Raw genomic sequence first — 57671 nt, 5'->3', positions numbered from 1 at the left:
TATGGACCGTTTCGACTGCCGTAAGCAAATTGTGAAAGATCTCCAGGAAGACGGCGTCCTCTTCAAAATCGAAGAGCATCTTCACTCTGTCGGTCATTCTGAGCGAAGCGGAGCCGTTGTTGAACCGTACCTGTCCACACAATGGTTCGTGAAAATGGATCCCCTTGCCCAGAAAGCCGTGACGCTTCAGGACGGGGAAGAGAAGGTGAATTTCGTTCCGGACCGCTTCGAAACGAGCTACCTTCGCTGGATGGAGAATACGCGTGATTGGTGTATTTCCCGTCAACTATGGTGGGGTCACCGCATCCCGGCTTGGTACCATAAGGAAACAGGAGAGATCCACGTTGCCCATGAAGCACCTGAAGATCTTGAAAACTGGGTGCAGGAGGAAGATGTCCTGGATACATGGTTCAGCTCGGCGCTATGGCCGTTCTCTACAATGGGATGGCCGGATCTTGAAGCAGAGGACTTCAAACGCTACTATCCGACCAATACCCTCGTGACGGGCTATGACATCATCGGATTCTGGGTATCCCGCATGATCTTCCAGGGACTTGAATTCACGAATGAACGCCCATTCAAAGACGTATTGATCCACGGTCTCGTGCGCGATGCCGATGGCCGCAAGATGAGTAAATCCCTCGGAAACGGCGTCGATCCCATGGATGTCATCGAGAAATACGGAGCCGATGCCCTGCGCTACTTCCTTTCGACAGGAAGCTCGCCTGGTCAGGATCTGAGATTCTCCTTCGAAAAGGTGGAATCCGTTTGGAACTTTGCCAACAAGATCTGGAATGCTTCCCGATTCGCCTTGATGAATATGGACGGCATGACCTATGACGAAATCGACCTTTCCGGTGAAAAGTCGGTGGCAGACAAATGGATCCTCACCCGTCTCAATGAGACGATCGAAACCGTTACACGCCTTGCCGACAAGTATGAGTTCGGTGAAGTGGGGCGCATCCTTTATAACTTCATCTGGGATGATTTCTGTGACTGGTATATCGAAATGGCGAAGCTGCCTCTTTACGGGGAAGACGAAGCCGCGAAGAAGACGACTCGTTCGATCCTTGCCTATGTTCTCGACAACACGATGAGACTTCTTCACCCGTTCATGCCGTTTATTACCGAGGAAATATGGCAGAACCTGCCGCATGAAGGCGAATCCATCACCGTGGCTGCCTGGCCGGAAGTCGATTCAGCCCTTACGGATGATGCAGCTGCTGAAGAAATGAAGCTTCTCGTGGACATCATCCGTGCGGTACGGAATATCCGTGCAGAAGTGAATACGCCGATGAGCAAGCAGATCAAACTCATGCTGAAGGCGAAAGATGAAGAAACGCTTGCGGTTCTTAAGAAGAATGCGGCCTACATCGAGCGTTTCTGTAATCCGGAATCCCTTGAGCTATCCACTGATGCATCTGCACCTGAAAAAGCGATGACAGCTGTCGTGACGGGAGTTGAGCTGTTCCTTCCACTTGCAGGCCTCATCAACATCGATGAAGAGATCGCACGCCTGGAGAAAGAGCTCGACAAATGGACGAAGGAAGTATCACGCGTACAAGGGAAGCTGAGCAACGAACGATTCATAAGCAAGGCGCCTCAAAAAGTAGTGGATGAAGAAAAAGCAAAAGAACAGGACTACTTGGAGAAACAGGCCACGGTTAAGGCCCGGATCGAAGAGTTGAAGACGGTATAATCACACCGCAAAGACAAGAGGGCTGATGACCGATCAGCCCTCTTTTTCTTTACGAAGACAAGGAGGACCACCAGTATGATGCAGTATGAAGATGCGGTAAGTTGGATTCATTCACGCTTGCGCCTCGGTATCAAACCCGGTTTGCAGCGAATGGAGGAGCTTCTTGAGAAGCTTGGAAACCCCCATCAAACAATCCGGACCGTCCATATCGGAGGGACGAATGGAAAGGGGTCCACGGTCACTTTCTTACGGAATATGCTCCAGGAAGCGGGCTACACAGTGGGGACGTTCACTTCTCCGTATTTCGAGAGATTCAATGAGCGGATCAGCATGAACGGGGTTCCGATATCCGATGAAGCCCTGACTTCTCTCGTCGAACGCGTAAAACCGATTGCAGAGGAAATGGAGGATTCCGAATGGGGGGGACCATCGGAATTCGAAGTGATCACGGCCATGAATTTCTTGTATTTTGCCGAATATGAAACACCCGACATCGTACTCGAGGAAGTCGGACTCGGAGGGAGACTCGATTCCACCAACGTCATCACCCCACTCGTTTCCGTCATTACGAGCATCGGGATGGACCACATGCAGTTCTTGGGGAACTCACTGGGGGACATCGCTTTTGAAAAAGCAGGGATCATCAAAGCAGGTGTCCCGGTCGTATCGGGGGTATCACAACCCGAAGCCGCTGCCGTCATTTCTGAGCAAGCAGAACAGAAAGATAGCCAACTCCACGTATTGGGAGAAGGATTTTCGGCCGTCTCCATGGAACATTTACCTGACGGGGAACGGTTCCGCTATGAAGAGGGTGGCGCTACAGAATCGTTCGATATGACCATGATCGGGATGCATCAGGTGCGAAATGCCGCCGTATCCATAAAAGTAGCTGGGCTTCTCGGTGAACATGGGTTCCGGATTGATCCGGGTCATGTGAAACGGGGACTCCTGAAGGCGTACTGGCCTGGAAGGATGGAAAAGGTTTCGGATACCCCATTGATCTTCCTGGATGGCGCCCACAATCCAGAAGGCGTGGCGGCACTCGTCTCCACAATTCAGGAGCGATTCCGAGGAAGGCGTGTATCCAGTTTGTTCGCCGCCCTCAAGGATAAAGACTTGAAGCCGATGATCGAACCGCTGAAAACCGCCGTCGATCACCTGGTTCTCACGCAATTTGACTTCCCGAGGGCTGCTTCCGGCAGTGAACTGCGCGAACTGGCAGGCGGGGGAACGGTTGAAGGCGATTGGAAGCATTTTGTGGATGAATATGTTGCCACTCCAAAGGAAGTGGAAGTCCTCCTCATCACCGGATCACTCTACTTCTTATCGGAAGTAAAACCATATTTATTGAAAAAATTAGAAAATAATAGAATTAATAAGTGACTTTAATAGGGTACTCTGATAAAATATTCGTAAACTTGTGACTATTTAACTAGATGAGCAAGAGATCAGAATATTGTGAGGGATGGCCATGCCGCTTTCGTTGAGTAAAAAAGTATTATTTGTGATCATTTGGCTTGCTGTTGTACCAGCAGGCTTATATTTCACCTATATTCATTATCCACCTGAGAATGTAGAAGGAAATGAAGCAACACTCGTTAGTCTTGTTGTATTTTCTACTGTCATCCTTTTATTGCCGATTGTTGTAAATGGTACGATGATTTTCCTTTTTCAGTGGGTTGCCTTAGCCGCATTCATTCAATTCGGGCTTTTTATAGAAATTTTACTCATGCAACTGTCGGTCATCCCTTTTGTATTCCGGTTAAGAGTGGCAAAACAGGATTGGCACCGGATACCGTTGAATTCCACGATGTTCTTCCTTGTATCTTTTTTCAGTGGCCTTCTTTTCTATGAAGTAGGCGGGGTCGTCGGTTCAATGGGTTTAGAGACCCTTATTATCCCAATCTTTTTCTATCAAGTAGCTTCTGTACTTATTAACCAGATCCTCCTGTTTAGCTATTTGAAATACATAGCCAAAGCATCGATCCCATTCTATAGCAAAGACTTTATATGGGATGGCATTTCTAACCTCATCATGATGCCTATTGCTCTCTCTTTTTACTATCTTACCTTCCAAATTGGGGGATATGCTTCTCTCTTAATTGGAGTCCCGTTCATAAGTCTTGTCATCATCATGAAGCTGTATAATTCTTCTGAAAAAATCAATCTCTATTTACAAAAAGCCGGTGAAATTGGTCACCAGCTCACGGAGAGGCTTAAGGTGAGTGAAGTATTGGATATCTTCATCGAGAAAATAACCTCTACGCTCCCTGTCGAGTATGCATACATCCTCGATTGCTATGACCCGGATCTCGTTTTGATCCGAAGGGTGGAAAATGGCCGGCGCATGCCGAATGATCTGCCCCCTTTGAAGAAAGGGGAAGGCATCAGCGGCAGGGTGTGGGACAGCGGCGAATCCATGCTCTTCACGTCTAAGAAAGAATGGCAGGATATTGCCCAGGGCTACATGCCAGAAAACGTGGAAAGCGTCCTGTGCGTCCCCATCGTGAGGAATCAGAAAGTTAGGGGGATCCTGCTTCTTGCGACGTCGAAGAAAAAGGCATATGAAAAAATGCAGCTCATGATTGTGGATATTCTCTGCTCTTATTTCGGCGTGGCCATGGAAAATGCGCGTCATCATGAAATGACCAAGCATAATAGCGAACGATGTGCCCTCACAGACCTTTACAATTATCGGTACTTCGAAGATCTTCTCGCACTGGAATTCAATTATCTGGAGAGCGGCCAGCGCCGGTGCCTGTCCCTTATCATGCTTGACCTGGATCATTTCAAGACCATCAATGATACGTATGGACATCAGGGAGGGAATGAAATTCTGAAGGGACTTTCGAACCATCTCGTGGAATTGATCGGCGTCGCCGGGACCGTCGCCCGTTACGGCGGTGAAGAGTTCGTGATCCTTCTGCCTGATGTCGAAAATCAGGAGGCGTTCCAGATAGCGGAAAAAGTCCGTCGGCACATTGCAGATACTCCATTCCTTCTTCATGATTCCCTCAATGGTCAGGACAGGCGGAAGATGGTAAGGATCACGGCTAGCATCGGGGTTGCGACGGCACCGGTAGATGCAGATGATCCACTGGCACTGATCAGGCACGCAGACCGGGCGCTCTATACAGGTGCAAAGCAACTTGGACGGAACCGGGTTGCTCAATATGTGAAGTGAGATGAAACGCGGCTGATTGGCCGCGTTTCTTTTTTTTACAAAAGGTGAGTTTTTTTGATCTTTTTTCATATAAGCCTATTATCATATTCCAAAATACCCATATATGAGATAGACTAGGATTATATTGGAATCGGATGAATCTTTTTACTTACTTATAGAGGAGTTGTGAGGAAAGTGGCTTATCTATTTATCTGCATCACCGCCATCATACTGATCCCCATCCTGTATGTGGTTCCCATGGGATTATCACTGAAAGGGAAGCATCTTGTCGCTTCGAGTACCTTTCTCCTTTCCGTGGTCGGTGCGGCGGCTTCTGCCACCTATCCCCTTTGGATGATCCTGCTTATGCTGGCAGTGACCGTGTGCCTGATGGCCTATCTCATCGATCAGCGGGTATCAGGCTTGTTCAGGAGCTTAGTGCCGGCAGGAGATGGTGCCATGGCAGGGATATTGAACGATGTGAAAGAGCCGGATAAAACAGAACCTATCATACATAGTGTGAAGGAAGAAACGCGTGAGGAAACAGAAGCGGTTTCAGAGGTGGCTGCAACAGTCCAGGTTCAGCAGCCTTTGGAAGTGGAAGATGACGAAAGCGAATGGTTTGTGGAATCCGTGAATGAAGGGATGGATCCTGAAACTTCCGTGTTGGATGATGAACTTGAATTGGAAGAGGATGAGCTCATGCTGGGTTCATGGTTTGATAATGCCGAACCGGCTGAGGGATCGGAAGAAGTCCCTGAACTGATGTTCATCCAGCCCGTGGAGCCTCCCCTTCAAGACGTACAGGAAGACGATTCGATCGCTACGTATATGGACGAGCTCTTTGAAGAAGGAAACAGTGCGGATGGGCAGGAAGACGGTCAGCTGTCTGTATCGGTTCCAGAGCTCGAGGACCTTTCAAACGAGATGCTCGAAGAAGAGCCTCTGGTAATAGAAGAGGAGACGGGCGGTATTCTTGAAGAAGATAGAGTTGATGCCAGTCCGCAAGAGGAGGACCACCTCCTTCTCGAAGAAAGCCTCGAAGACAATCCCTCTCATGAAGAATGGGAGGATCTACAGGAGGAGCCGGTGTCCCGGTCGCGCATTGACGGGCCCATCATGAAGACGATGCTGGAGATTATCGCCTTATCAGAAACGTCCCTCCCGGAAGAAGCATTTCACGAGCTGGTGAGTTCCTATCTGCATCCGGCCCTCCATGACCGTGATTATTACACGTTTGCCAAGATCTTGATTGATCATTATCTTGCGCACGCTCAGTTTGAGAAGTGTTCGACCTTTGTCACCGGGATCGAAGACCGCTTCCATTCCTATGGATACCTGTCGGAAGAACTTAGCCATATAAAGCAATATGCCCAAAATCAAATGAACTAGAATAGGAGAATATCAATGAAAAAGAGTACTGAAATCCAATCCCTACCCATCATCAACATTTCGGACGGCAGTGAAATCGGGAAGGTCCGCTCCCTTGTTGTCAACCCTGAGAAAGGATCAGTCGATTTCCTGACAGTGGAGCATGAAGACTGGCAGATCAGCGTAAGGGCGATCCCGTTCAAAAAGGTCGTGGGGATCGGTGAATACGCCGTCACAGTGGAACATGAGAATGCCGTCATCGACCTGAATGAAATCCCCATTGCCAACTCCCTTGTGAACAAAAAGATCCGGGTGACAGATGCCCGCCTCATGACGAGGAAGGGACAGATGATCGGTGAAATCGTCGAGTTCCATGTGGACGATGAGAGCGGCGCGATCCGGACCCTCGAAGTGAAAAGTAAGAGTGACACGTACTATCTGGACTCCCCTCATGTGCTGACGTGGGGAAAGGATATCGTCATCGTGAAAGAGGATGCTGCCGAGTACTTCCGGGAAACCCTCGTAGAAGTGGAAGTGGAAGTGAAAGACATTTCGACGCCGCAGGAAGTCGTTGTCATGCAGGAACCGGTTGTCATGCAGGAAGCAGCTGCCACGCAGGCTGACGGGCTGAAGGACATCGAAAACAGGCAAATGGAACTTCTCGTCGGAAGACAGACGGCAGATGATATATTCAGTCTCGAAGGGGAACTGCTCATACCGAAGGGTGCGGAGCTGACCCGGACGAACATCCAATCGGTCAAGGAAGCGGGTCCATCCGTCTTTGTTGAATTGACCATGAACATCAGATAAGGGGGCGCATCAGATGAAAAATCGGCGCCTGATCCAATTATTGGCACCTATGTTCATCATGACCGTTTTATACGTCGGTGTATCGCAGCTCGGTGTTTTCCTTTATGAAAAAATAACCTCGGTTTCGTTCATACAAAACGCAGAGGCAGCATCGGTGGACCTGTCGGGGAAAACAAGGAAGCAGGCCGTAAAGCTTCTTGAAACGAAGGTCGAGTCGTGGAAGGGGGAGCAGGAAATCATGCTCTCATTCGATGGCCGGGACGTCCTTCTGGATTCCGATGCCATCGCATTCCATTTCAAAGAATCTGTCGGGGCACTGAAGGAACAGGGGAATTCTCCATTAATCGTTTCCGTCGATGAAGCCGGGTTGAAAGGCTTCATCGAAGAACAATTCCCAGGATATCACCTGGATCAGTTCCCGGGACTTCAGAAAGAAATCATGGCTGCCACGTCCATGCTGAAGGTGGAGGGAACGATCGATCTGGATGAGTACTTCGAAGGGGAAGAAAATGTCTTCTACGCAGGGGAGCTCGATAAGGTCGATGTCACTCCGGGGCTTTCAGCGTTCGTTGACGCCAATCCTGTGATCGATATCCCTGCGAATGCACGATTTTCGTTCCTGGAGTTTCTCGATTCAAATGGTTCTTCAGTGAGTTCTCCCGACGATCTCGGTCCGGTCGCTTCCTTGCTGTACGAGCTGATTTTGCACACAGACCTGGCGATTGCCGAGCGCAATATCTCCACAGTTCTTCCGCCTTATGCAACCCTCGGTCTTGAAGCGAGGGTGAATCCTGTCACAGGACAGGATCTCGTATTCATGAATGCACGTGATTCAGCTTATACGGTGACCTTCTCCCTCCATGACAATACGTTGAAGGCACAGATTTCCGGCATGGCGAGCCCGTATGAATACAAGGTGAGGACGACCGGGAAGAAGGAATATCCTCCGCGCGTCGTGAAGCAGTTCAGCGCCTTCATCCCCCAGGGGGTCCTTGCGACCACACAGGAAGGCAAGAAGGGACGGCTGATCACCGTCTACCGGGATAAGTATTCTTCCGACGGAGATGTGATCGATGAAGAGCGAGTCAGTGAAGATTTTTACGCACCGACAAATCGCGTGGAAATCTGGCCGCTTAACACCGCTGAAACGGATGTAACCCTATCGGACGAGGTATCCGTCCAGGATCAGGAAAATGAAGATGGAAGCAGTGAAACGGACAGTGAAGGAAGCACGGAAGCCATCCGGGAAGATTCCCCCGAGATTGAAGGGGATACAGACGCCGCTTCCGGTGAGGAAGAAAGCACAATGGATGAGCAGCAATCAACAGACGATAACAAAAATGGAACAACGGATAAGAAGCATTCATCCGATGTGAAAACCGCCCCGAAAAAGAAAAAGGAAGAAAAGTGAAGGAGGGTAATCCATGACGACAACCCGGAAAAGGCTTGGGGATCTCCTGGTCGAAGCGGGGATCATCTCTGAAGAGCAGCTTCAGGAAACGCTTGCCGACAAAGTGAAGGGTCAGAAGACGGGAGATGCCCTCCTACAGAAAGGCTTCATCACGGAGCAGCAGCTCATCGAAGTGCTGGAGTTTCAGCTCGGTATTCCCCACGTCAGCCTGTATCGCTATCCGTTCGAGGCGAACCTGTTTCACCTGATCCCGAAGGAGACGGCCAAAAGGACGCTGATGATTCCGCTCAAGACAGAGGGGGACCGCCTGTTTGTGGCCATGAATGACCCCCTTGATTTCTACGCCATTGAAGATTTGCGATTAGCGACAGGTTTTAAAATCGAGCCGGCGATCGCGACGAAGGATGATATCCTCAAGGTCATCAATAAATATTATGACCTTGAAGAAGGGTTCGAAGAGCTTTTCCGTGAGGAGCAGGTGCAGGTCGATGAGCCGTCCGTGACCGATGCGGAGTCGCCCATCGTGCGCCTGGTGAATCAGATCCTCTCCAATGCGGTGACGCAAAAGGCGAGTGATATCCATATTGATCCACAGGAAACCAAGGTGGCGATCCGCTTCAGGGTCGACGGCATCCTCCGGACAGAGCGGAATCTTCCCAAGCATATGCAGAGCATGCTCCTTGCCCGCTTGAAGATCATGGCCAACCTCGATATCACGGAGTTCAGGGTTCCACAAGACGGCAGGATGAAGGCGAATGTCGATGTCCACCCAATCGATCTCAGGGTTTCCACCCTCCCGACCGTTTATGGTGAGAAAATCGTCCTTCGACTCCTTGATCTCGGCTCGCAGCTCAATGACCTACAAAAGCTCGGCTTCAATAAAGTGAATCACCAGCGGTTCATGAATCTGATCAAACAGCCTACGGGCATCGTCCTCATCACGGGGCCGACTGGGTCGGGGAAATCATCGACCCTCTATGCGGCACTCAATCATCTTAACAGTGAAGAAGTGAACATCATCACCGTGGAAGATCCCGTCGAGTACCAGCTTGAAGGTATCAATCAGATATCTGTGAACCATCAGGTCGGCCTGACGTTCGCGAAGGGGCTCAGGGCGATCCTACGCCAGGATCCCAATGTGATCATGGTAGGGGAAATCCGTGACAAAGAAACGGTCGAAGTATCGATCCGCGCATCCCTCACGGGGCATCTCGTCCTGAGCACCCTTCATACGAATGATTCGATCTCCACCATCACCCGTCTTCTCGACATGGGGGTGGAGCCGTTCCTTGTCGCGTCTTCCCTGAGCGGAGTCGTCGCACAGCGGTTGATCCGCAGAGTCTGCCGGGACTGCAAGGAGGTCGTACCGGCCACTGCCCGAGAAATCGGGATCTTCGCCAAAAGGGGTATGAAGATCGAGACCATCACCCGTGGAACCGGATGCTCCTCCTGTAATATGACGGGGTACAAGGGGAGGATCGCGATCCATGAAATTCTCATGATGAATGAAGAAATGAAGAAAGTCATCCTGAACGACGAGCCGATTTCGAAACTGCGGGAGCTCGCCGTACGCAACAAAACCATATTCCTTGTGGATGATGGACTTTTGAAGGTGAAACAGGGATTGACGACAACGGAAGAAGTGTTACGAGTTTCAATAGCAGAGTAGGTGAAAACATGAAAGATAAAATAGATGCGCTCCTCAGAAGCGCGTATGAACTCGGGGCCTCGGACATCCACCTGACCGTCGGGGCGCCGCCGGTATTCCGCATCCACGGGGACCTGAAACGGTACGGGAAGGATGCCCTCTCCCCGGAAACGACCGAGGGGATGGCCAAAGCCTTGATCGCCCCGCCCATGTATACGAGCTTTGAAGAAGCAGGCGAACTTGATTTCTCATATGGCATCCCAGGTGTATCCCGGTTCAGGATCAATGCTTTCCGGCAGCGCTCCTGCGTGTCCCTGGCCATCCGGGTGATTCCGACATCGATTCCGACAATGGAGGACCTGTTCCTTCCCCATGCGCTGAAAGGGATCGCCGGAAGGCCCCAGGGCCTCTTCCTCGTGACGGGACCGACGGGCAGCGGGAAATCGACGACCCTAGCTTCCATCATCGATCATATGAACAGGACGATGAGGAAGCATATCATCACCCTGGAGGACCCCATCGAGTATCTTCACCGCCACGGCAGTTCCATCATCGATCAGCGGGAGGTCGGATTTGATACGGGTTCTTTTTCCAGAGGATTGAGGAGCGCTCTGAGGCAGGACCCCGACATCATCCTTGTGGGGGAAATGAGGGACCTTGAAACGATCCATACGGCCATCACGGCTGCGGAGACGGGTCACCTCGTGCTGGCGACCCTTCATACCTCCAGTGCGCCGGCAACCATCGAGCGCATCGTGGACGTGTTCCCGCCTGAGCAACAGGCACAGATCCGCGTCCAGCTTGCGTCCGTCCTGACGGGCATCCTTTCGCAGCGCCTGTTCCCGACCGTGGACCGGAAAGGCCGCCGAGCTGCGACGGAGCTTCTGTTGAATAATGCGGCAGTGGCCAACCTCATCCGTTCGGAGAAAGTGCATCAAATCCAAAACGTCATGCAGACGTCGCGGGCTTCGGGCATGCATCTTATGAGCGACAGCGTCCAGGGACTGTACGAGGCGGGGATCGTCTCCAAGGAAATGGCGCTGCCCTATATCCGGGAGGGGGCGTAGATGGCGAGGTTCAAATATACGGGCCGCGACCGCTCGGGTCCTAAGAACGGTGTCGTCACGGCGTCAAACAAGCGGGAGGCCCTCCTGCAGCTGAAAAAGCTCGAGGTGAGGGTGATCGGGATCGACGAGCTCCCGGAGACTCTCCTGACCAAGGATCTGGCCATCGGGAATCCGGTCAAGCTTCGCCACCTCCTCATCTTCCTGCGGCAATTCGCCACCTTGCTCCAGGCGGGAGTGACCGTCGTGGATGCGACCCACATCCTTTCGCGCCAGACGGAGAGCAAGCCACTGTCAAGGGCACTGGGTGAGGTGGAAGAGAACCTCAGGGGAGGACATCCCCTCTCAGAAGCCCTCGGGAAGCATGGGAGGATCTTTGAGCCCCTCCTCATCAATATGGTGAGGGCGGGGGAGGCGTCGGGGAGCCTCGATGAAACTCTTGACGGACTGGCCACGCACTACGAGAAACAGCATGCCACGAGACAGAAGATCGTATCGGCCCTTACCTATCCGGCCGTCGTCGCCGTCCTTGCCCTCGGTGTCGTCATCTATCTCCTGACCTCCGTCGTCCCGACCTTTGTCGACATGTTCATCGACTTCGGGGGAGAGCTGCCGGCCATCACCAAATTTGTCATCTCCGCCAGCGAATTCATGCAGCGGTTCTGGTACATCCTGATCGGTCTCATATTCCTTCTTATCCTGGGTATTGCCCTGTTGAGAAAGAATAAGGAAACGAAGTACCATCTCGACTACGTGATCCTCAGGCTGCCCATATTCGGGAAGATGCTCCAAAAAGCCGTCCTTGCCAGGATGACACGGACCCTGAGCTCCCTATTCTCAAGCTCGGTCCCCATACTCCAGGCGCTGTCGATCGTGGAGCGGGTCGTCGAGAATGAAGTGGTGGCAAAGGTCATCTCGCAATCGAGGAGGGCATTGGAAGAAGGGTCATCCCTTACAGAGCCCATGAAGGCCCACTGGGCATTCCCTCCCCTCGTCACGCAGATGATTGCCATCGGTGAAGAGACAGGGGCCCTCGATACGATGCTTGATAAGGTCGCCGACTTCTATGAAAAAGAAGTCGAAAGTGCCACGGACCGCCTTAAATCCTTGATTGAACCCCTCATGATCGTCGTACTGGCCGGAGTGGTCGGGACTATTGTCATAGCGATCATGGTTCCGATGTTTGAAATCTTCAACAGTGTGCAAAACTATTAAAAAATACCTATTAAAATGTAAAAATATATAATTTTATGAAAATTAATGTTGTATAATAGTCCTAGATTGTCCGACTGGCAATCCAGAAAATATCAGGAGGAATTCCCATGTTAAAGAAATTGCGTCAACGTTTGAAAAATGAGCGCGGCCTCACCCTTATCGAGCTTCTAGCCGTAGTCGTCATCCTCGGCATCATCGCGGCCATCGCGATCCCGAGCATCGGCGGATTGATCGACAACTCGAAGAAAGATGCCCATGTGGCGAATGCGAAGCAGATGGTGAGTTCGGCGAAGTTGGCTGTTGCTGCGGATGAATCATTGAGACCGGTAGCAGGGACGCCAAAAACAGTAACACTCAAACAATTAGAAGATGGCGGATATATTGATACATTAAAAGATCCTGATGGGGACAGTACAGATGCTAATGGCTATAAAAGGGCAACTTCACTAGTTGAAATTACTGCTCCCGCAGCAAATTCAGGAAGTACTGAAAAATTCACTTACAAAGTTACTTTAAAAGGATCAAAGAGATCAATTAATGATAAAGCACTAGATGAAGTAAAGCGTAGTGCTGTAGAGTAACAAGCCATGATCATCCTTCTATTCCTATACGGCCTCATCCTAGGTTCCTTCTACAACGTGGTCGGTCTCAGGGTGCCGTTGAAAACGTCCATCGTCACTCCAGGGTCATCATGCCCCTCCTGCGGCCACCGGCTGACGGCCAGGGAATTGATTCCCGTTCTATCGTATCTCATTCAAAGGGGGAAGTGCTCTCAATGCAAAGAGGGCATTTCTCCGCTTTATCCGTTAATGGAATTTGCGACGGGCGCGCTCTTTGCCTTTGCGTATTACCTATACGGTTGGCAGCCGGAGCTGCTTGTCACCCTCACCCTTGTTTCCCTATTCATGATTATTACGGTCAGTGATCTCGCGTATATGCTCATCCCCGATAGAATCCTCGTATTTTTTGCCCTGATGTTCATACTGGAACGTTTGTTCATTCCCCTTGATCTGTGGTGGGACAGCCTTCTTGGAGCTGCGGCCGGTTTTGCCCTCCTGCTGGTCATCGCTGTCATCAGCAGGGGAGGGATGGGCGGTGGAGATATCAAGCTCTTTGCCGTCATCGGATTTGTCCTCGGCGCCAAAGGGATGCTCCTCGCCTTTTTCCTGGCCACCTTGTTCGGGGCGGTATTCGGGATCATCGGCCTTGCCGCAGGCTTTTATAAGAGGGGCAAACCCATCGCATTCGGTCCGTACATCGTCGTCGGCACACTGGTGAGCGTGTTTTATGGCCGCCAGGTACTGCTTTGGTATTCGTCTTTATTCATCTAAAAGGGGTCATCGCCATGCTATCCAATCTGTTCGTGAAGAAGAAAAATAGAATTTCCCTTGTCATCAGCAACGACTGGGTGCGCTATGCAGAGGTTAAAAGCACGTCCCCCCTCTATATCCAACGGCACGGGGAGAAGCGCCTTCCCGAGGGAACCATTTCAAACGGGAAGATCCTTGAGCCGGCAATCCTGCGCTCGTTCATGGAGCAGTGCGTGGAGGAGTGGGGAATTGCAAGGCAGCACGTCCAGTTCCTCGTTCCGAACACCCAGATGATCGTCAGGCGTGTGATGATCCCGGCCGATGTACAGGATGATGAGGTGGAAAGCCATTTGTTCATGGAGCTCGGGACCAGTATTCATCTCCCGTTCGAACATCCCCTTTACGACGCCGTTGTCGCGGGGATGAAGGACGGGAAGAAGGAAGTGATTCTCATTGCAGCAGAGGAGAAGACGGTCCTCGACTATCAGGATCTTCTTGAACTCTCTTCCCTCAAGCCGGTGGCAGCGGATATTTCCCCCCTTGCCCTGTACCGCTATCTTCATTTGCTTCAGCTGACCGATGGGAACGACCATGAGATGGTCCTTTTCTTCCATGAAGGGTCCATCGCGGTTTCCGTCTTCCATCGCCATCAACCCGTGTTTTTCAGGAATATTTCCCTAAGTGGGAATAGTGATGTGATGGATCCCATCCAGTCGGATGAAATCTTGAAGGAAGTGGAAAAGGTGATCAGCTTCTACCGATACACCCTCCACGATGACGGGACGATGATCACGAAGCTGTTCGTAGGAGGAGAGCATATCCTCTCTGAATCCTATCAGACGATGCTTGCCGACCGGTTGGAAGTCCCATCAAGGTACATCGCGAGTGAAGCGAAATCTGCCCATACGGGTGAGCCCGTACCTGCGCGGTTCCTGCTTCCGGTCGGTTTGGGACTGAAAGAGGTGCGATGATGCTTGTAGATATCAATCTATTACCTCATGATGAACGAAAACAGAGTTCCTGGCTGAAGGCGGTCATCGCCATCGCCGCCTTGGGGCTGATCTTCATCCTCACTTTTGTGATCCTCGGAATCTATCAGGGGAGAGCAGTGGATACTTTGGCGTCCCAGCTGTCACAGGAACAGAAGCTCCGCGCCCAGAAGGAAGAAAAGATCGCAGAGCTGGAATCGTTGGACACGTGGACCAATCTCGATGCGGCCGTCAAATGGGCGGAGGGGTACCCCATGCCCATGCTTCCGGTCCTTGGCGAAGTGGTCGATGCCCTTCCTGAAAGGGGCTTTCTCGAGGAATTCACCTATACCGGGGCAGGTGCACTGGAGCTTGGCATCCAGTTCGATTCGAGCCGGGAGGCGGCCTATTATCTTGAACGCATTTCCTCAACCGAGCTCGTGAGCGATGTGAAGCTCCTTGGAGTGGAGACGGAGGCACTCGAAGAGGGGGAGGACGCTGATGCCAGGGTTCTTCCCCGGTATCTGGCACGGTACGCCCTGACCTTGGACCGTGAAGCCGTCAAGGGGACAGCGGATGAAGAGGAGGCGGGAGAATGAAGCTGACACGGAAGGATTGGAGCATCATCTCCCTCGCATTTGTATTCTTTGCCCTCCTCGTCTGGGTGGTTTATTGGTTCTTTTATCTTCCCGTTCGCGAGGAAAAAGACAGGCTCACCACCGAGATCTCCAATGAAGAAAAGCTTACCGGCGTCCTGGATGAGCGGCTGACAGCCATGAAGGGAGGTTCATTGGAGACGACCGCTGCCCTGCAGAGGGTGGTTCCGGTCAAACCTATGACGGATCAGCTCCTCATCGATCTCGAGAAAGCCGAGGTCGTTTCTGGAGGCTTGATCACCAAGATGGACTTCACGGAATCACCCATGGCGGCTGCAGCAGAAGGAGAGGCGGTGGAAACACCGGCGGGACTTCAGAAGCTCACCGCCGTCCTCACCCTCGAGGCCGATGATTACTTCATGATCGAGGGCTTCATCGAAGAATTGGAGCGTACGCAGAGGATTTTAGAAATCGAGGAAATCTCGCTGGAAGGTCCCGAGGAATTGAAAAATATGAATGATGAAACGGAAAAAATCGAGTATGGAGTCACCTTCTCGACATTTTTCCTTCCTGAGGCCGAAACAACAGAAGGGGATGGGAAAGCGACAGATTCCCCTCCTTCCGCCCATAAGAATGATCCGTTCCAGAAGTTCCCGGATTCGACTGAAGGAGAGTAAGTTGGCAGAAACGGGGGAAACCCTCCGTAAATTGGCGAAAACCTCTTAGAACAAGACGACAAAAGTCTTGTTCTTTTTTTATTTGGATATGATAGCATGGAAAAAACTAGATGAGGGAGGGCGGTGATGATGGCGAAAAAGTCCAAGGTTTCGATTAAAATCAATGGTGAAAAAAAGACGTTCGACGAAGATCTTCCTGTGCATGACTGGAAGGGGGCTGAAGAGGAAATCGCCTCCGCAGAGGAAAAAGTGGACGACAAGGACTTTGAATGGGTGCTTCCGGAAGGTGATTTCCAGCCGCCGAAGGAGTATAAAAAGATCAACTATGTGTCTGGTAAGAATAAAAAACGAAAATCCTTCCGCAACCCTTTCCAGGATTCGATCAATCTCCTCATGTCCCTTATAGGGGCGATCGTCGTCGGGGCCGTCCTGGGGTTCGGTACGCTGAAGGTGATCACGGCAACGGAAAGCGACGCGGCTCCGGCCGCCCTTCAGGAAAAACCCGTCGCCCAGGAGGAAACCACCGCTTCCAAAGTGGCAGCAGTCGAAGTGGACGGGCTCAAAACGTCCATTCTCCAAGGAGGAGTATTCTCCAAAGAGGAGGCTTTGGTTTCCATGAAGGAAACCCTGGCGACAAAAGGGATCCCGGGTGCTCAGATCGAGAAGGACGGGCAGTGGATCCTCATCCTCGGGGTATCTGATGATCTTACGAGCGCGCGTGCCCTCGGTGAAGAGGTGAAAAAACTCGGGGTCGATGTATACGCAAAGGATTTTGAACTGTCGGCAAAAGGCATCAATGCAACAAAGGGAGAGCAGTCGTTCCTTGAAAAAGGAGGAAGTCTGTTCCAAGAACTTACCAAGGCAAGCAGCGCTGCTGTCGTTTCAGGTAAGATGGAGGCCGGTTCTGTGAAGGCGATCGAAACGGCTGCCAAGGAAGTGGAAGGGATCAAGGTGGAGCAGGAGGGCTTTGTTAGCATGAAGAAGTCGCTGCAGGAAGCTTCTGCCAAAGCAGCGGCGATTTCTTCGGCGGAGGATGCCCGGGAGGTCCAGGGGGAACTGCTGAAATATGTTGAACAGTATGGTGGCCTCTGACCGTTCGACGCGTTGAGACTATTTTCTAGGAAATAATCGGGCATTTCCCCTTGGAGATGCCCTTTTTCGTGCTTGTGAAGGGGGAGTCGTTTTGGTAGTATAAATCTTGTATCTCCCAAACTGTCACTGAAAGGAATTGGTATGTGTGTCAAGCCTCATTCTTGCTTCTCAATCTCCCCGACGAAAAGAACTCCTCAAGCAGATCCAACTCTCATTCACCACCCTTAGCCCGCAAGTAGAAGAAACGTTTGAAGAAGGCATGTTGCCCGGTGATGTGGTCATGTACCTCGCTGATATCAAGGCTGCAGCCGTATCGGGTGAACACCCGGATTCCTTTGTGATCGGCTCCGATACCGTCGTCACCAAAGACGGGAAGATCCTTGGGAAACCGAAGGACGAAGACGATGCGCGTGCCATGCTGACGGAGCTGTCCGGCTCCACGCATGACGTCTATACAGGTGTGTCCATCCACCACGGCCGTGAAGTAAACCGTTTTTATGAAAGAACCACCGTCACATTCTGGGAGCTGTCCCCAAGTGAGATCGACGGATACATCGCTTCCGGTGAACCCTTCGACAAAGCCGGGGCCTACGGGATCCAGGGGATCGGCGCCAAGTTTGTCAAAGGGATCGAAGGGGATTATTATGCCGTCGTTGGCCTCCCTGTCTCGAGGGTGAACAGGACCCTAGCGGAAATGGGCTATCGAGCTTGAGGGCGTCTCCTTACTAGAAGGAGGAAACCATGGTCAAAGTTGAATCAACCCCATCACTCATGATCCGTGATTACCCGCAGGATGAGCGCCCGAGGGAGCGGCTCATCCAAAGCGGACCCGCAAGCCTCTCCAATCAGGAAATCATTGCGATCCTCCTTAGGACGGGGACGAAATCTGAATCCGTCCTCCAGGTATCGAACCGCCTCCTTACTTCATTCGAAGGCCTCAACCTATTGAAAGATGCCTCCCTTGAAGAAATCACGTCCATTAATGGAATCGGCCTTGCCAAAGCCGTCCAGCTCATGGCCGCCGTCGAACTCGGTCGGCGCATCAGCAACCTTGGATTCGATGATCGCTACAGCATCCGATCCCCGGAGGACGGTGCAAACTATGTGATGAACGACATGCGATTCCTCTCTCAGGAACACTTCGTTTGCCTCTACCTCAATACCAAGAATCAGGTCCTCCACAAGCAGACCATCTTCATCGGCAGCCTGAATGCCTCCATCGTACACCCCCGGGAAGTCTTCAAGGAAGCCTTCCGCCGCTCAGCTGCATCCATCATATGCGTCCACAATCACCCTTCTGGAGACCCCACCCCCAGCAGGGAAGATATCGAGGTCACCAAGCGACTGGTGGAATGTGGCCGCATCATCGGTATAGACGTCCTCGATCACCTCATCATCGGCGAGAAAAAATTCATCAGTTTAAAGGAAAAAGGGTATTTATGACACTAGGATTTTTCCTCCAGTTGCGGTATAATAAAGCTTATGATTTTTGCAAACAATGTAAGCATGTTTCTTAAACGTAACGGATGAGGAATCAAGAGTCATTCACACCAGAATGAGTCTTTTCGTTATGCATGAACGAATGAACCTTGTGAAAATTCAACGTGTAGAGAGTCGGACAGCTCTCTTTATAAAAAACACATACATGCCAATTGGAATCAGCAGTAGAAAGGGAGATACCAGAAATGTTTGGAACAAAGGATTTAGGAATCGATTTAGGAACCGCCAACACACTCGTCTATGTAAAAGGAAAAGGAATTGTTGTGAGGGAGCCGTCCGTAGTGGCCCTTCAAACCGATTCAAAACAGATCGTTGCCGTCGGGAATGACGCGAAGAACATGATAGGACGTACACCTGGTAACGTCGTGGCCCTACGCCCCATGAAGGACGGTGTCATCGCCGATTACGAAACGACTGCCACCATGATGAAATATTATATCAAACAAGCGAACAAGAATAAGAGTGCGTTCTCCCGTAAGCCTTATGTGATGGTGTGTGTCCCTTCAGGCATCACCGGAGTGGAAGAGCGTGCGGTCATCGATGCGACGCGTCAAGCGGGCGCAAGGGATGCCTATACGATTGAAGAACCTTTTGCTGCCGCCATCGGTGCCAACCTGCCTGTATGGGAACCGACCGGAAGCATGGTCGTCGATATCGGTGGAGGTACGACGGAAGTGGCCATCATTTCCCTCGGTGGTATCGTGACGAGCCAGTCGATCCGCGTGGCCGGGGATGAAATGGATGATGCAATCATCAACTACATCCGCAAAACGTACAACCTCATGATCGGGGACCGTACAGCTGAAACGATCAAAGTGGAAGTGGGCTCTGCCGGCGCAACGGACGGTGTCGAAACCATGGAAATCCGCGGTCGTGACCTTTTGACTGGACTGCCGAAAACGCTTGAGATCTCTGCTGAAGAAATTGGTGCGGCGCTGCGTGATACGGTCTATACGATCGTCGATGCCGTGAAGAGCACGCTGGAAAAAACGCCTCCTGAGCTTGCGGCCGACATCATGGACCGTGGGATCGTCCTCACCGGTGGGGGAGCCCTTCTCCGCAATCTAGACAAGGTCATCAGCGAAGAAACGAAAATGCCTGTATTGATCGCCGAAGAACCACTCGACTGCGTGGCCATCGGAACGGGTAAAGCCCTTGATCACATCCATTTGTTCAAAGGGAACAATAAATAAGTTTGTCTTGAAGAGGGGACGTTCTCCAATGGGTTGCTGCCATTGGACCGGCCCCATCTTTTTTATTTCGAACAGCGAATATTTTGGTGAATAATATCAATCCCTAGCGAAATTTGGTATAGTTAAATAGAATTTGATAATGATTGAGGTGTACGTCATGCCACAATTCTTCCTGAATAAACGATTGATCATCTTATTGGTGAGCGTCATCGTTTTAGTCGGGCTGATCGGGTTTTCCCTCCGTGAGCGGGACAACATCAGCTGGCCGGAGCAGTTTGGTAAAGATATGGTAGGATTCGGACAGTCGCTGGTTTCAAAACCTGTGAATTATGTCGGCGGAGTATTCGAAAACCTGAAGGATCTGCAAAATACATACAAAGAAAACGAAAAACTGAAAACGCGTCTGGATGAGCTCGTGAAGCTTGAAACGCAGGTGAGGGACCTGAAGCAGGATAACGATGAGCTGAGGGACGTCCTTGATAAGAAAGAGAGTCTGACAGATTATAATCCAATTCAGGCGACAGTCATCGCCCGAAATCCGGATCGCTGGCAGGAACTCCTGACCATCGACAAAGGGGAAGTGAACGGAATTAAATCCGATATGGCCGTTATCTCCTCGAAGGGACTCATCGGAAAAGTGAAAAGCGTCAATAAGTTTTCATCCACAATCGAGTTGATCTCCACCAACAATACGAAAAACCGCATCTCCACCATCATTCAAGGGGAGAAGCAGGATGTGAACGGATGGATCGAAGGCTATGATGTGGAGAAGAAGCAGATTCTCATTAAAAAGATCGTCAATGATGTGAAGGTTGAGAAAGGATCCAAGGTCATTACATCCGGTCTCGGAGGCGTGTTCCCGAAAGGGCTTGTCGTCGGCGAGGTTACAGACGTGCAGCCGGATCAGTATGGATTGACCCAGACGGCTTACGTGAAGCCGTCGGCGGACTTCTATCATCTCGAGCACGTCATGGTCATCGACCGTGACATGCCGCCTCCTGAAGAAGATGACGATGCCGAGGGTGACGCGCAATGATCGGGCGCTTCATCCTCCCTCTCATCACCCTGTTGGTGTTTTATGGTGAGAGCCTTTTCGTTCATCTCTTCCAGACGGAATCATGGTTCGGGGACAAGGTAATGGTTCCCCATTTCCTTGTCATCACCCTGATCTTGATCTGTGCCTTTTACCGGTACCGAACGGCCTTATTGTTCGGGTTCATCTTCGGATTCTTTTTTGATATCTATTACACGGAGATCAACGGAATCTATTTGATCCTGTTCCCGTTCATGGTTGTCCTGACCCAGCAGATGATGAAGATGCTACACAACAACATCATTGTCCTGGGGATGATTGCCGTGGTGAATCTATCGATCTTGGAAGTCATCGTCTACTATATTTATGTGATACTCAATCGGACGAATCTGACGTTCATGGAGTTTGTCGACTGGAGATTGTGGCCGACCCTGGTTCTGAACATTGTCTTCTATTTGATCGTATCGATCCCATTCAAACATTATTTATTATCCAGAAGAAAAGCTTGGTTGGGCGAATAAAGTCTGCCAGGCTTTCTCTTCCATAGGGGTCTGTTCCTCCTGCCATCCTTCAGCGGCCGGCAGGGGCGAAATTGTTTCAAATCTGTACCTTCCAAAAAGGAATCAGCACTGCTTATGTCGAATTATATGACGACTGAGGTGAAAAATGACGCCATGAACATGAATAAAAGGCCCAATGTTGTGATTAAAGGAACGAAAGAGGGGCTGACCCTCCATTTGAACGATCAATGCTCGTTTCACGATCTGAAGGCAGAACTTGCCGAAAAGTTGTCTGCCCATCATCGTGAAACCGAAGGCCATACGCTGGCCGTGCATATCCAGACGGGGAACCGCTACGTGACCGATGAGCAATCCGAAGAACTTAAGGACATCGTCAGGCAAAAGCGGAACCTTGTGGTCAACGGACTCTCCAGCAATGTCATGACAAAGGATGAAGCGGAGAGACTCGTGGATGAACGGAATATCGAGACCATGACCGGTGTTGTGCGATCGGGTCAGGTGATTGAAGTATCCGGGGATATCCTTGTCGTCGGTGATGTCAATCCTGGCGGTAAGATCCACGCCGGCGGGAATATATACGTATTGGGCACACTTAAAGGCATTGCCCATGCCGGCATCAACGGCAGGAAAGATGCCGTGATCGTCGCATCGAGGATGCTCCCTTCCCAGCTCCGGATCGCAGATGCCCTGAACCGGGCGCCGGACCGGATGGAGGAAGATGAAGAGCATGACATGGAGTGTGCATTCGTGGATGCCGAGGGTCAGATCGTCGTCGATCGACTGCAGGTATTGAGGCATCTTCGACCAAATATTACGAGTTTCAAAGGAGGACGCTAATGTGGGTGAAGCCATAGTTGTTACTTCAGGAAAAGGCGGAGTGGGCAAGACGACTACTTCTGCCAATGTTGGTACAGCATTAGCTCTACAAGGCAAAAAAGTATGTTTGATCGATACCGATATCGGCCTCAGGAACCTTGATGTGGTCATGGGCCTTGAAAATCGGATCATCTATGATCTGGTGGACGTGGTGGAAGGCCGCTGCAAAGTCCATCAGGCACTTGTGAAGGACAAGCGCTTTGAGGATAAACTGTATCTTCTCCCTGCTGCCCAGACAAGCGATAAATCGGCTGTCAATCCGGAACAGATGAAGAAATTGATCCAGGATCTGAAGCAGGACTATGATTACATCATCATCGACTGCCCTGCCGGAATCGAACAGGGATACAAAAACGCCGTGGCCGGTGCCGATCGTGCCATCGTCGTCACAACGCCGGAAATCTCTGCGGTCCGGGATGCCGACCGTATCATCGGGCTTCTTGAACAGGAGGAAATCGAGCCTCCGAAGCTTGTGATCAACCGGATCCGGAACCATATGATGAAAAGCGGGGAAATGCTCGACGTGAATGAAATCACGACCCATCTTTCCATCGATTTGATCGGAATCGTAGCCGATGACGAGAACGTGATCCGGTCTTCGAATAAAGGAGAACCCATCGCCCTCGATTCGACGAGCAAAGCATCCATCTCCTATCGGAATATCGCAAGGAGGATCCTTGGTGAGTCCGTACCCCTTCAATCCCTTGAAGAGGAAAAACCGGGTGTCTTTACGAAAATCAAACGATTATTCGGCGTAAAAGCCTGACCAAACCCGTGCATGAGTGCACGGGTTTTTCTATGCGCTTTTGTGCCTCCCCGGTCATAATCATTTAGGACAAGTCATACATTGAAAGCAAGACAAGGTGCAGGGGAATCCCCGTGCAGCCAAAGAAAAGGATGGATGATGATGGGCAATCGAGCCGATGAAATCAGGAAGCGCATCGCCAGACGAAAAAAAATGAACGACGGGGCGTCCCGGGAGTACCCCATCGTCCCGTTGGTGGGGGATGAAGAAAAATACGGGATCGGTCAATCCTCATTCGAAGGGGGACCGCCATCCGATGGCCATCCCCTTTTCAAAAAGGAAACCTTTTTGTTGAAGGTGCTTGCTTCCGGGATCCTGGTCCTCTTGACAGCGATCATGTTCAAAAGCCCGAGCCCTGCCTTTGAAGAGGCGAGGACCATGGTGCATAAGACGATGGAAAACGACTTTCAATTCGCTGCGGTCTCTACGTGGTACGAGGATCAGTTCGGAAAACCCCTGGCACTGCTTCCGGATACGGGGAAACAGGAGGCGAAGGAGGAAACGGCGATTTCCATGCCTGCCACGGGCAAGGTGGTGGAGAATTTCAAAACGAACGGTCAAGGGATTATGCTTGAGACAGGTCTCGGAGAAGAGGTTGGGGCCATGAAGGGGGGACTCGTTATCTTCGCAGGGAAAAAGGATGACCTCGGCAACACGGTCGTCATCCAGCATGCAGACAAATCGGAGTCATGGTACGGGCATCTTGAGGCCATTGACGTGAAGCAGTATGAAAAGGTGGAAAAAGGTGGAGCGGTCGGAAAGGTATCAGCAGCGGAGGACGATGCATCGGGAGAATTTTATTTCGCCATCAAGATGGGGGAGGAATTCGTCGATCCGGTCCAGGTGATCTCCTTTGACTAATCTTTTAGCCATGCTTCGGAAATTCTATATCCACCCCCTCCTTTGGGTCGTCATCGCCGTGGCCGTCATGACGGCCCATTTTACGGAGATGATCATGCTCCTTGGCATCATCATCATCCACGAGCTCGGTCATGCCTGTACGGCCCACTATTTTTCGTGGAGGGTCAGAAGGATCGCCCTTCTGCCCTTTGGTGGTGTGGCAGAAGTAGATGAACATGGGAACCGGTCACTCGATGAGGAATTCTGGGTCGTGGCAGCTGGTCCCCTCCAGCATGTGTGGATGATCGGTGCTGGGTGGGTGCTCGCCAACCTTGATATCATCGCTCCCGGTACATTCCTGTTATTCCTGCATCTGAATCTTGCCGTCCTCCTCTTCAATCTCTTGCCGATCTGGCCCCTTGACGGAGGGAAGCTCGTTTCCCTTCTCATGGCCATGAAATGGAACTACCTGAAGGCGTACGAATACACGCTCCTCCTGTCGTTCGCGCTTCTCCTGTGCTTTCATGCCTTCGTCCTGCTGACTTCACCGGCGAACCTGAACCTTTGGGTGATCCTCACCTTCCTCTACTTCTCCTTATGGAAAGATTGGAAGCAAAGGCGGTACGTGTTCATGAAATTCCTGATGGAGCGTTACTATGGTGATCATCGTCAGTTCTTGGAGCTGAAGCCCCTTCCCGTCGATAGCGAATCTTCGGTCCTTGAGGTCGTGGAACGCTTCCACAGGGGAGTCAAGCACCCCCTTGTCGTCATGAAGGATGGCCAGGAGGTGGGGAAGCTTGATGAGAACGAACTCCTCCACGCATTCTTTGCCGACAAAATGACATCGGCCAAAACAAAGGATCTTCTCTATCTTTATTGACTGTGTACGGTGGAGAAGGGTAAAGTAAGGACATATGCCGGGAAGGGGCTGCCCCTTCCCGATTCTTTATGATAAGGGGGTATCAGCGTTGGACGAAATCATCATCCAGGCGAAAACGAGGGAAAAGCGCTGGGTATCCAGATCAGGCGGAGCCGTCAGTGGGCTGCGCGTGTATCGACCGGTCGGTGACACTTTGACCGGGAATCTCTATATCGGCAGGGTCGTTCGGATCCACAAAGGGCTGGATGCCGCGTTTGTCGATATCGGTGAAGGCAAAAACGGCTATCTGCATGCAAAGGACTGTCCTGATAATGTCAGAGCCTTCCATGGAGGGGATGAAGCGCTGCCCATCAATCAAGCCGTGCATGAAGGGGAAAAGCTCCTGGTGCAGGTCACGAAAGATCCAACGGGGACAAAAGGAGCCAAGCTCAGCGCTGTCATCGAGCTGAAGGGGGAATACCTCGTCTATATGCCGCAAGGGGTCTACGTGGCGGCCTCAAAGAAGCTGGATGAGAAAGAACGCAGTCATGTCAAAGCCGTGGCACACCGCTGGAAGCTCCCAGAAGAAGGGGTCGTGCTCAGGACAAGCAGTGCGGGTATTCCCGAAGAGGACATCAAGGAAGAGATTGTCCGCCTGAGGGGAAAGGCAGAGGACCTTAGGAAGCGTGCGCTTAAAGGAAAAGCCCCGTTTCTCCTTGAGAATCAGGATGCTTTGAAGGACGATCTCAAGGAACAGATGAAAAAAGGAGAAGGTCGGATCCTCGTGGATGATTATAACTTCTCCAATGAGCTTCAGAGCCTTGCAGCCCATCATGAAGGATGGAGTGTGGAGTTCGATCAGGGACGTGACGATATTTTCAGCAGGCACGGAGTCGACAGTGCGTGGGACAGGGCATTGAAGAAAGTGGTCTGGTTGAAGAACGGTGCCTATCTCGTGATTGAAACCACCGAGGCAATGACGGTGGTGGATGTGAACTCCGGGAAATTCACGGGGCGCGCAACCATGGAACAGACAACCCTCGAAACCAATCTCCTAGCAGCGGAAGAAACCGCCCATCAGCTCGCCTTGAGGAATATCGGCGGGATGATCCTCATCGATTTCATCGGTATGAAGACGGAGGGCGACCGTCAGCAGGTAGAGGATGCGTTCCGGACGGCCCTCGGCGCCGACCGCCAGCGGACGACGGTGGAGGGCTTCACGAAGCTCGGGATCCTGGAGGTGACGAGGAAACGTGCTCGTCAGGCGCTGGAGGAGTATCTGACAGAGCCGTGTCATGCATGCGGGGGAACCGGACGCACTGAAAGTCCCGATAGCCTCGCCTTCAGACTTGAACGTGAGATTTGGGACATGGATCATCCTGCCTGCGTGTCGGTTGAAGGGACCCCTGACGTGCGGGCGGCATTTTCCGGACCTGGTGATCGTCATATCGACCGGCTTGAGGCCCGTCTTGGGGTGAAGGTGGACTGGCTGGAGACCCAGGCAGTGAATCCATTCTATCGAATCACAAAGATCCAGTGATTTTCACTCATTGTGTTGACATCCATCACGGAAATATGATAGGATTCTACTGTTATTGATTGTAGCACCCGTGCTACAACCGCTCATAACAGGTCTTGAAGTACGGGCAACCGTCACCTGTGATTGGCGAGTCTGAGTCTATTAAGGAGGTGCGATTATGTACGCAATTATCGAAACAGGTGGTAAGCAAATCCGTGTAACGGAAGGTCAAGAGATCTTCATCGAAAAGCTAAGCGCTGAGCAAGGTGATACGGTAACGTTTGACAAAGTTCTTTTCGTTGGTGGCGACGATGTGAAAGTAGGAAGCCCATTGGTGGCTGGTGCTACTGTAACAGCAAAGGTTGAAAAACAAGGCCGCGCGAAGAAGCTTGTAGTATTCAAATACAAAGCGAAAAAGAACTACCGTCGTAAGCAAGGTCACCGTCAACCTTACACTAAAGTTGTCATCGACACAATCAAAGCGTAAGGCGTGATCCCATGATCAACGTTAAGGTAGAGAAAGCCAAGGGAAGGATCCGTTCTTTCTCCATGGATGGTCATGCGAATTTCGATGAGCATGGTCAGGATATTGTTTGTGCCGGAGCTTCTGCCGTTTCATTCGGAAGCGTCAATGCCATCATGGCGTTGACGGGGATTGAACCTCACATCGAGCAAAACGATGGGGGACATTTCGTCTGTGTCATCCCTGATGACCTGCCGGAAGAGACTGACAGGAACGTCCAGCTGCTATTAGATGGCATGGTGGTAAGCCTGCAGACGATTGAAACTACTTACAGTGATTTTATTAAAATAACCTTCAAAAAGTAGGAGGTGGAACAGATGTTAAGATTAGATCTTCAATTTTTCGCGTCTAAGAAAGGGGTAGGTTCGACTAAAAACGGTCGTGACTCTATCTCAAAGCGTCTTGGTGCTAAGCGTGCAGACGGTCAAATGGTAAGTGGTGGATCAATCCTATACCGTCAACGCGGTACTAAGATTTATCCAGGACTAAACGTAGGCCGTGGTGGTGACGATACACTTTTCGCTAAAACTGACGGTGTTGTTCGTTTCGAACGCATGGGACGTGACAAGAAAAAAGTGAGCGTATACCCTGTTGCGAATGAAGCTTAATCGCATATCTTTAACGAAAACTCTAACCGACTTTCGGTTAGAGTTTTATTTATGTGCGGGGAAGTGAAATTTCATAAACGATATACGGAGGGGTCTTATCTTTGTTATACTAACAGATAAGCACTTAGTATAGGAGTTAGATTATGAGCCGAAAATGGGATGTCGTCGAGGTACTGCGGCATGCACGCCACGACTGGATGAATGATTTGCAACTGATAAAGGGAAATCTCGATCTCAATCGGATCGACCGGGCAAAACAAGTCATCGAAGAAATGGTCCTCGCAGCACAGAACGAATCTAAGCTATCGAATTTGAAACTTCCATTACTGACAGAATGGATCTTAACATATAATTGGTCCGGGTCGATGATCAAGCTGGATTTCGAAATACTCGATTGCACCGCTGATCATGGACTTGACGATCAAGGATTGGTTTCCTGGTGCACTCGCTTTGTGGACGAGCTGGTACAGTGTGTCAGCGGCAATGGGGAAAACCAATTGTCAATCCTGCTGCACATCACCAAGGACGCCCCCCGTTTTATATTCGATTTCACAGGTATACTAAGTCATGCAGGCGCCATGAAGGAATGGCTGGAGAATGAGCGCCGAAATGGCACCAACATCAGCATTGAACAAATCGAAGAAGAAGTTCTCGTTTTTCATGTTTCATTATAAGGGCATGAGAGCGTAAGGAGTGAAGAAAAAATGTTTGTCGATCAGGTCAAGATTTACACAAAAGGCGGAGATGGAGGTAACGGAATGGTTGCCTTCCGCCGTGAGAAATATGTACCAAAAGGTGGACCGGCTGGTGGAGACGGAGGACACGGTGCGAACGTCGTGTTCGAAGTGGATGAGGGTCTGCGCACGTTGATGGACTTCCGCTACCAACGCCACTTCAAAGCACCGAGGGGCGAGCACGGCATGAGTAAGAACCAGCATGGCCGGAACGCAGAGGAAATGATCGTAAAGGTTCCACCCGGTACCGTCGTCAAGGATGATGACACCGGCGAAACGATCGCCGACCTGCTTGAACACGGTCAGCGCGCCGTGATCACAAAAGGCGGCCGTGGCGGCAGGGGGAATACACGATTCGCGACACCTGCCAACCCGGCTCCGGAGCTGTCTGAGAAAGGGGAACCCGGTCAGGAGCGCTATATCGTCATGGAGCTCAAACTTCTTGCCGATGTAGGGCTTGTCGGATTCCCGAGCGTCGGAAAGTCGACGTTGCTTTCCGTTGTATCGGCAGCGAAACCGAAGATTGCTTCCTATCATTTCACAACGATCGTACCGAATCTAGGAATGGTTGAGACGGGAGATGGAAGAACCTTCGTCATGGCCGACCTTCCTGGACTGATCGAAGGAGCCCATGAAGGAGTGGGACTCGGACATCAGTTCCTCCGCCATATCGAGCGGACGCGTGTCATCGTTCATGTCATCGATATGAGCGGGATGGAAGGAAGAGATCCATACGACGATTACGTGACGATCAATGAGGAGTTGAAGCAGTACAATCTAAGATTGACTGAACGCCCTCAGATCATCGTAGCCAACAAAATGGATATGCCTGAAGCCGAAGAGAATCTGAAGGCGTTCAAGGAACGTTTGGACGATGAGTATCCGGTATTCCCGATTTCCGCCTTCACGCAACAGGGGCTGAAGGAACTTCTATTCGCTGTAGCGGATAAACTTGAGACAACAGCAGAGTTCCCGCTTCAGGTGGAAGAAGAGGAAACAGGCATCCACCGCGTGATGTACAAGCACGAAGAAGAAGAGAAAGAGTTCGAAATCACACGCGACCCGGATGGTGTATTCGTCGTGAGCGGTGCGAAGATCGAACGTCTCTTCAAGATGACCGACTTCACAAGGGAAGACTCGACAAGGCGTTTCGCCCGTCAGCTCCGTTCATACGGTGTGGATGAGGCCCTTCGTGAGCGCGGTGCAGAGAACGGTGATACGATCCGACTGATGAAATATGAATTTGAATTCGTTGACTGATCCAGCAGACGTCCCTGCAGGGGACGGCTGGACCTCGGGCTTCCCTTCAGCCGGATAACAGGAGGAATTGTCATTGGGGAAAAAATTTCAAGAAGGCAAGTTTTATCTGGTCAGGGAGGATGTCCTTCCTGAAGCGATGAAGAAAACGCTCGATGCCAAGGAACTGATCGAACGGGGAAAAGCTGAATCGGTCTGGGAGGCCGTCCAGCGTGTGGATCTCAGCAGAAGTGCCTTTTATAAGTACAGGGATACGGTTTTTCCGTTCCACACAATCGTGAAGGAACGGATTATCACCTTATTCTTTCAGCTGGAGGATCGCTCCGGGACGCTTTCGCATCTTCTCGGTGAAACGGCCAAGCATGGCTGTAACATCCTGACGATCCACCAGACGATCCCGCTTCAGGGCAGGGCCAATGTGACCCTATCCCTGAATGTGACGGATCTCTCCATCGGCCTCGAGGATTTCCTCGGAAAGCTGCGCCGGCTTGAATTTGTCGAAAAAGTAGAAGTGTTGGGCTCGGGAGCCTGACACTTCTTTTTTTTATCCCCAACATGATGGGACGGACAAACAGAGTCGTCTATTTGAGGGAACACCCTATTCTACAGTGAATGTCATGCTTCAAAAAAGAATCGGAAGGTGAGATGAAGGAGCAGAGGGACTGGAAAGAAAGCGATTTCAATCTTTTGGTCTTTTGGAATCCCCCTTCCGCTTTCCACAGCAACGTGATAGAATGTTCAATAAATTTAAGGCTCAGCTATGAGCCATCTACCGGTGAGAGGAAGAGTTCAGTGAAAATCGCATATTTAGGCCCTCAATCATCATTCACAGATCTTGCTGTGAAGAAAGCATTCCCAGAAGAAGAAACACTCCCGTTCACCACGATCCCTGACTGCATTGAAGCGGTCATGGAAGGGGAAGTGGACTATGCAGTCGTTCCCTTGGAGAATGCATTGGAAGGATCCGTACATATCACCGTTGACTATCTGTTCCATGAAGCCGACCTTGCCATTGTCGCAGAGTTGACCTCGGCGATTCAACAGCATCTCATGGTTCATCCCGACTGGAAGGATCAACCGGGACAACCCGAGAAAATCATGTCCCATCCCCATGCCCTTGCACAGTGTCACAAGTTCCTGCGCGGAACCTATAAGGGCGTGCCCCTTGAGCAGTCGACCTCGACTTCAGCCGGGGCAAAGTTTGTCAGTGAACACCCTGAATCCTTCCTGGGAGCGATCGGGAACGAGCTTGCGGCCGAGCACTATGGCCTGGCAATCCTCCATGATCATATCCATGATGTGACCTATAACCACACCCGTTTCATTGTCCTTCATAAGAAGCACAGGGAGGTTTCGATTCCCCATGAAACCAGCCTGCATAAGACGACACTGATGGTGACCCTGCCAAAAGACCGTTCTGGTGCACTCCACCAAGTGCTTTCTGCATTTGCTTGGAGACAGCTTAATTTGAGTAAAATTGAATCGCGCCCTTTGAAAACGGGGCTTGGCGACTACTTCTTCCTCATCGATGTGGATCATGAGCTGGATGACGTCCTCCTCCCTGGTGCGATCAATGAGATGGAGGCCCTTGGCTGTAGCGTAAAGCTGGTCGGGCATTACCCCTCCTTCATGCTCTCCTGATAGAAAAGGATCACAAAGAGCCCCTGATGCACATGCATCAGGGGCTCTTTCTGGTTGGCTATAAAGAACGGATCAGGAAGCCGGCCCTTTCCAGAGCGTTTTCTGCTTCTGAAAGTGCTTCACTGGTGGTGGCAGACAGGGTATGAAGGTGGACGCCATCTGTCAGTTCAGATAGGAATGCGGCGTTGGTCGACCTGATCTTCGTGAGGAATTGCTTCACTTCCTTGCGATTGGATACCATGATGGAGGCGGTAAGGTCACCGTATACCCCGTGCTCGATCTTCACATCCTTTACAGTGACACCATGATCGACCAGGAGATTCAGCTCCTCTTCAGCCCGGTCGGGTGTGTGCTGACAGGCGACGGTCTTTTCATGGTGCGCTCCTTCATTGGGGTTCAGGTAAAGATATCCCTGGCTCGTGGCGATGATCGGTTCACCCTTGGCCTTAAGGAGCGTGATGTCGCTGACGATCACCTGGCGGCTGACCCTGCTCTCCTTTGCAAGTTCCCCACCCGTGATGGGGATCCCTCTGCTTTTGAGCGTATGGAGGATCCAATCCCGCCGCTCGTCCCCTAATAATTTTTTCTCTGACAACGTAATCTCCCCCGAGTAATTGATAAGAAAATCATATCACACCCCCGCTTAAAATGGACAGCCTGACTTCGGCGAGGGTGTCGGTGAGCCGGTCGATTTTCTCCAGTGTCGTGGAGGGACCGAACGATATCCGGATGAACTCCTTTCCATCCCGTTCAGTAGCTCCCATGCTTTTCAGCGTGATGGGAATTCCCTGCATCCCGGATTGACAGGCACTCCCCGTGGAAATGGCGATGCCCCGACGGTTGCATTCAAGCATGAGCCACTGCCCCTCGATGCCTTCGATCGCAAGCCCGATGACCTGTGGAAGCTGATGACCCACGGGTCCTTCGTAAACGCGATAGCTGTTCCCCATCTTCGAATCAAGGGAAGCGAAAAAGGAATTCCTCAGCATCTGATAATGATCCGGCATGGGGGTGGCTCTTTCTGCAGCGGCCGTAAAAGCAGTGATACCCGGCAGGTCCGGTGTGCCTGAGATCCTCTGTATAGGAAGGAGGTCAATCGACGGATCGATGTAAAGGGCACCCATCCCTTTCGGACCGTGGATCTTATGGGAAGAGACCGTAAAGCTGTCTGCATGACGGATGGCCTCTTCGATGGGCCACTTCCCGAACGATTGGACAAGGTCCGAGTGGAGCAGGGCAGCGCTGTCGCGGAGGATCTCCTTGATATCCCCCATCGGCTGGATCACCCCGATTTCTCCATTGCAGTGGGCGATGCTGACGAGGATCGTATTCTTCCTGACAGACGATTTCAGCCGCCGGAGATCGATGAGCCCGTTTTCCCTACTGGGGATGAACGTGATCTCGAACCCTGCTGACTGCAGTTGTCCAGCAGCGTTATGGATGGAGGCATGCTCTGCTCCACCGATGATGATATGGGAGCCCAGGTACTTCCTGCCGTGAGAAAGGCCGATCAGGGCGGCAGCATTTCCTGCACTCCCCCCTGAGGTGAAGGTCAAGCCTGCAGATGGCACCCCAAAAAGGCTGGCAAGGGTGTCGGTACACCGACCGAGAATCTCCTTGGCTGATCCGCCTATATCGTGAAGGCTGTTCGGGTTGCCCCAGTAGTGCTCGGCGAACTCGCGATAGATGTCCAGGACTCTGGCATCCATGGGGGTGGTAGAGGCGTAGTCGAAATAATCCATGATGATATCATCCTTTATCGAATAATCTGACAAATGAGTTCGGAAGAAAAAACTCTTGTTATTAGTTTAATAATGTGTAAATATATGTGTCAAGACACCTGTAAGGTAAAACGGGAGGATTCTCTATGAGAAAAGCGGACGTATTGATCATCGGAAGCGGGGTAGCCGCATTACAGCTTGCAAAAAATATTCAAGATCGCATGAATGTGATGATTATCACAAAGTCGCAGATGAAATCGTCCAACTCCTACCTGGCACAAGGCGGGATCGCGGCTGCCCTTTCCCCGGATGATTCTCCCGGAATTCACATGAGGGATACGATCATAGCCGGGGAAGGTCTTCAGGAAGAGGGAAAGGTCATGGCTTTCGTCGAGGACGGGAAACGCGCCGTGGAAGCATTGCTCTCAGCTGGCATGACTTTTGATCCGAAACTCGGAATGGAAGGAGCACACAGCAAGAAGAGGATTGTGCACAGCGGCGGAGATCAGACGGGGAGGTTCTTGATTGATTTCCTGATTTCATCCCTTTCTGAAAATGTGAAGGTCATCGAAGGAGAAATGGCCTATCATCTTCTGAAAGATCATAATGGACGGATTGCCGGAGTGAGAACAAAGGATGAAGCGGGTGTGATACATACGTACACCGGGGATCACATCGTCCTCGCAAGCGGCGGGGTCGGAGGGATTTATGCGTCCACATCCAATCATCCTTCGGTCACCGGAACAGGGATCGCCATGGCATTTTTGGCTGGAGCTGTAGTGGGCGATATGGAGTTCATCCAGTTCCATCCGACCCTCATGATATCGGGCGGGAGAACAAAGGGACTGATCTCGGAAGCCGTGAGAGGGGAAGGGGGAGTGCTCGTAAGGGAAGACGGAAGAGCCCTTATGGAATCGATCCATCCATTGAAGGACCTGGCGCCGAGACATGTGGTGGCAGAAGCGATCTACAGGGAAAGGCTCGGGGGAGGAAACGTGTATCTCGACATTACAGGTATCCGGAATTTCTCAACCCGGTTCCCTTCAATCACGGCCCGCTGTGAAAAAGAAGGATTTCCGATTGAAAGAGGGAGGATTCCTGTGGCTCCGGGATGCCATTTCATCATGGGTGGGGTCGTGGTTGATGACGTTGGGAGGACGAATCTTGATGGCCTGTATGCAATCGGGGAAGCTGCATGCACCGGGATTCATGGGGCGAATCGATTAGCCAGCAATTCCTTACTGGAAGGGATTGTATATGGGCAGAGGCTTGCGGACCATTTAAAGGAGGCGCTTCCCTCGAAGACCGCACCACTCGCCCATGCACCGATCACAGGCACACCCGGACAACTTCCCGATCGCACCATGTTAAAGAAGAGGATGATGGAAGAAGCCGGCATCATCCGCTCGAAGGAGGGCCTGCAGCGGTTAATGCAATGGCTGGGTGGATTCGGTCTCACCTATGAAAGCAAGATGGACGATCTGGACGTCGAGGACATGGAAGATTACTTAATCTGGGTTGTTTCACGTCTCATCGGGACGGCTTCCCTCCTGCGGGAAGAAAGCAGGGGTGGCCACATCAGGAGGGATCATCCCAAAAAGCGTCCGGCATGGGATAAAAAAAGCATTCACATGAAAATACAAACGGGAAGGTTGAAGGTGTCTGTCTATGAATCTGTTGAAACTAAGATCCATGCTTGAGGAATTTTACAGGGAGGACTTGGGGGAGGGGGACCTTTCATCAGGGACGCTCTTTCATTCACAGGAAGGGATGATCACGCTGATGGCCAAACAGCCTGGTGTCTTTTGCGGAGAAGACATCGTCCGGACCGCTTACGCCATGTTTGATGCATCCATTGAAGTGGATCTTTTCGTAAAGGATGGGGAGATCGTGGTTGAGGGGCAGCACCTTGGAACCGTGAAGGGCAGGATGAAGGATCTTCTGCAGGGAGAAAGGGTTATTCTCAATCTCATTCAACGCATGAGCGGGATTGCGAAAGAAACGGCAGAAGCGGTCAAGGCTGTCGAGGGAAGCGGTGCGAGAATCTGTGACACCAGGAAGACGACACCAGGCCTGCGCATGCTCGAGAAATATGCTGTCAGGGTCGGGGGAGGGTATAATCACCGATTTGGGCTTTACGATGCCGTGATGCTGAAGGATAATCATATCGCTTTTGCCGGTTCCATCACCAAGGCTGTGGAAACGATTCGGTCGGCTACGGGGCATATGGTGAAGATCGAAGTGGAGATCGAGACGGAAGAACAACTCATCGAAGCTGTCGCAAGCCATGTGGATGTAATTATGTTCGATAATTGCACCCCGGAAGAGATCAAGGAATGGATGCGCCACGTTCCCGCCGGGATCATCACGGAAGCGTCGGGGGGCATTTCCCGTGAAATGCTTAAAGACTATGCGTGGACAGGGATCGACTACATTTCACTCGGATACTTGACCCACTCGGTCGCGGCACTCGACATCAGCGCACGAGTGGACATCAGAAAGGATGAACAAACACATGGGAATTCTTGATACACTGCATGTTTCCCTTCCACCGTCCATCACCTCCATGACGACGGCTGAAATGGAGGAAAGGGTAAGGGAGATCAAACAACTGATGGGAAGCAGGCTCTTTATCCCTGGTCATCATTATCAAAAGGATGAAGTGATCCAGTTTGCCGATGCCGTTGGGGATTCACTCCAGCTCGCACAGGTTTCAGCCGAGAATAAGGAAGCGGAGTACATCGTCTTCTGCGGGGTCCATTTCATGGCAGAGACAGCTGATATGCTGACCTCACCCGAACAGACGGTCATCCTCCCTGACATGCGGGCAGGGTGTTCCATGGCCGACATGGCCGATATCTTCCAGACAGAGAAAGCTTGGAGAAAATTGACGGAGACGTTTGGCGATGGGATCCTGCCGTTGACCTATGTGAATTCCACCGCAGCCATTAAAAGCTTTGTAGGAAAGTACGGGGGGGCAACGGTCACCTCGTCAAATGCCCATAAGATGGTGGAATGGGCACTGAGGGAAAAAGAAAGGATCCTGTTCCTCCCTGATCAGCACCTCGGCAGGAACACGGCTGCAGACCTCGGGATATCCCTGGATGACATGGCCGTATTCGATCCAGCCACAAATGACCTTGTCTATGATGGGGATTTTGAAAACATCAAAGTCATCCTTTGGAAGGGCCATTGTTCCGTGCATGAGAATTTCACCGTGAAGAATATAGAGAGCGTGCGCAAGAATCACCCGGACATGCAGGTCATCGTCCACCCTGAGTGCAGGAGGGAAGTGGTTGAGCAATCCGATTATAACGGCAGCACCAAATATATCATCGACATGATCGAGCGTGCACCATCCGGATCATCGTGGGCCATCGGGACGGAAATGAACCTGGTGAAACGTCTCATTGCGAATCATCCAGATAAACACATCATATCGTTGAACCCGTATATGTGCCCTTGCCTCACCATGAACCGGATCGACCTGCCGCATCTCCTATGGGCCCTTGAGCATGTGATGGCAGACGATCCTGTCAATGTGATCAGAGTGGCACCTTCCGTAACAACAGAAGCCGTTCGGGCACTGGAGCGCATGTTGATTCGGGCCTGACCTTACGCCGGGGGATTCTCTCCGGCGTTTTTTTTTCGTGCTGTTCAAATCAGGGGCCCCGGCATAAAAGAATCGGCATAATCATAAGTTTTTATGTAGATGATTAGCAATTTGCCCATCTTATCATAGGATATATAGACTTATGCCTGAGGAGGGGAATGACGCGTGAAGATTCATATCGTACAAAAAGGTGATACGCTCTGGAAAATCGCCAAAAAATATGGCGTCAATTTTGAAGAGTTGAAGCACATGAACGCCCAGCTGTCCAACCCGGATATGATCATGCCCGGAATGAAGATCAAAGTCCCTACATCCGGCGGTACCGTAAAAAAAGAGACACAGATCAAGTACGGTTCCAAGGAGGCTCCCAAAAAGGAAATGCCGAAAGCAGAGCATCCTTTTAAAGAGCAGAAACCGATGACGATGCCGGCAGAACAGCCCAAGGCTGAAAAGCCGAAAGAAGCACAAAAACCGTTCACGCCAAAGATGCCACAGCCGGTCATTCCGGAGATCGACATCAATAACTATTACATGATGAATATGCAGGTCCAGCCAAAGCAGCAACCGATGCAACAACCGATGCAACAACCAGTCCAGCAGCCGAAACAACAGCCGATGCAACAAGTAAAACCGCAAGCAAAGCCCCAGCCACAGACTCCGCCTAAACCTACCAATATCCTTCCAAAAGCAACAGAACCAAAAAAAGAAGCACCAAAAGCAAAGCACAGCGTACAAGGGGTACAACAGGAAGAAAGCCTGGAAATGCCTCAACCACAACAAGGGGGATTCACTCAGCCTATGTATTATAATCCAAATCAATGTGTTCCTGTATCACCGGTCATGCCGGGATTCGGTCAAGGTGGAAACATACAGCCGTGGCAAGGGGGCGGAATGGGCCACTGGAACCAAGTCCAGGGAGCTCAAGCACCGTGGAATCAGGTTCAGGGAGCCCAATATCCTCAGATGAATATGCCGATGATGCAGCATGGATATGATGAAGACTCTTCTTCATTCATGCCGTTCATGCCGAATGCCCAGTCGCCGATGCAGATGCCGATGCAGTCACCGATGCAAATGCCAATGCAAATGCCAATGCAAATGCCAATGCAGATGCCAATGGGCCAGCCTGGAGTAATGGGTGCAGAGGATGAGAATCAAATGATGCACCAGGGTATGCCACAACCATGCCATCCGGTATCACCAATGATGCCTGGACCAGGTTTCTGCGGACCTGGTGGATTCGGAATGCCTGGACCATGGGGGCAAAACCAAGTGCAAGGCGCCATGATGGATGGTCAGATGCCGATGGGTCAGCCAGGTGTGATGGGAACAGAGATGCATCATCAGATGCCGATGGGTCAGCCAGGTGTGATGGGAACAGAGATGCATCATCAGATGCCGATGGGTCAGCCAGGTGTGATGGGAGCAGAGATGCATCATCAGATGCCGATGGGTCAGCCGGGCGTGATGGGAGCACAGATGAACCAACAAATGCCGATGGGTCAACCCGGTGTGATGGGAGCGAGTGATCAAGAAGATTGTGGATGCGGGGGTCCTCAACCACAGGGTCAGCCACAATGGCAGCAGCAGGCTCCCCAATGGAATCAGCCGATGCCATATGGAATGCCTCAGCCACAAGGTTTCGGGCCGGGAATGATGGGGCAGGGTTTGCCTCAAGGTATGCAAATGGGTGCCCAAAGAGCATTCTCCATGCCGAACTTTTATGACGAAGACAATGAAGGATAGATGGGAGCATGGAGGAGACGACTACACAGTTCGTCTCCTTTCTTTTTTGCAATGGAAGTTGGGGGAAGTCGGAGCGTCGATTGAACCCCTGAAAGACGGGAAATGGGTATTGCGGTCCGGAGGCAGGAAGTGGTTTGTCAAACGTTACTCCTCGGAGAAACGGTTTCTTCTCCAAGAAATGCTGATCAAGGAGCTTCTGCAAGGAGACTTTGACCATGTCATCCCGATGCATCCACTGCATCAGACCGGAGTCATCTCGTTCGAGGGTAGTGTGATCGGGATTTCATACTGGCTTGAGACAGCTTCTGACATCGATTACGCAGATGCTTCAGACAGACAGGAAGCATGGCGTGTATTAAAAGGATTCCACCGTGCCTCAAGGAGGATTCAGAGCTCATGGGTCGAAGATGTGCCTGAATTCAGGTGGATTGACAAGTGGAAGAAACGGATGACGTTATTTGATTATCACCTGCCTTATCTTCAACACTTTATCGCCCCGTATTATCTGTCCACCTATCATGAATGGGGAAGGTGGGCATTGAAGGAGCTTGATGCACTTGGTCCTTATAAAGGGAGAAGATGCATGGTCCACGGGGATGTGGCCCATCACAATTTTTTGAGAGGAACAGACGGCCGTGTATACCTCATCGACTTTGATTTGTTATCAAGGTCTCCTGCCATCACAGATGATATCCAGATGGCGAACCGGGTCCTTCCGTATTTGGATTGGTCTTTGGCGGATGTAATGGCCATACCTTCTATAAGGAAGTATCGACATGATGCCGCATTCTTTCTTGGACTGATGTATCCTAGTGATATTTTCAGGGAATGGAACCGGTTCATCCGGGAAGGACAGTCATACAGGGAGCATGTGTGGCCATATCTGGTACAGATCACATTGGGACAGTTTCACCAGCGGATGCGTTTCGTTCAAGAGCTGCACAGTGAATTAAGGAGGATCATCACCCATTTGTAGGAGGTTGTCCCAACTATTGATGGAATGATTGGGTCCGTTCCTCCGCACCCTATAAACGAGCACTATGCTCAAATAGCGGTGAGGGGGAATGACTACGTTGAAGAGGCGCTATGCATTTCTTGGTATGACAGCATTCATGTCGCTTAACCTTGCTGCCTGCAGCAGTGGGGAGAAGGAATCCGGTCAGCAATACACCAATTCTTATGAACCACTGGGCTATTATTCGAATGAAGGTCACGGTGGAGATAAAAATGACCGCCATGATGGTCCTTTGACCGAAATGTTTGATCACTCCGTAGGCATGGAAGGTCAAGACATCCGCAGTCAGAAACAGAAATTTCTGCAGGTGAGGGATGATGACGGCAATCCCCAGAATCCCACCACCCCCCTGGCGCCATATGACGCAGGTTTCTTTGCCCAGGATAACCGTGGAAGTCACGGCGATGCCAATTATCATGGCCATTTGGATGATAATACGCGCAAAGCACGGAATTCGTACTATACTGCCTATGAGGGAGATCTTGCCGAAAAGATCGGCGATGTCACGGGGCATGTGAAGAACGTCAGTGACGTTCGCGCCGTATCGTACGGAACCGACGTGCTGATCGCCATCGAGGTCAGGGACCATTCGAAAGAAGAAGAAACAAAGCAACGCGTAGAAAAAGCAGTACAGCCATACCTCGAAGGCAGGACGGTTTCCGTCGTGACAGATGAAGGCACATTCAGCCGGGTCCGAAATATCGATAATGACCTGAGGGGCGGCGGACCGCTGGATGGAATCAATCTGGACCTTCATGATATGTTCAATACAATCCGCAATCCGTAGAAGCTTGACTGTACGAAGGGGTGCTCCTTTGTACAGTCTTTTTTCAACGATCGGGATAAATCGTCCCACGGATGGTAAGACTAGGGATAGCAATACATAATGAATCCCGAGGTGATCACGATGACGATGAACGTTCGAATCGTGTTTATGGTGATGTTGTTGACTGGAGCCACATATTTTACTTTCTTCTATACAGATGAAAAGCAGGCGGCGGACGGGCCGGTTCAAGAAGTACCCGTAGAGGAGACATCCGCGCATACCGTCACGCTGATCCTGGAAAGGGTTTATCTGGATGGTGAAGTAAGTGAAGAAATCGTACAGGAAACCATCTGGAGCATGGAAGATTTCTGGGCTGCCTACGAAGAGTGGCAACTGATTGATATGAGCGAAGAACAAATCGTCTTCCAGAAGCAGATGGATGATATTTCACCTCTGCTCAAAACGAATGGTTACTTCGGCCTGACCGAAAAAGGCGTATTATCCATTTTTAACGGCAAGCCAGGTCAAGCGGAAATCATCCAATCCTTTTTCCAAATCGATCTTGATAAGCTGGAAAGCAATCGGCATGATGATCTGGTAAATGGGATCCCCATTACATCCAAGGAAGCGTATGTAGACGTTCTTGAACAATTGAAACCTTACTCCCTGCCACAGTGAACAGCCGGTCATTTGACCGGCTGTTTTTTCATGCGCGCATTTCAGAGGAAGCTTGTGTCGGACAAAAACCGAAAAACAAGAACAAACGTTTCTTTTTATCGGTGCTTTTCCATAAAATCAATAAGTGATATGATACAATAGATTTAATATGCGAGGCGGCGATGGCCAGTACGGAAGGCTCCCGTGAGGAGATGCACAAGGGGATTGAGAGTATAAGTGGAACCGGACCAAAAGTCAAAAGACGCCTTTCCGCTCAGCCCATCTTATGCTTGTCACCCCTATCAAAGCCCCTCCGCATTTCTATTGTCCAGCTCCGGAGGGTTGGACCTCGAGGTCTTAAGTCAAGCCGGACCAAAAGGCAAAGGACGCCTTTCAGCCCGCCCCGCCTTAAGCTTGTCGGGCCAGACCGACCCTCCTCCGCATTTCTTGTCAGAAAGTGAAGTGATACTATGTATGAATATATTCGAGGTACTGTACAGATGGTGAGTCCCGAGTATGTGGTTGTTGAAAATGGAGGGATTGGGTATCAATTGTTTGCAGCCAATCCGTTTGCATATTCGAAATATCAGGGTCAGGAAATTCAGATTTTTACATATCAGCATGTGAGGGAAGACATCATTGCCCTCTATGGGTTCCTTGCTTTGGAAGAGAAACTATTGTTCATGAAGCTCCTTAATGTATCAGGCATCGGGCCGAAAGGGGCTCTTGCCATCCTTGCATCGGGTGCGCCTCAGCAGGTGATTACCGCCATTGAGGAAGAGAATGATACATTCCTGACGAAATTCCCCGGCGTAGGGAAAAAGACGGCGAGGCAAATGATCCTTGACCTGAAAGGGAAACTGCAGGATGTTGTTCCGGACTACTTCCCAAGCCTCTTCAATCCTGAAGAAACGGTCTTTGATTCCGGGGATGAAGCATTTGAGGAAGCCCTCCTTGCCCTGAAGGCGCTTGGGTATTCCGATCGAGAGGTCAAGAAAATCAAACCGAAGCTCAAAGGGCAGGAGCTCTCTTCGGATGAATATATCAGGAAGGGCCTCCAGCTTCTTCTGAAATCATAATGGAAAGGAGCAGATGAGATGGACGATCGATTGGTATCAGGCGAATCGGAACAGAATGAGGATCGTTTCGAGTTCTCCTTAAGACCACAGACCATCAAACAATATATCGGTCAGGACAAGGTCAAACACAATCTTGAAGTATTCATCGAAGCGGCGAAGATGCGGGAGGAAACCCTTGATCACGTACTCTTGTACGGGCCGCCTGGTCTCGGAAAGACGACCCTTGCAGCAGTCATCGCCAATGAGATGGGAGTCAACATGAAAACGACATCGGGTCCTGCCATTGAAAGACCGGGGGATCTTGCTGCCGTACTGACGGCCCTTGAGCCCGGAGACGTGCTGTTCATTGATGAGATCCACCGTCTGCCACGTGCCATCGAGGAGGTCCTTTATCCAGCCATGGAAGACTTCTGCCTGGATATTGTCATCGGCACCGGTCCGAGTGCACGTTCTGTCAGGCTGGATCTTCCGCCGTTCACCCTCGTGGGGGCCACGACGCGCGCCGGCGCACTCTCCGCTCCCCTCAGGGACCGCTTCGGTGTCCTCTGCAGGCTGGAGTACTATAATGAAGATCAGCTGAATGAGATCGTGAAGCGGACCGCCGCGATCCTCAGGACCGAGATCGACCCCGTGGCCGCAAGGGAGCTCGCAAGGAGATCCAGGGGTACGCCCCGAATCGCCAACCGACTCCTGAGGCGCGTAAGGGATTTTGCCCAGGTCAAATCGGACGGGAACATTTCATCGACGCTATCGAAGGAAGCGCTGGATCTTCTACAAGTAGATCAGCTCGGACTCGACCACATCGATCATAAGCTTCTCAGGGGCATCATCGAACGCTTCAGGGGTGGTCCCGTGGGGCTCGATACCATTGCAGCAAGCATAGGGGAGGAATCCCATACGATCGAAGATGTGTATGAACCTTATCTCCTGCAGATCGGATTTCTGCAACGGACCCCCAGGGGCAGGATCGTGACGCATCTTGTGTATGAGCATTTCCAACTGGAGGTGCCGGCCAATTGAGCGGCCTACCGAAACTTTTGATGATCGCGGGAGCCGTCCTTCTCGTGGCCGGCTTGCTCCTTCAATTCACGAAACTCGGGAAACTGCCGGGTGATATCGTCGTGAAGAAGGAGAATGCAACTTTTTATTTCCCGCTTATGACTTCTGTCCTGTTAAGTGTTATACTGTCGTTGGTCTTTTATTTTATCGGCCGATTCAAATAATGATAAGTCAGGTGACCTAAAGTGAAAGTTGAAGATTTTGATTTCCATCTGCCGGAGGAACTGATCGCTCAGACCCCGCTTGAGAATCGTTCTGAAAGCAGACTGATGGTACTGGATAAAGAAGATGGATCCATAGATCATCTTCGATTTAAAAATATTGTAGATCTACTGGATGAAGGCGATTGCCTCGTACTGAATGATACACGTGTATTACCGGCCCGGCTTTTTGGGCAAAAAGAAGAGACGGGGGCCAACATCGAAGTCCTTCTCCTCAAACAGGAAGAAGGGGATCAATGGGAGACCCTCGTCAAACCCGCCAAGCGCGTGAAGGTGGGTACGGAGGTCGTCTTCGGGGACGGGAAGCTGAAAGCAACCTGTGTCGGGACGAAGGACCATGGCGGGAGGATCATGGAATTTGCGTACGATGGCATTTTCTATGAGGTACTTGAGGAGCTTGGTGAAATGCCTCTGCCTCCATACATCAGGGAGCGACTCGAAGAGCAGGACCGCTATCAGACCGTCTATGCCAAGGAGCGCGGATCTGCCGCAGCCCCTACTGCCGGACTCCACTTCACCGAGGAGCTACTGGAAGAGCTAAAGCAAAAGGGTGTTCATATTGCCTTCATCACGCTTCATGTCGGCCTCGGAACATTCCGCCCGGTGTCGGTGGATTCCATCGAGGATCATGATATGCATTCGGAATTCTATCAAATCTCTGAAGGCACTGCACGCCTCTTGAATGATGTCAGGGATAAGGGCGGGCGCATCATCACCGTCGGTACCACATCGACTCGGACGTTGGAGACAATTGCCTCCAAGCATGATCGTTTTGTGGAAGAGAACGGATGGACGAATATCTTCATCTACCCGGGGTATGAGTTCAAAGGCATCGATGGCTTGATTACAAACTTCCATCTGCCGAAATCGACCCTCATCATGCTCGTAAGTGCCTTCGCAAGTCAAGAGCATGTCTTGAAAGCCTATGAAACAGCCGTTCAAGAGAAGTATCGCTTCTTCAGCTTCGGCGACGCCATGTTCTTAAAATAATCAGCTGCAACACTGAAAAAGGAGAATCACACGTTGACTGCAATCAGATATGAGCACATTAAAACATGTAAGCAAACAGGTGCGCGGCTCGGGAAGGTCCATACCCCACACGGCACATTCGAAACACCGGTATTCATGCCTGTCGGTACCCTTGCCACGGTCAAGACGATGTCACCGGAAGATCTGAAGGCGATGGATGCAGGAATCATCCTGAGCAACACCTATCACCTTTGGCTGCGCCCGGGTCATGAGATCATCCGGGAAGCGGGCGGTCTCCACAAGTTCATGAACTGGGACCGTGCCATCTTGACTGATTCAGGCGGTTTCCAGGTATTCAGCCTGAGCAAGCTCCGTAAAATTGAAGAAGAAGGGGTCCATTTCCGTCACCATCTGAACGGCGATAAGCTTTTCCTTAGCCCCGAGAAGGCAATGGAGATCCAAAATGCCCTCGGATCCGATATCATGATGGCCTTTGATGAATGCCCGCCGTACCCAGCAGAATATGATTATATGAAGAGTTCAGTCGAGCGTACATCGCGATGGGCCGAACGCTGTCTTGAAGCCCATCAGCGTCCGCAGGATCAAGGGTTGTTCGGAATCGTACAAGGAGGGGAGTATGAGGAACTCAGGAAGCAAAGTGCCCGTGACCTCACTTCACTCGACTTCCCTGGATATGCAGTCGGTGGATTGTCTGTAGGAGAACCGAAGGATGTCATGAACAGGGTCCTTGAGTTCACCACTCCTCATCTGCCGTTCGATAAGCCGAGATACCTCATGGGCGTAGGCTCCCCGGATTCATTGATCGACGGAGCCATCAGGGGGATCGATATGTTCGATTGTGTCCTGCCGACGAGGATCGCCCGAAACGGTACCCTTATGACGAGTGAAGGCCGTCTCGTGGTGAAAAATGCCAAGTATGCGAGAGACTTCAGACCAATCGATGAAAAGTGCGACTGCTATACATGTAAGAACTACAGCAGGGCTTATATCCGTCATTTGATCAAATGTGACGAAACGTTCGGAATTAGGCTTACGACTTATCATAACCTGCATTTTCTGTTAAACTTAATGGAACAAGTCAGACAAGCGATTCGAGAAGATCGACTGGGGGACTTTAGGGAAGAATTCTTCGAACAGTACGGTTTCAACCGTCCGGATGCGAAGAACTTCTAATTTGAAAGGAGGGGAAACACATGCAAGGAGGACTAGGTTCAATCATCATGCTCGTCTTGATGTTCGTATTGTTTTATTTCCTGCTTATCCGTCCGCAGCAGAAACGTCAAAAAGCCGTTTCACAAATGCAAAGCGAGCTGGCTAAAGGGGATAAGGTAATAACAATCGGCGGACTTCACGGCTTCATCGATGCCATCGAAGAAGGAAAAGTCATCATCAAATGCGGTGATGGAAGCCGTCTTACATATGATCGGAATGCGATCAGGGAGATTGTTAAGACAGAAGTATAAGTATAAAAAAAGCCTGTGCTCTTCCATGCTGTCAAGCGTGGACGGGTGCAGGCCTTTTTTGTGTGATTCAGTTTTCCTGAGGGTTGCCTCCGCTCAGATTGACCCCGAGTACGCCACCCATCATCGCCGTCAGGATATAGCAACCATGATAGATGAGCTGCTCTGAAGACGGGGATGAGTCCAGCCCGAGATATTGAAAAAGGAAGACGAAAAGGGTATAAAGTATTCCCGTGGAACCTCCGAGCATCCATCCCTTGGTCTTGCCTTTTCCCCCAGACATGAATCCCCCGATGAACAGCGCCAGGAACGAAACGATGGTGATGAATAAGGAAATGGAACTCTCCGTCAGACTGGTGAACCGCAACAGCAATGAAAAGATCAAGCTTGCAGCGATGGCAATCACAAAGATGGTGACCGTGCCGAAGAGTACTGCGCCCCCTAATTTTTTGGCTTCTATGATCGATCTCTCCCTTCCAATTCTTCATTTGATGAGCTCTAGTACAAGCATATTCAGCACCATCGGAAAAAAGACTGGCTTTTGGGCAAATATCCCTCTCATGAATGATTCTCTCGAGACGATACTATGAAGGATGAGCTGATGGAGGTGAAGTGTATGGAGGAATATATCGTCATCGTGGCCCGGACGCTTATTCTTTACTTTTTAATTGTATTGATCTTCCGGATCATGGGGAAACGGGAGATAGGCGAACTGAGCATCCTGGATCTTGTGGTGTTCATCATGCTCGCCGAAATTGCGGTCATGGCGATTGAAAAGCCGAAAGATCCACTTGCCCATTCCTTGATTCCCATGGTTGTAATGGTCGTTCTACAGCTGCTATTCGCCATGATATCCCTCCGTTCAAAATCCTTCCGGGAGATGATTGACGGGAAACCGGCTGTCGTCATTCATAATGGGAAGATCGACGAAGCAGTCATGAAGAAACAGCGATACAACTTCGACGATCTCCTTCTCCAGCTGAGGGAAAAGGATGTATTTAACGTGGCGGATGTCGAATTTGCGATCCTTGAAACATCGGGAAAGCTGTCGGTACTGAAGAAGCAGGGGAGCGCCGACACATATGCTCTTCCCATCATACTCGACGGCGTCATCCAGACCGAACATCTCCAGCAGCTCGGTAAATCCCCATTCTGGCTGCGGGGCGAGATGAAAAAGAGGGGCTATCCTGCGATCAGGGATATTGCCTTCTGCAGCTATGACAACGGAGAATTCTATATAGATGAAAAATGATCCGTGGCGAGGTCCGGATCATTTTTCTATGGTCGGACAAACCGTTTGATTACGGGGATTTTCTTCATGTCTTCCTTTGTAATCAAGCGTAGAAGAACTGAACAGAAGACATAGACGATGCACGTCGTGATAATCCCGATGACCAGGCGGATGGAAACGGGCTCAGATGGAAGGAAAGTGAGCCAGGAGTAATGACCCCACAGTCCCGAGATCACGATGACGGCTGCCACCACTGCATAGTCTCTGATATAGATCATGATGGGGACGGCTTTTAAAATGGTCATGAAGTGCAGGATGGTAACAAGGACGAAACCGACTACCATGCCTAGGGCCGCGCCGTTGATACCGAACCCCGCCTGAGACGCAAGGACGAAGATCACCCCGGTCTTCACGACGGCCCCGATCAGGCTGTTGATCATGGCTGCCCTTGCGAGGTTCAATGCCTGAAGGACTGCCTGCAACGGGCCTTGGTAGTAATAGAACAGAAGGAAAGGCGCCATGATCATGATGAACATTGCTCCACTTTCGCTTCCATACATAAGCTGCATGAGAGGCTTAGCGTAGATATAAAGGATCACGATGGATAAACCACCCGTGATCAGGCAGATCCTCAGAGCCTGTTGAAGCCGATGCTCAATCAATTTGTAATTTTTCCCGGCGTTCGCTTCGCTGATTGCCGGCACGAGGGATTGAGATAGCGATACGGTGATGAAGGAAGGGAGAAACAGGAGCGGCATGGCATAACCGGTCAGTGAACCGTATTGGGCCGTGGCCATGGAAGCTGTCACACCGGCAAGGGCTAGGCTGTGGGCGACTACGATCGGTTCGAAGAATAATGAAACCGATCCGATCATCCTGCTCCCTGTTGACGGGAGTGCCACTTCCATGAGTTCCCGCAGGGTTTCTTTCCCCTTATGGATGGATGAAAAGAATTGCTTCCGCACCCGGAATGTCTTTTTTCGTTTAAAGTAGGTGAAAAGGAAAGCCAAAGATGCAAGCTCCCCGAGGACGGAAGCCACCATGGCCGCCGCTGCAGCATATTCGATGCCGTATGGGAGGAAGGTCTTGGTCAGGACAGCGATAAGTGTGATCCTTACCACCTGCTCGATGACTTGGGAATAGGCAGGGGGCTTCATCTGCTGCCTCCCTTGGAAATAGCCCCTCAGCACGGAGGAAATGGCGACGACCGGGATGATCGGTGCGATGGCGACCAACGGATAATATGTACGCGGATCCGTAAACAGCGTCTGGGATAAATAAGGGGCCAGGAGGATGAGGGCAGGTGTGAAGATCAGGGATAGCCCAAGGGTGATGGAGAGGGAGACGACCAGGATCTTTTTTACCTTTTGCCGGTCCCCGTTGCTCTCTGCTTCCGATACCGTTTTGGAAATGGCGATAGGAAGCCCGAATTGGGTGATGGTGATGACAAGGAGCAGCGTAGGGAAGGCCATCATGAAGAGACCGACACCCTCTGCCCCGATGAACCGGGCCACCACGATGCGGTTGACGAACCCCAGGACCCTCGTGATCAAGGAAGCGAGCATGAGGATGACCGTGCCTTTCAGAAATTTTGACATATACTTCCCTGCCTTCTCAAAATTGGTATAATCGTATACAATGATATATATGCATCCCAATGGTCCAAGCATGACAAGTTGGGAATAAATACGGCCGTATATTGCCGATCTTCCAAAATGGAGTGGGGAATGGAATGAAACCTAATCAGCATCCTTACGATCGATTTTATGATTCACTGGAACCTGCACTGTTAAGCAAGGTGGAGGAATTCCAACTATTCGGGTACGAGGAAGCAACTCTGGAAAGACTATGGTTATACCTGACCAAGAAGAAATGGAAAAAGCCCGAAGTGGATGTGAAAGTGTACGAGCTGGTCAGCGATATCCTCTCGGCAAAAGCAGGGGAATATATGACCTTCGAGACGGTTCAGGCATATCGCTCGCCGAATTGGTTCGCCGATGTGAATGAGGATGAATTGAAGGAACTTCTGCATCCTTCCAGGGAAGAGAAATAGCACGGGAACAAATTGACATGGAATTCGTTCTCCGCCATAATGGGAATGTTGAAAGATAAAGGAATGGATTGAATATCACAGGCGATCGAAGGGGATATCTCAGACAGCCCCGGGATCAGTCAATACGAAAAGATCATATTTGGGATGGTTTTCAAGGAGGAACTGTACATAATGGTAAAGCGTGGCCGCATCGTTGCCTTTTTCGTCCTGCTCGTCCTGCTGGCAGGAACGGTCGGGGGAACGGCAAAATCGATCATCAATGATATCAAACTCGGTCTTGACCTCCAAGGTGGATTCGAAGTGCTGTATGAAGTACAGCCAGTCAATGGAGAAAAGATCACGAAACAGACAGTCGCCAATACGGCAGAAGCTCTCGATGAGCGGATCAACGTCCTGGGTGTAAGCGAACCAAGCATCCAGATCGAGGACAACAACCGGATCCGCGTTCAGCTTGCAGGTATCGAGGATCAGAACCAGGCACGGGAGATCCTGTCCACACAGGCGAATTTGTCCTTCCGCGATGTGAACGATAAGGTTCGACTGGACGGATCGGACCTGGTTTCTGGATCGGCAAAACAGACATTCAACGATCAGAATCAGCCGATCGTCTCTTTGAAACTGAAGGATCGCAAAAAGTTTTATGAACTGACGCAAAATATCTACCAAATGGCTCCTCAGAATCAATTGGTCATCTGGCTTGACTTCGAGGAAGGGAAAGATTCCTACGAGAAGGAAGCAGGCAAGGAAGATCCTAAATTCCTTTCTGCGCCGAATGTAAACAAGCCGATCAATTCGGACGAAGTCATCATCGAAGGGAACTTCACCGTGGAAGAAGCGCAAAATCTTGCGAAGCTTCTTGATGCAGGTGCTCTTCCTGTCAAACTGGAAGAAAAATATTCCACATCTGTCGGAGCTCAATTCGGACAGCAGGCACTTGATAAAACCGTTACGGCAGGAATCATTGGGATCGCACTCATCTTCCTGTTCATGATTGTGTATTACCGCCTGCCGGGCTTCATCGCTTCGGTTACCCTTTCCGTGTATCTCTACCTCGTCCTGCTCCTATTCGAGCTGATGAACGGAGTGCTGACACTGCCGGGGATCGCAGCGATCATACTCGGAGTCGGGATGGCCGTCGATGCGAATATCATCACGTATGAGAGGATCAAGGAGGAAATCCGGGTCGGAAAGCCGATCAAATCGGCCTTCCAGGCAGGGAACAAAACCTCATTCCTCACCATCCTTGATGCCAACCTGACGACCCTCATCGCAGCGGGGGTACTGTTCTATTTCGGTACAAGCTCTGTCAAAGGGTTTGCGACCATGCTCATCATCTCTATCCTCGTCAGCTTCATCACGGCGGTTTGGGGATCCAGGGTCCTTCTTGGTCTATGGGTGAACAGCAAGCTCTTTAACAAAAGGCCAGGTTGGTTCGGTGTCAACAAAAAAGACGTCCATTCCCTTTCGGAGAATTTGGATACACTGGACCTGCCGACGAAGTTCGATCGCGTGGAGTTCGCTAAGAACCGCAGAAAGTTCTTCGCGATCTCGGCGGTCATCATGATTGCGGGAGTCATTCTGCTTTCCGTATTCAGATTGAACCTGGGCATCGACTTTGTCAGTGGTTCACGGGTGGACCTCGTTTCCGATCAACCGATCCAAACGGAAACCCTTAAGAAAGAACTTGATGACATCAAGCTCCCAAGTGATAACATCGTTGTTTCAGGTGAAAAGAGTAACACGGCGGTCGTCCGTTATTCTGACGATCTCTCCAAAGAGGAAATCGCGAAGTTGAAAGATCACTTTAAGGATTTGTATGGGAAGGATCCTAGCATCAGTACCGTTTCGCCGGTAGTCGGAAAAGAACTTGCGAAGAGTGCCCTCTATGCAGTAGCCATTGCATCGATCTTCATCATCCTGTATGTGACGATCCGATTTGAATGGCGCATGGCCCTCGGAGCCATCATTTCCCTTTTATTCGATGCCCTGCTGATTATTTTCTTCTTCAGCGTGACGCGCCTCGAAGTGGATATCACGTTCATTGCGGCCGTCCTGACGATCGTCGGGTACTCCATCAATGATACGATCGTTACCTTTGACCGATTGAGGGAAAACCTTCACAAAATGAAGCGCATCAAGCATCCGGAAGAACTGGAAGAAGCGGTCAACAAGAGTCTTCGTCAGACTTTGGGCCGTTCGGTGAATACCGTCTTGACAGTGGTTATCACGGTCATCGCCATCCTGATCTTCGGTAGTGAATCGATCCGCAACTTCTCCATCGCCCTTCTAGTCGGGTTGATCTCAGGGGTGTTCTCTTCCATTTACATCGCTGCTCAGATCTATCTGTCATTGAAGATCAGACAGCTGAAGAAACACGGACCGATCAAAACCGTCAAAGAGAAGAAGAAATGGAGCGACGAACCACAAGTATAATAGAAATGGGACAGGGAAAGCCCCCTGTCCCATTTTTAATGGAACGGTGACCGTCGGGTTATACTATAGGGATAAGGTACTAAATGAATCCGGATGGTTTCATTGCGCTAATAAAAAGGGTAAATGGGTATCATCCATCATTCCTGATGGAGAGAGACAATGCAGTTGTGAGGAGGGAATACAATGAAGTTTCAATGGACGTTGCTTTTGGGGATCGTATTCGCCCTGATCGTATCAATTTTCGCCGTCATCAATGTCGACCCGGTAACAGTGAACTACCTTTTTGGTGAAGCAGACTGGCCTCTTATATTAGTTATTCTTGGATCTGTTTTCATGGGTGGAATCATCATCGGCTCGGTGGGGCTTTTCAGGCTTTTCGTCGTCCAGCGGAGGGTGAAGGCCCTTGAAAAGGAAAACATTATTTTAAGAGAACAGATTGAGAAGACCCGGGATCAACAGCGCCTCGATTCACAGGATACCTCATTAAAGAAGCAGGCACCCGATTCCATACAAGAAACATCTGAATGACCGGAATGAAGGCACCCATACAGGGTGTCTTTTTCTTTTGTTCGACTTTGATGTAGATTGAAACCCCCTTACTGTTTTTGTATAATGAGAAAGGCTGAGGGGTGAAAATATGTTAAATGCAAAAACACGCTGGAAAATGAAAGATTCTGACCAGCACAAGATAGCAGAATTGGCAGAAGAGTTGAAGGTTCCCCCGCTTGTTGCGAAATTATTGATAAATCGGGATCTGGCAGATGCCGATGATGCCCGGGACTTTTTATTTGATACAGGCGGATCGTTTCATGATCCATTTCTTTTTGATGATATGCAAAAAGCGAAAGAGCGCATCATGCTGGCAATCGAGCATGAGGAGCGCATCCTTGTGTATGGTGACTATGATGCCGACGGAGTAAGTTCCACATCAGTCCTGATGACGGTACTGACAGACCTTGGGGCACAAGCGGAATTTTATATCCCCAACCGGTTTACCGAAGGATATGGACCGAACGAAGACGCCTTCAGATGGGCTGCTGATGAAGGGTTCGCCGTTATCATTACGGTGGATACCGGTATATCCGCAGTGGGAGAAGCCAAGCTTGCCAAAGAACTTGGTATCGACTTGATCTTAACGGATCACCATGAACCGGGTCCCGAATTGCCGCCGGTCTTCGCGATGATCCACCCGAAAGTGGAAGGATGCTCCTATCCATTCAAGGAACTGGCAGGGGTCGGGGTGGCTTTGAAGCTGGCTCACGCTCTCTACGGGGAGTTTCCCGACCATCTGCTGGATTTGGCCGCAATCGGTACGATCGCCGATCTGGTTCCCCTCCATGGGGAGAACCGGCTGATTGCCAAGAAGGGGATCGCCAGGCTGAAGGTAACGGACCGCCTTGGGATCAAGGCCCTGTGCCGTGTGGCGAATGCCCAGCAAAATGAGATGAATGAAGAGACCGTTGGATTCATGATTGCACCGAGGATCAATGCCGTCGGCAGGCTGGGTGATGCCGATCCCGCAGTGGATCTCATGCTTTCCCGTGATCCGGAAGAAGCAAAGGCACTCGCAGAAGAGATTGACGGCTTGAACAAAGAGCGCCAATCCATCGTAGCGAAAATGACGGAAGAAGCTGTAGAGATGGTGGAGAAGGAATTCCCTCCATCTGAAAACGGTGTTCTTGTCATCGGGAAGGAAGGCTGGAACCCTGGGGTAGTGGGAATCGTTGCTTCCCGTCTCGTCGACAGGTTTTACCGTCCGACCATTGTCCTTAGTTTCGATTCTGATTCGAATAAAGCGAAAGGTTCGGCAAGAAGCATTGCCGGGTTCGATCTGTTCAAGAATCTCTCCATGAATCGTGAACTCCTTCCCCATTTCGGGGGGCATCCGATGGCTGCGGGAATGACCCTTGCCCTATCCGATGTCGATGAGCTCCGTTCAAGATTGAATGAACAGGCAAAAGAAGTCCTGAGCGAAGACGACTTCATCCCGGTTACAGAGCTCGATGCCGAAGTCGCCGTGGACGAGATCACTGTTGAATCCATCGAGAAAATGCACCTCCTTGCGCCATTCGGGATGAACAACCCGAAGCCGAAGTGGGTCATACGGGATGTATCGATCGATCATTATAAAAAGATCGGTTCTGCTCAGAATCACCTTAAGCTTGTCCTAGCCGAAAACGGTGTACAAGTGGATGGGGTTGGGTTCGGCCTCGGTGAACTTGCCGATCACATGACGCCTTATGTAAAAGCTTCCGTTATCGGAGAACTGTCGATCAATGAATGGAATAATCGCAAGAAGCCTCAGATCTTCCTGCAGGATATCCAGATTTCGTCCTGGCAGCTTTTCGATATGAGGGGGATCAAGCAGGTGACGAAATGGGCCCCTCTCATCCCTGATGGTGACAGGGTGATCGTATGCTTCCATCCGAAATCGGCGGATACAACGCTATTCAAAGGGGAAGTCCGGTATATCCAGAGTGAATCCGATCTTGAAGGGTTCGTGGTGGATGGATGCAATCTCGTACTCCTCGATCTCCCTGGGGACCGTCGACTGATGGAGCAGCTTCTTGAACTCGGCAGGCCGCATCGCATCTACGCCCATTTCCACCAGCATGAAGACCATTTCTTCAGTACGATGCCCACCCGTGATCATTTCAAATGGTATTATGCCTTCCTTCATAAGAGGGGTTCATTCGATCTGAAGAAACACGGAAATGACCTTGCCAAGTACAAGGGGTGGTCCATGGAAACAATCGATTTCATGTCAAAGGTGTTTTTTGAATTGAAGTTTGTTACAATAGAAGATGGTTTGATTTCTCTTCATCCTGTCAAAGTGAAGAAAGACCTGTCCGAATCTCCTGCCTACATGAGGAAGCAGCATCAGTACGAGCTTGAAAATGAGCTCCTGTATTCGTCATATCAGGAACTGAAGACATGGTTCAGCGAAAGGATGAAAGAGTCCGCTATAGTTGAGGAGGAAGTAGAAGCATGGACTTGAAACAATATGTCACGATCGTTGATAACTGGCCTAAAGAAGGCATTAAGTTTAAAGACATCACCACTCTAATGGACAACGGTGATGCATATAGATACGCAACGGATCAGATCGTGGAATACGCAAAAGAAAAACAGATCGATCTGGTTGTCGGACCGGAAGCAAGGGGCTTCATCATCGGCTGCCCGGTGGCGTATGCTCTTGGGGTAGGATTCGCTCCTGTCAGGAAACCTGGCAAGCTCCCACGTGAGACGATCCAACAGCAATACGGGCTTGAGTACGGAAAAGATGCCCTGACCATCCATAAGGATGCCATCAAACCGGGACAGCGCGTATTGATCACAGACGATCTACTCGCTACAGGCGGTACGATCGATGCGACAATCAAGCTTGTAGAAGAGCTCGGCGGGATCGTTGCCGGTACAGCCTTCTTGATCGAACTGACCTATCTTGACGGTCGTGATAAGCTTGAAGGCTACGATATCATGACTTTGATGCAATACTGATCATACATAAGGGACCGACATCATAGAAAGATGCCGGCCCTTATTTTTTTATAGCCGTTCACGATCCATGTCGGAAGTTCCCTCCATGACAGGTAAGTTATCTTTCTATGTAATCGTCACCATTCGACAAAACCAGATGAAATCTGAGAATTTTAGCCCAAACCCTTTACATAATCGCTTTTTTTTTTGATAATGGTAACAATCGTTTTATTTTCAAAATGCGTCAGAGCGTTCGAATAGATAGAGTATGTCGGTGCCTTTCATCAGGCGCTGAACCAAATTTATATATAAAGGTGATTTTGATCATGGCGAAGGATCAAGTATTAACCCCTGAACAGGTTATAGATAAAACAAGAGAATATTTGAATGACGAGCATGTAGGATTGGTGGAAAAGGCATACGAGTATGCGCGGGAAGCCCATAGCGAACAGTACCGAAAGTCGGGTGAACCCTATATCATCCACCCGATTCAGGTGGCTGGGATCCTGGCAGATCTCGAGATGGATCCGGCAACTGTGGCTGCCGGTTTTCTTCATGATGTCGTAGAGGATACAGGGATATCCCTGCAGCAGATCGAAGAAGATTTCAACTCTGAAGTGGCCATGCTAGTCGACGGGGTGACAAAGCTCGGGAAGATCAAGTACAAGTCCCAGGAAGAGCAACAGGCAGAAAACCACCGGAAGATGTTCGTGGCCATGGCAAGGGATATCCGTGTCATCTTGATCAAGCTCGCCGACCGCCTCCATAATATGAGGACGCTCAAGCATCTTCCTCAGGAAAAACAGCGCAGGATCGCGAACGAGACTTTGGAAATCTTCGCCCCTCTTGCCCATCGCCTTGGTATATCCAAGATCAAATGGGAGCTAGAGGACACCAGTCTCCGGTACTTGAATCCACAGCAGTATTACCGCATCGTCAACTTGATGAAGAAAAAGCGGGCAGAGCGGGAAGAGTATTTGGAGGAAGTCGTCGACGATGTGAAGGATCACCTAAGTGATGTAAAGATCATTGCTGACATTTCCGGCCGTCCGAAGCATATTTACAGCATCTACCGGAAGATGGCCCTGCAAAATAAACAATTCAATGAAATTTATGACCTTCTTGCCGTGAGGATCGTCGTGGACAGCATCAAGGATTGCTATGCCGTCCTCGGGATCATCCATACGAGATGGAAACCGATGCCGGGCCGTTTCAAGGATTACATCGCCATGCCAAAACCGAATATGTACCAGTCCCTCCATACGACCGTGATCGGACCGAAAGGGGATCCCCTTGAAGTGCAGATCAGGACGCTTGAAATGCATGAGATCGCGGAGTACGGTGTTGCAGCCCATTGGGCATATAAAGAAGGCAAGGAAGCCAATGAACCGGTTTCCTTCGATAAGAAACTCTCATGGTTCAGGGAGATCCTTGAGTTCCAGAATGAATCGGCAAACGCCGAGGAGTTCATGGAGTCCCTTAAGATCGACCTATTTTCCGACATGGTCTTTGTCTTCACTCCGAAAGGGGATGTCCTGGAGCTTCCGTCCGGATCGGTACCGATTGATTTTTCATACCGGATCCATTCGGAAATCGGGAATAAAACGATCGGGGCCAAGGTCAACGGGAAGATGGTCACCCTCGATTATAAATTAAAAACCGGGGATATCATTGAAATCCTTACGTCCAAGCACTCCTATGGACCGAGTCAGGACTGGCTGAAGCTTGCCCAGACGTCTCAGGCGAAAAATAAGATCCGACAGTTCTTCAAAAAGCAGAGAAGAGAAGAAAACATCGAGAAGGGCCGGGAAATGGTCGAGAAAGAGATCAAGGCCCAGGATTTCGATGTGAAGGAAATTCTCACGTCTGAAAACATCAAGCGGGTGTTCGAGAAGTTCAATTTCTCCAATGAAGATGATATGTACGCGGCTGTCGGCTATAACGGCATCACCGCAGCGCAAATCGCCAACCGCCTCACGGAGAAGGAACGAAGGAAACGGGAACAGGAAGATATTCTTGAAGAAACCGTGAAAGAACTGAACGCCCAGCCTCAGAAGCGGAAGAAGAAGGATGCAGGTGTGCATGTGGAAGGGATCGATAACCTTCTGATCCGTCTGTCCCGCTGCTGTTCACCTGTACCTGGCGATGAGATCGTCGGCTTCATTACGAAGGGCCGTGGTGTGTCCGTCCACCGCTCCGACTGTACGAATGTCTTGGCGGAAGGGGTGGAACAACGCCTCATACCCGTTTCGTGGGAAAGCGACCGCTATGACCAGAAAGAGTACAACGTGGATATCGAGATCTCAGGTTATGACCGTCGCGGTCTTCTGAACGAAGTGCTCCAAGCGGTCAACGAAACCAAAACGAATATATCGGCTGTCAGTGGGAAGTCAGATCGGAATAAAGTGGCAACCATCAATATGTCGATTTCCATTCATAATATTTCCCATCTCCATAAAGTTGTGGAGCGGATCAAGCAGATTTCTGATATTTATGCTGTGCGAAGAATTATGAACTAAAGGGGTTTTAGGTAATGAAAGTTGTACTGCAACGGAGCAAACAAGCATCCGTGACGGTGGACGGCGAAGTGAAGGGCCGTATTCAGTCTGGACTCGTCCTCCTTGTCGGGATCACTCACGGGGATACGGAGGCGGAAGCGGCCTATATTGCCGATAAGGTCGTAAACCTCAGGATCTTCGAAGACGGAGATGGAAAGATGAATGATTCCCTTCTAGACCGGGGAGGAGAGATTCTCTCCATTTCACAATTCACCCTCTATGGGGACACCCGGAAGGGCAGGAGACCCAACTTCATGGATGCTGCTAAACCTGAAGAGGCAGAAGCCATATATGACCGTTTCAATGCACTCCTCAGGGAGAAGGGCATTCAGGTAGAAACCGGGGTTTTCGGTGCCATGATGGACGTACAACTCATCAATGATGGCCCTGTGACCTTGATTGTAGAGAAATGAACGCAATGAGAAAAGCCAGGGAGGCGAGCCTCCCTGGCTTTTCGTCAATCTGTAAAGTATTCGCTCAATCCGTAATAGATGCTGGTGGCCGCAGTATCCTGGAAGTAGGCCGTATTCACATTTGCCTCTTCGGATGCATTGCTTAGGAATCCAAGCTCCACCAGGACGGCCGGCCTCATGTTTTCACGGATCACATGGTAGTCGCCGTTCCGGACGCCGCGATCGGCATTAGGCATTCTTCCG

At 50.6% G+C, this 57671-nt stretch carries 58 protein-coding genes and 1 other annotated feature (2 of these 59 only partly in view); of the genes, 53 read left to right on the top strand and 5 right to left on the bottom strand.

Annotation, left to right across the window (positions count from 1 at the left end):
* From K6T23_RS15435 to pheA, 32 genes are all read left to right on the top strand, one after another.
* Positions 1-1699, top strand: the 3' portion of a protein-coding gene (locus K6T23_RS15435; protein ID WP_238281650.1) for a valine--tRNA ligase. It extends 947 nt beyond the left edge of the window; 1699 of the gene's 2646 nt are visible here — the last part of the coding sequence; its start codon lies beyond the left edge, outside the window; its stop codon occupies positions 1697-1699.
* Between the two features lie 75 nt (positions 1700-1774).
* The gene (locus K6T23_RS15430; protein WP_238281648.1) at positions 1775-3082 is read left to right on the top strand and encodes a bifunctional folylpolyglutamate synthase/dihydrofolate synthase; all 1308 of its coding nucleotides are present in this window, start codon (positions 1775-1777) and stop codon (positions 3080-3082) included.
* Between the two features lie 100 nt (positions 3083-3182).
* Positions 3183-4883: a sensor domain-containing diguanylate cyclase gene (locus K6T23_RS15425; RefSeq protein ID WP_238281646.1), complete on the top strand. Its 1701-nt coding sequence runs from the start codon at positions 3183-3185 to the stop codon at positions 4881-4883.
* 174 nt (positions 4884-5057) lie between these two features.
* Positions 5058-6254 carry a hypothetical protein gene (locus tag K6T23_RS15420; RefSeq protein ID WP_238281643.1) on the top strand — a complete coding sequence of 399 codons (1197 nt, stop codon included), beginning with the start codon at positions 5058-5060 and terminating at the stop codon, positions 6252-6254.
* Between the two features lie 15 nt (positions 6255-6269).
* A complete protein-coding gene (locus K6T23_RS15415; RefSeq protein ID WP_238281641.1) occupies positions 6270-7043 on the top strand; it encodes a PRC-barrel domain-containing protein in 774 nt (257 codons plus the stop codon).
* Positions 7044-7056: 13 nt separating this feature from the next.
* The gene (locus K6T23_RS15410; RefSeq protein ID WP_238281639.1) at positions 7057-8454 is read left to right on the top strand and encodes a VanW family protein; all 1398 of its coding nucleotides are present in this window, start codon (positions 7057-7059) and stop codon (positions 8452-8454) included.
* Positions 8455-8467: 13 nt separating this feature from the next.
* Positions 8468-10123 (top strand): GspE/PulE family protein, encoded by a 1656-nt coding sequence (locus tag K6T23_RS15405; RefSeq protein WP_238281637.1) that lies wholly within the window; start codon positions 8468-8470, stop codon positions 10121-10123.
* An 8-nt stretch (positions 10124-10131) separates the two neighbouring features.
* On the top strand, positions 10132-11169 hold the full coding sequence (locus K6T23_RS15400; RefSeq protein WP_238281635.1) for a type IV pilus twitching motility protein PilT: 1038 nt from the start codon (positions 10132-10134) through the stop codon (positions 11167-11169).
* Positions 11170-12381: a type II secretion system F family protein gene (locus K6T23_RS15395; protein WP_238281633.1), complete on the top strand. Its 1212-nt coding sequence runs from the start codon at positions 11170-11172 to the stop codon at positions 12379-12381.
* Positions 12382-12488: 107 nt separating this feature from the next.
* Positions 12489-12962, top strand: coding sequence for a prepilin-type N-terminal cleavage/methylation domain-containing protein (locus K6T23_RS15390; RefSeq protein WP_238281631.1), 474 nt, complete (start codon positions 12489-12491; stop codon positions 12960-12962).
* 6 nt (positions 12963-12968) lie between these two features.
* A complete protein-coding gene (locus K6T23_RS15385) occupies positions 12969-13712 on the top strand; it encodes a prepilin peptidase (protein WP_238281629.1) in 744 nt (247 codons plus the stop codon).
* 14 nt (positions 13713-13726) lie between these two features.
* On the top strand, positions 13727-14662 hold the full coding sequence (gene pilM / locus K6T23_RS15380; protein ID WP_238281627.1) for a type IV pilus biogenesis protein PilM: 936 nt from the start codon (positions 13727-13729) through the stop codon (positions 14660-14662).
* Complete coding sequence (locus K6T23_RS15375) at positions 14659-15258, top strand: PilN domain-containing protein (RefSeq protein WP_238281625.1); 600 nt, start codon at positions 14659-14661, stop codon at positions 15256-15258. Before pilM ends, K6T23_RS15375 begins: the two co-directional genes overlap by 4 nt.
* Complete coding sequence (locus K6T23_RS15370; RefSeq protein ID WP_238281623.1) at positions 15255-15932, top strand: hypothetical protein; 678 nt, start codon at positions 15255-15257, stop codon at positions 15930-15932. The genes K6T23_RS15375 and K6T23_RS15370 overlap by 4 nt, the downstream gene beginning before the upstream one ends.
* A gap of 126 nt (positions 15933-16058) precedes the next feature.
* A complete protein-coding gene (locus K6T23_RS15365) occupies positions 16059-17024 on the top strand; it encodes a hypothetical protein (RefSeq protein ID WP_238281621.1) in 966 nt (321 codons plus the stop codon).
* A 145-nt stretch (positions 17025-17169) separates the two neighbouring features.
* The gene (locus K6T23_RS15360; RefSeq protein WP_238281619.1) at positions 17170-17736 is read left to right on the top strand and encodes a Maf family protein; all 567 of its coding nucleotides are present in this window, start codon (positions 17170-17172) and stop codon (positions 17734-17736) included.
* A 29-nt stretch (positions 17737-17765) separates the two neighbouring features.
* Positions 17766-18467 carry a RadC family protein gene (radC, locus tag K6T23_RS15355; protein ID WP_053426435.1) on the top strand — a complete coding sequence of 234 codons (702 nt, stop codon included), beginning with the start codon at positions 17766-17768 and terminating at the stop codon, positions 18465-18467.
* Positions 18468-18709: 242 nt separating this feature from the next.
* The gene (locus tag K6T23_RS15350; RefSeq protein WP_053426436.1) at positions 18710-19717 is read left to right on the top strand and encodes a rod shape-determining protein; all 1008 of its coding nucleotides are present in this window, start codon (positions 18710-18712) and stop codon (positions 19715-19717) included.
* A gap of 157 nt (positions 19718-19874) precedes the next feature.
* Positions 19875-20753: a rod shape-determining protein MreC gene (mreC, locus tag K6T23_RS15345; protein ID WP_056535104.1), complete on the top strand. Its 879-nt coding sequence runs from the start codon at positions 19875-19877 to the stop codon at positions 20751-20753.
* The gene (gene mreD / locus K6T23_RS15340; RefSeq protein WP_056535107.1) at positions 20750-21271 is read left to right on the top strand and encodes a rod shape-determining protein MreD; all 522 of its coding nucleotides are present in this window, start codon (positions 20750-20752) and stop codon (positions 21269-21271) included. Before mreC ends, mreD begins: the two co-directional genes overlap by 4 nt.
* Before the next feature lie 159 nt (positions 21272-21430).
* Positions 21431-22108 carry a septum site-determining protein MinC gene (minC, locus tag K6T23_RS15335; protein ID WP_273546624.1) on the top strand — a complete coding sequence of 226 codons (678 nt, stop codon included), beginning with the start codon at positions 21431-21433 and terminating at the stop codon, positions 22106-22108.
* Position 22109: 1 nt separating this feature from the next.
* Positions 22110-22913: a septum site-determining protein MinD gene (gene minD / locus K6T23_RS15330; RefSeq protein ID WP_056535109.1), complete on the top strand. Its 804-nt coding sequence runs from the start codon at positions 22110-22112 to the stop codon at positions 22911-22913.
* An 81-nt stretch (positions 22914-22994) separates the two neighbouring features.
* On the top strand, positions 22995-23813 hold the full coding sequence (locus K6T23_RS15325; protein ID WP_337946913.1) for a peptidoglycan DD-metalloendopeptidase family protein: 819 nt from the start codon (positions 22995-22997) through the stop codon (positions 23811-23813).
* A complete protein-coding gene (locus K6T23_RS15320; RefSeq protein ID WP_236556571.1) occupies positions 23806-24672 on the top strand; it encodes a M50 family metallopeptidase in 867 nt (288 codons plus the stop codon). Before K6T23_RS15325 ends, K6T23_RS15320 begins: the two co-directional genes overlap by 8 nt.
* Before the next feature lie 88 nt (positions 24673-24760).
* Positions 24761-26191 (top strand): Rne/Rng family ribonuclease, encoded by a 1431-nt coding sequence (locus K6T23_RS15315; protein ID WP_238281615.1) that lies wholly within the window; start codon positions 24761-24763, stop codon positions 26189-26191.
* Between the two features lie 67 nt (positions 26192-26258).
* Positions 26259-26335 (top strand) — a sequence feature (ribosomal protein L21 leader region).
* Positions 26336-26348: 13 nt separating this feature from the next.
* Complete coding sequence (gene rplU, locus K6T23_RS15310; protein ID WP_238281614.1) at positions 26349-26657, top strand: 50S ribosomal protein L21; 309 nt, start codon at positions 26349-26351, stop codon at positions 26655-26657.
* A gap of 11 nt (positions 26658-26668) precedes the next feature.
* Entirely contained in the window at positions 26669-26998 is a 330-nt protein-coding gene (locus tag K6T23_RS15305; RefSeq protein ID WP_056535115.1) for a ribosomal-processing cysteine protease Prp, read from the top strand.
* 12 nt (positions 26999-27010) lie between these two features.
* A complete protein-coding gene (gene rpmA, locus K6T23_RS15300; RefSeq protein WP_034757227.1) occupies positions 27011-27301 on the top strand; it encodes a 50S ribosomal protein L27 in 291 nt (96 codons plus the stop codon).
* Between the two features lie 143 nt (positions 27302-27444).
* Complete coding sequence (locus K6T23_RS15295; protein ID WP_053426442.1) at positions 27445-27975, top strand: Spo0B C-terminal domain-containing protein; 531 nt, start codon at positions 27445-27447, stop codon at positions 27973-27975.
* Positions 27976-28005: 30 nt separating this feature from the next.
* Positions 28006-29295 carry a GTPase ObgE gene (obgE, locus tag K6T23_RS15290; protein ID WP_056535118.1) on the top strand — a complete coding sequence of 430 codons (1290 nt, stop codon included), beginning with the start codon at positions 28006-28008 and terminating at the stop codon, positions 29293-29295.
* A gap of 73 nt (positions 29296-29368) precedes the next feature.
* Entirely contained in the window at positions 29369-29824 is a 456-nt protein-coding gene (locus K6T23_RS15285; RefSeq protein ID WP_048006227.1) for an ACT domain-containing protein, read from the top strand.
* A gap of 260 nt (positions 29825-30084) precedes the next feature.
* On the top strand, positions 30085-30933 hold the full coding sequence (gene pheA, locus K6T23_RS15280; RefSeq protein ID WP_056538370.1) for a prephenate dehydratase: 849 nt from the start codon (positions 30085-30087) through the stop codon (positions 30931-30933).
* Between the two features lie 58 nt (positions 30934-30991).
* On the opposite strand, the gene K6T23_RS15275 is transcribed toward pheA, so the two are convergent.
* A complete protein-coding gene (locus K6T23_RS15275) occupies positions 30992-31528 on the bottom strand; it encodes a transcription repressor NadR (protein WP_056535120.1) in 537 nt (178 codons plus the stop codon).
* 31 nt (positions 31529-31559) lie between these two features.
* The gene (locus tag K6T23_RS15270; protein WP_238281612.1) at positions 31560-32675 is read right to left on the bottom strand and encodes an IscS subfamily cysteine desulfurase; all 1116 of its coding nucleotides are present in this window, start codon (positions 32673-32675) and stop codon (positions 31560-31562) included.
* A 125-nt stretch (positions 32676-32800) separates the two neighbouring features.
* Here K6T23_RS15270 and nadB point away from each other — a divergent pair, with 125 nt between their 5' ends.
* From nadB to yajC, 13 genes are all read left to right on the top strand, one after another.
* On the top strand, positions 32801-34354 hold the full coding sequence (gene nadB, locus K6T23_RS15265) for an L-aspartate oxidase (protein WP_238281610.1): 1554 nt from the start codon (positions 32801-32803) through the stop codon (positions 34352-34354).
* Entirely contained in the window at positions 34323-35183 is an 861-nt protein-coding gene (gene nadC, locus K6T23_RS15260; RefSeq protein WP_238281608.1) for a carboxylating nicotinate-nucleotide diphosphorylase, read from the top strand. The genes nadB and nadC overlap by 32 nt, the downstream gene beginning before the upstream one ends.
* Positions 35170-36267, top strand: a complete 1098-nt coding sequence (gene nadA / locus K6T23_RS15255) for a quinolinate synthase NadA (RefSeq protein WP_238281606.1) — start codon at positions 35170-35172, stop codon at positions 36265-36267. Before nadC ends, nadA begins: the two co-directional genes overlap by 14 nt.
* Positions 36268-36432: 165 nt before the next feature.
* On the top strand, positions 36433-38013 hold the full coding sequence (safA, locus tag K6T23_RS22395) for a SafA/ExsA family spore coat assembly protein (protein ID WP_420493476.1): 1581 nt from the start codon (positions 36433-36435) through the stop codon (positions 38011-38013).
* 46 nt (positions 38014-38059) lie between these two features.
* A complete protein-coding gene (locus K6T23_RS15245) occupies positions 38060-38989 on the top strand; it encodes a phosphotransferase (RefSeq protein WP_238281604.1) in 930 nt (309 codons plus the stop codon).
* Positions 38990-39077: 88 nt separating this feature from the next.
* Positions 39078-39815 (top strand): YhcN/YlaJ family sporulation lipoprotein, encoded by a 738-nt coding sequence (locus K6T23_RS15240; RefSeq protein ID WP_148984621.1) that lies wholly within the window; start codon positions 39078-39080, stop codon positions 39813-39815.
* A gap of 120 nt (positions 39816-39935) precedes the next feature.
* Positions 39936-40472 carry an intercompartmental signaling factor BofC gene (locus tag K6T23_RS15235; RefSeq protein ID WP_142245993.1) on the top strand — a complete coding sequence of 179 codons (537 nt, stop codon included), beginning with the start codon at positions 39936-39938 and terminating at the stop codon, positions 40470-40472.
* 449 nt (positions 40473-40921) lie between these two features.
* Positions 40922-41530 carry a Holliday junction branch migration protein RuvA gene (gene ruvA, locus K6T23_RS15230; RefSeq protein WP_238281602.1) on the top strand — a complete coding sequence of 203 codons (609 nt, stop codon included), beginning with the start codon at positions 40922-40924 and terminating at the stop codon, positions 41528-41530.
* Positions 41531-41548: 18 nt separating this feature from the next.
* A complete protein-coding gene (ruvB, locus tag K6T23_RS15225; RefSeq protein ID WP_053426455.1) occupies positions 41549-42550 on the top strand; it encodes a Holliday junction branch migration DNA helicase RuvB in 1002 nt (333 codons plus the stop codon).
* Positions 42547-42753: a DUF2905 domain-containing protein gene (locus tag K6T23_RS15220; protein WP_048006216.1), complete on the top strand. Its 207-nt coding sequence runs from the start codon at positions 42547-42549 to the stop codon at positions 42751-42753. The genes ruvB and K6T23_RS15220 overlap by 4 nt, the downstream gene beginning before the upstream one ends.
* A gap of 21 nt (positions 42754-42774) precedes the next feature.
* Complete coding sequence (gene queA / locus K6T23_RS15215) at positions 42775-43800, top strand: tRNA preQ1(34) S-adenosylmethionine ribosyltransferase-isomerase QueA (RefSeq protein WP_238281600.1); 1026 nt, start codon at positions 42775-42777, stop codon at positions 43798-43800.
* A gap of 33 nt (positions 43801-43833) precedes the next feature.
* Positions 43834-44973: a tRNA guanosine(34) transglycosylase Tgt gene (gene tgt, locus K6T23_RS15210; RefSeq protein WP_053426458.1), complete on the top strand. Its 1140-nt coding sequence runs from the start codon at positions 43834-43836 to the stop codon at positions 44971-44973.
* Between the two features lie 20 nt (positions 44974-44993).
* On the top strand, positions 44994-45263 hold the full coding sequence (yajC, locus tag K6T23_RS15205) for a preprotein translocase subunit YajC (protein ID WP_053426459.1): 270 nt from the start codon (positions 44994-44996) through the stop codon (positions 45261-45263).
* 67 nt (positions 45264-45330) lie between these two features.
* Here the strand turns inward: yajC and K6T23_RS15200 are convergent, their stop codons facing one another.
* Positions 45331-45720, bottom strand: a complete 390-nt coding sequence (locus tag K6T23_RS15200) for a TIGR04086 family membrane protein (RefSeq protein WP_162838958.1) — start codon at positions 45718-45720, stop codon at positions 45331-45333.
* A gap of 156 nt (positions 45721-45876) precedes the next feature.
* Here K6T23_RS15200 and K6T23_RS15195 point away from each other — a divergent pair, with 156 nt between their 5' ends.
* Entirely contained in the window at positions 45877-46512 is a 636-nt protein-coding gene (locus tag K6T23_RS15195) for a DUF421 domain-containing protein (RefSeq protein ID WP_056535137.1), read from the top strand.
* Between the two features lie 26 nt (positions 46513-46538).
* Here K6T23_RS15195 and spoVB read toward each other — a convergent pair whose 3' ends face one another.
* Positions 46539-48089, bottom strand: a complete 1551-nt coding sequence (spoVB, locus tag K6T23_RS15190) for a stage V sporulation protein B (protein ID WP_238281598.1) — start codon at positions 48087-48089, stop codon at positions 46539-46541.
* A 134-nt stretch (positions 48090-48223) separates the two neighbouring features.
* Between spoVB and K6T23_RS15185 the strand changes: the two genes are divergently transcribed.
* The 7 genes from K6T23_RS15185 to dtd all read left to right on the top strand — a co-directional run bounded on the left by K6T23_RS15185 (position 48224) and on the right by dtd (position 57428).
* The gene (locus tag K6T23_RS15185) at positions 48224-48544 is read left to right on the top strand and encodes a post-transcriptional regulator (protein ID WP_053426463.1); all 321 of its coding nucleotides are present in this window, start codon (positions 48224-48226) and stop codon (positions 48542-48544) included.
* Between the two features lie 171 nt (positions 48545-48715).
* The gene (gene secDF, locus K6T23_RS15180; protein ID WP_056535142.1) at positions 48716-50977 is read left to right on the top strand and encodes a protein translocase subunit SecDF; all 2262 of its coding nucleotides are present in this window, start codon (positions 48716-48718) and stop codon (positions 50975-50977) included.
* Between the two features lie 183 nt (positions 50978-51160).
* The gene (locus tag K6T23_RS15175; RefSeq protein WP_238281597.1) at positions 51161-51505 is read left to right on the top strand and encodes a LapA family protein; all 345 of its coding nucleotides are present in this window, start codon (positions 51161-51163) and stop codon (positions 51503-51505) included.
* 109 nt (positions 51506-51614) lie between these two features.
* Positions 51615-53975, top strand: a complete 2361-nt coding sequence (gene recJ / locus K6T23_RS15170) for a single-stranded-DNA-specific exonuclease RecJ (protein WP_238281595.1) — start codon at positions 51615-51617, stop codon at positions 53973-53975.
* Entirely contained in the window at positions 53966-54478 is a 513-nt protein-coding gene (locus K6T23_RS15165; RefSeq protein WP_048006207.1) for an adenine phosphoribosyltransferase, read from the top strand. Before recJ ends, K6T23_RS15165 begins: the two co-directional genes overlap by 10 nt.
* 305 nt (positions 54479-54783) lie before the next feature.
* Positions 54784-56976: a RelA/SpoT family protein gene (locus tag K6T23_RS15160; protein WP_056535148.1), complete on the top strand. Its 2193-nt coding sequence runs from the start codon at positions 54784-54786 to the stop codon at positions 56974-56976.
* 14 nt (positions 56977-56990) lie between these two features.
* Complete coding sequence (dtd, locus tag K6T23_RS15155; protein ID WP_056535151.1) at positions 56991-57428, top strand: D-aminoacyl-tRNA deacylase; 438 nt, start codon at positions 56991-56993, stop codon at positions 57426-57428.
* Between the two features lie 44 nt (positions 57429-57472).
* On the opposite strand, the gene K6T23_RS15150 is transcribed toward dtd, so the two are convergent.
* Positions 57473-57671 carry the 3' end of an N-acetylmuramoyl-L-alanine amidase family protein gene (locus tag K6T23_RS15150; protein WP_187443010.1) on the bottom strand. It continues 1355 nt past the right edge of the window, so 199 of the gene's 1554 nt are visible here — the last part of the coding sequence; its start codon lies beyond the right edge, outside the window — the gene reads right to left on this strand; it ends in the stop codon at positions 57473-57475.

The organism is Rossellomorea marisflavi (assembly GCF_022170785.1).
GTDB lineage: Bacteria > Bacillota > Bacilli > Bacillales > Bacillaceae_B > Rossellomorea > Rossellomorea marisflavi_B.
The sequence above is the reverse complement of the archived record's forward strand: the minus strand, read 5'-3'. Positions and strand labels throughout refer to the sequence as shown.

What these genes read in the sequence shown, in the direction of transcription:
- K6T23_RS15400 (WP_238281635.1), top strand. Translation starts at nt 10,132, where the DNA reads ATGAAAGATAAAATAGATGCGCTCCTCAGAAGCGCGTATGAACTCGGG.
- K6T23_RS15365 (WP_238281621.1), top strand. Translation starts at nt 16,059, where the DNA reads ATGATGGCGAAAAAGTCCAAGGTTTCGATTAAAATCAATGGTGAAAAA.
- secDF (WP_056535142.1), top strand. Translation starts at nt 48,716, where the DNA reads ATGGTAAAGCGTGGCCGCATCGTTGCCTTTTTCGTCCTGCTCGTCCTG.
- K6T23_RS15240 (WP_148984621.1), top strand. Translation starts at nt 39,078, where the DNA reads ATGACTACGTTGAAGAGGCGCTATGCATTTCTTGGTATGACAGCATTC.
- minC (WP_273546624.1), top strand. Translation starts at nt 21,431, where the DNA reads ATGAATAAAAGGCCCAATGTTGTGATTAAAGGAACGAAAGAGGGGCTG.
- K6T23_RS15235 (WP_142245993.1), top strand. Translation starts at nt 39,936, where the DNA reads ATGACGATGAACGTTCGAATCGTGTTTATGGTGATGTTGTTGACTGGA.
- K6T23_RS15405 (WP_238281637.1), top strand. Translation starts at nt 8,468, where the DNA reads ATGACGACAACCCGGAAAAGGCTTGGGGATCTCCTGGTCGAAGCGGGG.
- obgE (WP_056535118.1), top strand. Translation starts at nt 28,006, where the DNA reads ATGTTTGTCGATCAGGTCAAGATTTACACAAAAGGCGGAGATGGAGGT.
- K6T23_RS15410 (WP_238281639.1), top strand. Translation starts at nt 7,057, where the DNA reads ATGAAAAATCGGCGCCTGATCCAATTATTGGCACCTATGTTCATCATG.
- K6T23_RS15390 (WP_238281631.1), top strand. Translation starts at nt 12,489, where the DNA reads ATGTTAAAGAAATTGCGTCAACGTTTGAAAAATGAGCGCGGCCTCACC.
- K6T23_RS15395 (WP_238281633.1), top strand. Translation starts at nt 11,170, where the DNA reads ATGGCGAGGTTCAAATATACGGGCCGCGACCGCTCGGGTCCTAAGAAC.
- radC (WP_053426435.1), top strand. Translation starts at nt 17,766, where the DNA reads ATGGTCAAAGTTGAATCAACCCCATCACTCATGATCCGTGATTACCCG.
- K6T23_RS15430 (WP_238281648.1), top strand. Translation starts at nt 1,775, where the DNA reads ATGATGCAGTATGAAGATGCGGTAAGTTGGATTCATTCACGCTTGCGC.
- K6T23_RS15185 (WP_053426463.1), top strand. Translation starts at nt 48,224, where the DNA reads ATGAAACCTAATCAGCATCCTTACGATCGATTTTATGATTCACTGGAA.
- K6T23_RS15370 (WP_238281623.1), top strand. Translation starts at nt 15,255, where the DNA reads ATGAAGCTGACACGGAAGGATTGGAGCATCATCTCCCTCGCATTTGTA.
- nadB (WP_238281610.1), top strand. Translation starts at nt 32,801, where the DNA reads ATGAGAAAAGCGGACGTATTGATCATCGGAAGCGGGGTAGCCGCATTA.
- ruvB (WP_053426455.1), top strand. Translation starts at nt 41,549, where the DNA reads ATGGACGATCGATTGGTATCAGGCGAATCGGAACAGAATGAGGATCGT.
- K6T23_RS15195 (WP_056535137.1), top strand. Translation starts at nt 45,877, where the DNA reads ATGGAGGAATATATCGTCATCGTGGCCCGGACGCTTATTCTTTACTTT.
- K6T23_RS15165 (WP_048006207.1), top strand. Translation starts at nt 53,966, where the DNA reads ATGGACTTGAAACAATATGTCACGATCGTTGATAACTGGCCTAAAGAA.
- K6T23_RS15350 (WP_053426436.1), top strand. Translation starts at nt 18,710, where the DNA reads ATGTTTGGAACAAAGGATTTAGGAATCGATTTAGGAACCGCCAACACA.
- K6T23_RS15385 (WP_238281629.1), top strand. Translation starts at nt 12,969, where the DNA reads ATGATCATCCTTCTATTCCTATACGGCCTCATCCTAGGTTCCTTCTAC.
- spoVB (WP_238281598.1), bottom strand. Translation starts at nt 48,089, where the DNA reads ATGTCAAAATTTCTGAAAGGCACGGTCATCCTCATGCTCGCTTCCTTG.
- dtd (WP_056535151.1), top strand. Translation starts at nt 56,991, where the DNA reads ATGAAAGTTGTACTGCAACGGAGCAAACAAGCATCCGTGACGGTGGAC.
- nadA (WP_238281606.1), top strand. Translation starts at nt 35,170, where the DNA reads ATGGGAATTCTTGATACACTGCATGTTTCCCTTCCACCGTCCATCACC.
- K6T23_RS15415 (WP_238281641.1), top strand. Translation starts at nt 6,270, where the DNA reads ATGAAAAAGAGTACTGAAATCCAATCCCTACCCATCATCAACATTTCG.
- mreC (WP_056535104.1), top strand. Translation starts at nt 19,875, where the DNA reads ATGCCACAATTCTTCCTGAATAAACGATTGATCATCTTATTGGTGAGC.
- pilM (WP_238281627.1), top strand. Translation starts at nt 13,727, where the DNA reads ATGCTATCCAATCTGTTCGTGAAGAAGAAAAATAGAATTTCCCTTGTC.
- nadC (WP_238281608.1), top strand. Translation starts at nt 34,323, where the DNA reads ATGAATCTGTTGAAACTAAGATCCATGCTTGAGGAATTTTACAGGGAG.
- rpmA (WP_034757227.1), top strand. Translation starts at nt 27,011, where the DNA reads ATGTTAAGATTAGATCTTCAATTTTTCGCGTCTAAGAAAGGGGTAGGT.
- K6T23_RS15305 (WP_056535115.1), top strand. Translation starts at nt 26,669, where the DNA reads ATGATCAACGTTAAGGTAGAGAAAGCCAAGGGAAGGATCCGTTCTTTC.
- mreD (WP_056535107.1), top strand. Translation starts at nt 20,750, where the DNA reads ATGATCGGGCGCTTCATCCTCCCTCTCATCACCCTGTTGGTGTTTTAT.
- K6T23_RS15160 (WP_056535148.1), top strand. Translation starts at nt 54,784, where the DNA reads ATGGCGAAGGATCAAGTATTAACCCCTGAACAGGTTATAGATAAAACA.
- recJ (WP_238281595.1), top strand. Translation starts at nt 51,615, where the DNA reads ATGTTAAATGCAAAAACACGCTGGAAAATGAAAGATTCTGACCAGCAC.
- ruvA (WP_238281602.1), top strand. Translation starts at nt 40,922, where the DNA reads ATGTATGAATATATTCGAGGTACTGTACAGATGGTGAGTCCCGAGTAT.
- K6T23_RS15175 (WP_238281597.1), top strand. Translation starts at nt 51,161, where the DNA reads ATGAAGTTTCAATGGACGTTGCTTTTGGGGATCGTATTCGCCCTGATC.
- K6T23_RS15295 (WP_053426442.1), top strand. Translation starts at nt 27,445, where the DNA reads ATGAGCCGAAAATGGGATGTCGTCGAGGTACTGCGGCATGCACGCCAC.
- K6T23_RS15375 (WP_238281625.1), top strand. Translation starts at nt 14,659, where the DNA reads ATGATGCTTGTAGATATCAATCTATTACCTCATGATGAACGAAAACAG.
- K6T23_RS15270 (WP_238281612.1), bottom strand. Translation starts at nt 32,675, where the DNA reads ATGGATTATTTCGACTACGCCTCTACCACCCCCATGGATGCCAGAGTC.
- rplU (WP_238281614.1), top strand. Translation starts at nt 26,349, where the DNA reads ATGTACGCAATTATCGAAACAGGTGGTAAGCAAATCCGTGTAACGGAA.
- yajC (WP_053426459.1), top strand. Translation starts at nt 44,994, where the DNA reads ATGCAAGGAGGACTAGGTTCAATCATCATGCTCGTCTTGATGTTCGTA.